The sequence below is a fragment of the Acidithrix sp. C25 genome, assembly GCF_904848545.2.
In genome coordinates, this window is sequence record NZ_CAJHCI020000002.1 from 115,344 (window position 1) to 173,014 (window position 57,671).

Genomic DNA, 57,671 nt, shown 5'->3' on the forward strand with positions numbered 1-57,671 from the left:
ATCAAAGAAACCTCGTACCAGCACTTCGTAAAAAATAGCATTTTTGAACCAATTTGGCTTTAAATTGAATTCCTTCATTAACGTTCCTCCGAATCGATACATTGGGACCATTTGTCTCTTGGTCGCAGTCCCTAAAGCGTTGCCTTGTTAGATAGGTAAAATACCGATCGGGTCTAAAAATATGCTCTCGTTCATCCACGTCTCGGCTCATCCGCCATCGAGTGTCTCAATGGCGGTTCTCCTGTGACCTGATCTTGAGAATCCAACTTTGATCAACAACAAAAATAATCGCTGAAAACCACCTTTAGCCTTGTTCTACAACGCCCGTACTCCTAGATTTGAGCATACGGTCTAAATTCTTGTAGATAACTGAAAATTCGACGGATAATCACCGAATTATAAATTTTTGATCAAAATAATTGGCCTTGACCAAAACCACCTCAGCCCAATTAACCTAGGTCACATCTCGATATCTAAAAGGTGTGCAACGTTGGCCATCGGATCCAATCGAACAAAGGCACGATCTCCACTCCAGGAGTAGGTCTCTCCGCTCAAATGGTCATGTGTGACTATCTCTTTCGATATCCCCAGAAGCTGCCTAATTGGCCAAAGCTCAATCTGTCCTTCGCTCGGGGAGTGTGTATCTAAGTTACAGACGACGATAAATAGATCCTTTAATTCAGCGTCATATCTAAGGAAACTCACTATCGATCCATTGTCACAAGGAAGTTCCCTAAATCCGGCTTGGTTGGAAAGCGCCATAAAGTGACGACGTCGAAAGATATTGAGATTTGTGATGTCAAAGTCCAATACGGCTTCGTGCTGATAGTCGCGCCTTCTGATCTGGTACTTCTCTGAATCTAGATATTCCTCAGACTCAATAGAAAATGGGGTATTTTCGCAAAATTCATACCCACTGTAGATTCCCCAAGACGTTCCCATCATCGCCGCCAAAGTTGCCCGAAGCCTAAAGGCAGCTCGATTCCCAAAGCGAACCACATCACCGAGGATATCAGGGGTATTGGGCCAAAAATTAGATCTCAGCGTCGCCGCGACGTCGCTAGCGGCTAGCTCATTACCATAGGAGATCAGCTCATCCTTGGTAATGCGCCAGGTGAAGTAGGTATAACTTTGAGAGTACCCAATCTCGCCCAATCGATACATCAACTTAGGCATAGTAAAAGCTTCAGCTAGCAAAATTACCTCCGGATGCTCACACATCAAGCGGTCACAGATGTATTCCCAAAACGGCAGGGGCTTGGTATGGGGATTGTCAACTCTAAAGATATGAACACCTTTTGAAATCCAAAACTCAAAGATGGAATAAACCTCGCTCCACAACTCAATTGCGTGGTTCGCATCGAAGCTAAAGAAGTTGATTGGATATATATCTTGATATTTCTTAGGAGGGTTCTCGGCATAGGCGATCTCATTGTTGGAGCGAATGCTAAACCACTCCGGATGCTCTTTGACCCATGGATGATCCGGAGAGGCCTGAAGCGCTATATCTAAAGCGACTTCAATGCCAAGCTCCCTAGCAACTGTGATTAATTTCTCAAAGTCCCCAAAGTCCCCAAGTGAAGGCTCAATAGCGCTATGTCCGCCTTCGTGATAGCCAATAGCCCAAGGAGAGCCGACATCGTCGATCTCAGCCACGAGAGTATTGTTTTTACCCTTGCGATTTGTCACCCCAATGGGATGAATAGGGGGAAGATATAGGGTGTCAAAGCCTAATTTCGCTATTCGTGGTAGGAGATCGACTACACCACTCAAACCGCCCACTGACCTAGGAAAGAGCTCGTACCAATTGCTAAATCCAGCCTTTGGTCTCTCACATCGAAGACTAGGACCCACGTAAAGCGTCGCTAGTTCGATACGGCTTGGCATATGCACATAGGGAGCGATCGCCTCAAAATCGACAAGATCCAGCCGCAGACTGGCGTCAATCTCCAAATTCATAAGATTAGAGATCAGATAGCGACTCTGAAGTGTGCGTTGTTCCACTAAAAACTTAGGGTCTGAATCAATCTGATCTAAACCAGTTGGCCACACCAAAAGTTCTTGGTTGTCGAGTTGGCGATCTAACAGCCAAGCAATGTCTGCCAATTCCAGGTCATAAGAATCGCCGATCGCACGCTTTCTCCTAGCTAGGTCACAGAGTCGATCAACCTCGTCTGTCCAAGCGATGACAACTCCTGATAAAAAGCCGCACTCGCTCGGAGTTGCACAAATGCTATATCTATCATTGCCTAGCTCCTTTAACTTGGTGAACGAGATCTCAGGAGTTGCCCCAATATCAAAAAGAGAGATCGATTCCGCCAAATCCTTTGCCACCAGAGAAAAGAGTGTCCGCCTAGGCAATTTAGGTTCGCCAACTAAGTCAAAGTCAAAATTGACGCCACTTCCCTGGGTGGCTTTTATATATCCACGTCTATTCACAGTGACAGGAGAGATCTGATGTATAAAGATTGGAGCAAGCACAATCGCAAATTTAGTTCGCCGCGATGGTCATTAGGCTCCTAAGTCGCAAAGATATTGAAATCAATGAATCTTACAGGTAGAAGATGGGTGGTTTTCCGGCTCAAGTTAGCCCATAGCCATAAAACCAATCGACAAATAAAAGCCAAGACAACGACAAGAAAAAATCACAATTATTCAGGAGATAAACGAAAATATAAAAGTGACAGAAACTAGGAGCGGATTTCGAGAGCTATAATTAGCCCGAGTAGCAGGTAATTTAAAGCAAAAACGTCTAGAACGTAAAAAAGAAAATTACTCTTTACTTTTTCGCATTATAAACTTACACCTAAAGGAAAAAGAGATAACTTTATAGTTCGATAATATCCAAAACCAAAACCATTCCTTTGGCATACTTGTTATTTATCTGAGATAATCACGGTGAACAAAAGGATCGCGTAACGGTATCTTTCTGGTCGAAAATTATTCATCAAAATAAATTATGAGAATTAAATGAAACTGCATGACATGCATATTTGAGACATGCTTCATCAATTTATCAGAACAGACTCCTCTAGATTTGAAAAGTCAAATGACCATAGAAAGTCCAAGGGCCATCGACCATAATCTAAGCTGTCGATTCCATCCCACATTCATGTTGAAAAACGGGCGTGTCCATTTGCTGAGCATAAGAAGCAGGCCTAGAGCGGCCTTTTTGAAGCTCCCAAAAACCCGCATCGGGATCGTCCTCTCCTAAATTGGGAGACCATTGAGTCTGATGACTACCATCTAACTCTTTACCGCATTCACCACAGATATATGCCACATAGGGCTCACCACCACAGTCCTTGTGAGTGATTAAAAACGGAGTGGGCTCCCCGTTGAAGATCCAATGATCACCCCACTGACGAAGTGCTGCAATTACAAGCCAAAGTTGGCCACCCCGCTCAGTTAGGACGTACTCGAAGCGCTCAGGGCGATCGCTGTATCGTTGCCGTTCCAATATCTCCCGTTCCACCAGGCGCTTTATTCGTGCCGACAGAATATTACGGGCAACGCCCAGATGGCGATGAAAATCGTCAAAACGAGTAACTCCTAGAAAGGCGTCTCTCAATATCAAAAGCGACCACCAGTCGCCCACTATGTCAAGTGTTTGAGCCACCGAAGAGTGCATCTGCTCTAACTCACCCTTACGCACCATTAGAAACCCTTTCACTTGACGAAAATATTTAGATTTACCTAGCGGCAATTATAATAGTAAAATCCAAACCATAAAGATGTAAAATACGACTGGCATGGGTGCCATTCATCAATTCATCCAATGCTAAACCTGCCAGGGTAGAATTTGAAATTTTGACAAATCCACTACTTTATTACGATACATCAAAGCTGTAACAATAAAAAAATCTCGACCAAGCACTAATCGCTTCATCGAGAAGATACTAAAAAACAAAAGACTTCCTGATAAGAGTCTTTCAAGAAAACTCGTTCTTCAATTTTACTTATCGAGAATTATTCAATGAGAATTACCTCAATTTTACTTTCCGAATATTATTTGATGGTTCAAGCACTGGTATGGCCACTCCGAAAATATAACTCGCGTCCGCCTCAAGGTTCTAACCATATACCACTGCAAGTAGCGCTTGCAAGTAAGTATTTGACCAACGGCTCCCAGTGTGGCTAAATACATACGCTCACTATGAAAGTGTCAGGACGCAAAATGGAATATAAATACGGTATTACCACATTGACCGGTCAATCAAGGTTCTACCAATCAAATGAACTAGCGCACGGTACTATCGTTGGCCCATACCAAAGCATCGCCTTCTCATCTTCTTCCATCTAACCTTAGAGAAGCATCGAAGCCTTAGAAATGGTTCCATCAATATGGCAAGAGGCTCTAGCCTTGTTAGATATGGAAAAAGAAACGATCGGCTTTGTTGGGCTCGGGCTAATGGGGAAACCAATGGCTATCAACCTTTTAAAGGCCAACTACGTGGTCATTGCCAACTCACGCTCTATTGCACCAATCGATGAGGTGGTAGCGCTAGGAGCAAAACGCGCCTCAACAAACGATGCACTCGCCACAGAGTCAACGGTTGTAATTACCATGCTGCCAACGCCCGATGTGACTCGAACCGTTGTGCTAGGAGCCGATGGTCTTTTATCAAAGATGACTGCCGGTTCGCTCTTTATCGACATGGGAACAGAGAGCCCATCTCTTGCCCAAGAGATAGCAAAAGCGGCTGGTAAGGTCGGGGTTGAAGCATTGGATGCACCCGTCTCTGGAGGCGACATCGGTGCAATCAATGGCACTCTTTCGATAATGGTTGGAGGCGAGACAAGGGCATTCGAGCGCGCTAAGGAAATATTTAGCGTCCTTGGATCTTCCACTTTGCACCTTGGTGGACCTGGAAGCGGACAGATCGTCAAGGCCTCAAACCAGATAATGGTAGCTGGAATTCTTGCTTCCATATCTGAAGGGCTGGCGCTAATCGAGGGTTGCGGCATCGACATGGACCAAGCCATCAGAGCTCTTTCAGGAGGGCGTGCTGGCTCAGCTCTACTTAGTGCCAAGGCTAATCAGATGCTCGAGCGCTCTTACGCACCTGGATTCAAGGTTGATCTACACCTCAAAGATCTTGGAATTGTGGCAGAATATGCGCGCCAACGCGGTATTGCCATCCCCGTCACATCCCTCGCCACACAGTTGCTTATTGCCGTTGAAGCCTCAGGAGGCGGCGACTTAGATCACAGCGCAATTATCGAAGCAATTAGGGGCCTTGGCCACATCGACTTAGGGGTAAAACCTACAAACTAAGACCGTAATCATCCAGAGCACCCCATAAAAAATCACCAACGTCTCTCCTTGTACCCCAGGGTCACCCATAGGAGGCAGAAGAAGAGACGTTGAACGCCATGACCTAAATGTCATAATTCAAATAGAGGTCTACTAACAAGATGTATGATATCTCCAGCTTCATTCCAAGAGCAACCCTAACAGATCTGGTCCCTAGGTCAACCAAAGGGCAATTCTCCGTTGTTGCCAAAGAAAACAACCAAAGCGAACTACTCATCTTTGATATTGGAGTGTTAAGCCAAGATTACCTTGCATACCCCCTTGACATAGCCAGGCGATACCAAGGTACCATCGGAGGATTTCAATGGTCGCTCAATGGCGACTTTGGACTATACGTCGACACCTCTGGAGATCTAAGGCGATTTGAAGAGGGAAAGGAGCAAGAGATTATCCTTCGCTCCGGGGAGGTAACTTCCATCTCACGTGTAGTAGATTCAAATCAATTCATAGCCACTCTAGATAACCGGCGGTTGGCACTCCTGCACTCCAGCGAACCCGGCCATGGCTATCGGGTCATCTTTGGAGGGGGACGACCCGCAAATCCTGATCACTTCATCGGAGATGAAACCTCTAGTTCCTCTTGGGGAGTCACGGCCTTTAGGCATTGGTACGATACAACCATGCCTTGGTATGAATCAAGAATCATATTCGTGAACGATCAAGGCGAAGTAATAGGTATGCTCGATCGACCAAATACCCTTTACTCACAACCACGATTTTCACCTGATGGGAAAAGACTGGCGTTCATCTCGTCAGCGACTTCCCGCCTAAGTATCTATCTAATGGACAGCCCATCTGCAACACCAAGAAGGATTACATGGTCAGACCATGACTATGGTGACGTTGATCTAGGATTTGGCCAAGCAAGCTTTAGTTGGAGCCAAGACTCTAGGTACATCTACGCTTCGAGGAACGAAAATGGCTTTGCAAGACTCATGGAAATCTCTATCGATGAAGAAAAAGAGCCCCGCGAAATTGCCAAAGGCTTCTTAGATTCGCCAATCCATCTTGAAAATACCTTAATCTCAATTCGCTCAGGAGCCAAGACCCCTACCCAAGTTGTCGCAATCGAGACCACCAAAGGAGCCTCGCCAGATGAACTAAAAAAGATTCCTCTATTTTTTGCTCATTCAAGAGATATCCAAAAGTCAAAGCTAACCGAGCCAGAACTGCACATCTTACAAGTCAAAGAGACAGATCAGCTTGTGATAAATGCAAGAATCACTAGATCTAGCACTGCCAATACAATAGGTACGATCGTTGCTCTTCACGGTGGCCCCATTGGTCAACACCACGTCAGATTCGACTTTCGACACGCCTTTTACAACTCAATCGGCTTTGACGTTGTAACCCTAGACCCCAGAGGAACTTCCGGCTACGGAATCGATTTCATCAAAGCCCTCAATGACGGATTTGGCGACTTCGACGTCGACGATGTCACAATGGGAATTACCAAATTAATTGAAACAAATAAAATCTCACTACCAATCGCACTCATGGGCGGATCAGCAGGAGGGCTAGTCGCACTCAGGGTTGCAACTGTCGCTAACTTACCTATAAAGGGGGTAATCGCCCTCTATCCCGTCGTCGATCTAACAGCACTTTCGAAGACCACCCATCGATTTGAACGCAACTTCCTGAATATCATCGTGGGTGATCCAATCAAAGATAAAGAGATTTACCTCAAACGCTCCCCCATCAACGAAACAAAAGAGCTGAAAGTTCCTGTCTTACTTCTTCAAGGGGATCAAGATTCAGTCGTTGACGCCGACACCACCACTGAATATGCGAAACGCCTTCGGATGCACAACAAAAATACATCGCTCTGCATCTTTGCGGGCGAAGGCCACGGATTCAATCAAGAAACCACTATCAAAAACGAGACGAAAGAGATAGTAAACTTCTTATTTGAACAATGTGGATTTTCAAATCCAATGGACCACGATCTCAATGTTAACTAAATCATTATAAATACAACACCCCGCTATGGGAACTTGACCAACTTATAGCGGGGGTAAATGAAGACAACAAGACTCCTCAATTTACAGTTTCAAAATAATCCATTAGAACAAACTGCCAGAGTACTGTGATTGATAGAATCACCTAAAAGATCAAAATTGATACAATTGTACTTGATAGATCTCTCACTAAAGTGCAAATTAGGAAGCTAACAGGGCAAGAAAACCCTACTTTACACCGGGGTCCATCTTCTAATTTTGACTGGCTACGATGGTAGCCACCCAAGTTGAAGGCTAGTCATTCTGGGTAATTTCGTCCAAGACAAGCCCCTTTGTCTCTGGAAAGAAAAGGAACAGAATTGGCACCAGAAGCACCATACCGAAAAACAAAAGTGCAACCGATGTACCAATTGAGATAGATGTCGCAAAGTAACCAACGAAAGCAATACCAAGCACCGAACCGACCCTTGAAGCTACTGTCACAATACCACCTCCAAGGCTGCGTGAGGCTGGCGAAAAAAGCTCGGTCTGATAGACCCCAAGACTCGGAACCACCGCAGTAACGATAGCAGAACCTAAAATAGTCCAGACCCAAAGTCCGATTCCGCTAGAGACAAAGCCAAGAGCTAATCCTCCACCGCCAATCACTATTGCAGCTGACGCCACTATACGTCGCCCTTTTGTCTCTGCCAACCTCCCGCCTATAGCCAAGCCAATTGAACCGGGGATATTGGTCAGAACCACAAAGAGGCCAATTGCAGAGGCACTAAAGTGGCGCTGAGTTCGAAGGTATTCATTTCTAAATTGTGTGGTAGGGATGAGATAAAAATTGGTCAAAAATGCGGCAACCGAAGCGAGAATCAGCTTAGATCTCGACATCGAGGCTCTTGGGCGGACCACTACTTCGTCACTCGAGCTCGCGACCCTGTTGAAGTACCTATCGGCAATCGAGTATGAGACTGCCACCCCAAAGATGCCAAGCGGCAAGGAGATCAGATAAAGTACTCTCCAGGAATAATTCGAGATGCCCGCTATGGGCAGCAAGAGATCGCAAAGTCCCGCTCCAATTGCCGTGCCAATTATCAGGAGCGCCAACGCCCAGGCACGTTGTCTTTTAGCCACAGCCTCTGACGCTAAGATAGTGATCAACACCGCAATGGCTGCAGTGGTCCCCTTGGCTAGCACCTGAAATACTCCAAGCCACAAAATCGAAGGAGAGAGCGCGCTAGCTACGGTAAATATAGTTCCAAAGACCAACGCAATTCGAATGACACGGATCCTTCCAGCCCTTGGTACAAAAAGGAGAAAGGCAAAGCCAAAGACTATATCAAAGCGCGAAAAGAATAAGATCGATGCCTGAACACGAACCGACGAAGCGAACTCCTTAGCAGAGAAGGTCAATGTTTGTCCAAGCAAAGTTGCAAAATATGCAACAGTAATCGAGATAAAGAGTAGGCGTATCAACCCCTTAGCTACATCTGCATCGATTGGATCTGGAGGTAGCCAAATGGGCATTTTGATATCGGGATTCTTGGACCTTAGAGGTTTACGAATCGAACGAGCAACAAGCGACCCAAAACCCAAGAGAGAGACCCTGTAAGAGACCTTCTGTCGAACTCGATATAGGTCCGAACCAGCCTCAATGGCAACCTCTAGACGACGCTCGTAGTCGATTGCCAAGCCACTATCTCCCACAAAGTAGCCATAACCCTGTTCTAATTCGGCCACCAATCCGCGCCTTGGCGTTAGGATTGCCTCGAATTCTTCCTTCGATAGTTCGAATTCGTCGCTCAAGACAACTTTACGTGACATTTAATTCCCACAAACTGATTTCTCTTAAGGGGCATCTGCTCGATCCGAGACTACAACCTAGACTATCTTTTGACATTTACCTTCCTGGCGCCTTTGGGTACCGGGAAACAATACAATTACTTCTCACAACTGGTTTTGATATCGTGGCAAACGAAAGTTATTTCAGGGTTTTAGGCGGCCAATCACTCTCTGGGGAGTTTTTAGTTCAAGGCGCCAAAAACGCAGTTCTCAAAGAGATGGCTGCAACAATTCTCGCCACAGGCGAACATCACTTCTACAACGTTCCACGCATAGTTGACGTTGAGATCATGGCGGAACTTCTTCTTTCGATGGGAATCAAAAGCGAGTGGGCAAGCATCGATCACCTAGTAATCTCCACGCCTTCCGCCGATGACATTCTTCCATTGGCGGACTATGAATTAGTCGAAAAGATTAGAGCCTCAATAACCGTCCTTGGGCCACTAATTGCACGTCTTGGAAAAGCCAAAATCTCCATGCCTGGAGGAGATGACTTTGGCCATCGTCCCATCGACATGCACTTAGAGGCGCTATCAGAACTCGGTGTAAAGTTCACCAGTTCCCATGGCTATATCGAAGCAGAAGCTCCGAGCCTCTCATCTAACGAGATATCGCTAGAGTTTCCAAGTCATACTGGAACCGATAACGTTCTAATGGCTGCAGTTTTAACGCCAGGACACACCATCATCAACAATGCTGCACGAGAACCCGAAGTAATTGACCTAGGGATGATGCTAAATTCGATGGGGGCACATATCAGCGGCTTGGGAACCTCTACGATAACAGTTGACGGAGTAGAGCAACTTCGTCCTGCAAACCACATAGTTGTACCAGACCGCATAGACGCAGCTACCGCAATTGCGGCTGTAGCTATGAACCGGGGCGAAGTTATGATTCGTCGAGCCCGATTAGCCCACATGGAGATGCTGGTACGCAAGCTCAAAGATACTGGCCTTGATTTTCAGATAGACAATGATGGCTTTGTCGTAAAGGCATCGAGACGACTAAATGCAGTAAACATAGCGACGCTTCCCTACCCTGGCATTGCCACAGACTATCTTCCGCTGCTGGTCTCAATGCTCGCATGTGCCGACGGAGATTCGATAGTTACTGAAAATTTATTTTCGGGACGATTCAAATATGTCGATGAACTTCGTCGCTTGGGGGCTAATATGACCACCTCAGGCCATCACGTGGCAATCCACGGTGTCGCATTCCTATCTGGGGCTCCCGTGAAGGCTACAGACATTAGAGCAGGAGCTGCGCTATTGGTAGCTGCAACCGCTGCCGAAGGTGAAACCAGGGTTATTGGAGCATCTCACATACAACGTGGATATCAGTTTCTAGCTAAACGTCTTTCTGACCTTGGAGCATCGGTCGAACTAGTCGAAGAGAGCAAGTCGGCCTAATCCATCAGCCTAATCAAAGGTTAAAGTCCATTTTACCTCTCAACATTTGGTTGCTGGGCCCAAGCACAGCCGTCTCAGCCCATTGGCATAGATAGATTCCTTGAGGTTTTATAACGCATAGCTCTATTGGCTAAACTATAAAAGGTAACGAGATTGCACTGATTCATAGCAGTTCGACTTCATCTGGCTAAAGATCAATGCAGCCCAAGGGACAAGGTTCGCATGGAAAGATCCAAAGAGCCCCAAAGTTCCATTAATGGTTATGGAGAGTAGCAGAATTTGAGACAAAGAGACCCCAAAGAACTCTTCGACCGTGCCTGTCATGGCGATAGACCCAGTCTCGCGCGTGCGATCTCATATATAGAACGAGGCGAAAAACAAGGCGACGAGATAGCCTCATTCGCCTTTAGGAGTCATAGAAATGCCTATACGGTTGGAATAACAGGTGCGCCGGGCGCCGGAAAATCTACATTAACCTCCTCAATAATTGAAGTAATTAGAGGGCACGGAGAAGAGATCGGTGTAATTGCAATCGACCCATCTTCACCGTTTTCTGGGGGAGCAATTCTGGGGGACCGGGTAAGGATGCAAGAACATGCGCTCGATCCTGGGGTCTACATTCGATCGATGGCGACCAGGGGCCATCTGGGGGGTCTTTCAGTTGCTGTACCAGAAGCCGCCCGTCTCTTGGGTGCAGTTGGCTTTCCAAGCGTAATCATTGAAACCGTTGGGGTAGGTCAAGTCGAAGTTGAAATCGCCCGCGAAGCCGATACCACAGTCGTCGTGGTGAACCCAGGGTGGGGAGATGCGGTTCAGGCAAACAAAGCGGGGTTGATGGAGATAGCCGATGTCTTCATCATCAACAAGGCCGACCGGCCCGGCGTTCGTGAAACTCGCCGTGACCTCGAAGGGATGTTAGATCTATCCAATTTGGGCGACTATCGCCCACCTATAGTCGAAACCGTTGCAGCTGACAAAAAAGGATGCGAAGAGGCGTGGGATGCAATCTGCTCCCATCGAGACTATGCGAAGCGATCGGGCCTCACAGACAAAAGGCGTTCGACTCGAACCAGAAACGAACTATCGAGAATATTAGAGGCAATGATCTCAAACAAGGTCGATCTCCTCCTAAAGAATAAGGGTACCCTTGAAATGTTAGAGTCAATGGATGCCGGAACCATCGATCCTCGCACTCTGGCTAATTTGCTTCTGGCAGCCGTAACCTGAGATGGGATCCTCAAATGATTTATTATTCGACTCCTTTGCGCAAGAGCTTTGGCTATATACTTTGACAATTCACCACGCGCTACCTAGATAAAGTAAGCCCAAGGGTCATTACCCATTGGCACCGAAGATCTCTCTCGAAACTTTGACTTCGATAGACCTACTATAAAAGGATGATCATCAATGAAGAACGAACTGATTAAGTACGAAAGCATCGGCGAGGTTGGCGTCATCAAATTAGATAGGCCAAAGGCAAATGCCATCTCGCCTGAACTGCTAGAAGAACTGCTAGAGGTCGCTCAAGAGTTGCGGGAAAGGCCACCCCGGGCACTTGTTATCTGGGGCGGCGAAAAGATCTTTGCCGCTGGTGCCGATATATCGCGCTTCGGAGGGCCAGTCGAAGCTCTCCATATCGGAGGTCTCTTCCATAAGGCACTAGATGCAATTGTGGCCATTCCCAGACCTACTATTGCCGCAATTAGTGGCTTTGCCCTCGGAGGCGGTTGCGAATTGGCTTTGGCTTGTGACTTTAGAGTGGCTTCACCTGAAGCTAAAATGGGCCAGCCTGAGATCCTCCTTGGAATAATTCCCGGCGGAGGCGGCACACAACGCCTTCCTCGCCTTATCGGTTCCTCCCGGGCAAAGGACCTCATCTTTAGCGGCCGGCAGGTAAATGCCCAAGAAGCTTTGTCGATTGGACTGATCGACAGGATTGCCCCATCGAGAGAAACCCTCCTTGAAACTGCCATGGAGTGGGCGCAATCTTTGGCCCAAGGCGCATCTGCCTCCATTGGTCTGGCAAAACGTGCTATTGACCTTGGCTTATCAGACTCGCTACACCATGGCCTAAGCCTCGAATTGCGACTATTCGCTGAATCCTTTACCACAAAGGATTCAGAAATTGGCGTCTCATCTTTTCTAGAAAACGGTCCAGGTAAGGCCCAATTTACCGGCGAATGATCGATTGAATTCGGCGGGGCTGACCAATGAGACTGCGAAAAGATCGATAGAAGCCCCGCCGCCATATTCTAGCTAGACAATAATTTAGCTACCGGTTACCTAATGATTATCCGCAATCAAAAAGACACCGCCGATTTGGACACCTAAGGGTAAGGATCCATTTGCAGTTCTATCGATATCCCTCTACAGCGCTTACCAAGGAGTTTTGGGACCAGCGCAATCACAAATCGTATCAAAGATTCCCTAGAGGCGCTATCTCTTGATACCTTCAGACAAAGAGGCGCTAGCGATCATGACCGATCGGCTCCTTCGGACTCCCTGGCCCTGTCTTCACCTTTATTTTTACAGAGCCCAACGGGCCAAGCCTCACATCGATGCTCATTAGCGGCTAAATAAAAAACCTGAACCGATCTAGCGATCGCCCCAAGGTGTCATCGAGGCGATAGATCGCTCCTTATTGCAGAGTTAGAAATAAGTCACAAAGAATCCGAGTCAACCTCTATGGCCATCAAGATAGACTTCGCAAGCAATCTTACGGAGCCGTCTTTTGACAATCCGAAGAATCTAACTGTGTATTCTCAGCCCCATCTCAAACTCCTTAGCCAAATTGGGATTCGATGGAAAGACTTGGATTAGATAGCCAAAGGTTCCGCCCCCCTTAGCGTCAAAGGCAGCCCTATATAGATTGACCTCAGTTGGCTGTTCATCTTTTCCATGTGAAAGTTCATGGCTTGTCATATAGGAACCAGTAAAAGTCGCCTCTAAGGTTTCGTAACGAGCAAACTCTGTACTTCCGGGAAGAACCGGACCATAAAGGACTTCGACCCGTAGATCTTGCGCAGCTAGTCCCTCAGCACTAACCTCGATATGTAATTCTCGTAGATCACTCGAGCCACCATCGTCATCATTCGATTCCTCGGCTGGCAAGCCTGGCACCACATCAAATGAGTAAATCCGAACATTCTCAAAAGCCGCTCGAATTTTGGCCTTCCATTGAGTAAGTTCCTTTATTCCAGCAAAATCATCTTCAAACAACCGCTCTGAACGTCGAGCTAGAGGTACATAAAAGTCATCAGTATAATCTTTCACCATACGAGCGCCAGATATATAGGGTACGAGGCTGGCCATCGAGTAGCGAACCATCTCATACCATGCAAGCCGGTCGCCATTTGCATTCTTGTTGAAGTAAAGGGGTATAACCTCTTCTTCAAGGGTCTCAAAGATGCTGGCAGTCTCATATGCATCTATCTCGTTGTTATCAAGGCCATCAGGGGCAGATGTCGGAGCGAAGCCGTTCTTGGCGTCATAGCATTCAGACCACCAACCATCAAGAATTGAACAGTTTAGAGTTCCATTCATAGCCGCCTTCATACCTGAGGTACCTGATGCTTCAAGTGGTCGACGAGGGGTATTGAGCCAGACATCAACGCCTTGATATAGAGATCGAGCGATCGAAATGTCATAATCGGGAACGAATATAAAGCGGTCTGAGACGCCATTATCTCTAGCAAAGCTCAAGATGCTCGCGATCATCTCCTTGCCAGGATCATCAGCGGGATGCGCTTTTCCAGCGAATACAAAGGCAACGGGCCGTTCACTATTTCGAAGCATTGCCAGCAAGCGATCTTTATCCCTCAGCAAGAGGGTTGCTCTTTTGTAGGGGGCAAAACGTCGTGCAAATCCAATGACTAAAGCGTCAGGCGTAATCGAGACGCTGTGAGTGCTTTGACCATCACGCGCAACCTTATAGTCGCTCTTTTTTAGGCGCCGTTCGATCGCATCCACTAAGACCATCTTGGCAGTGCGTTTCGCACTAGCAATTTCTAGAGGATTGACCTCCAGAAATCGATCGTACTCTTTGACGTCAGCCTCGGGCCAGGAGTCCAATAGCGTCTTTGAGAGCAGCTCGTCTATCTTTGCCAGCGTCCAACTTCTAGCATGTACCCCATTGGTCACGTGCTCGATTGGAATTTGGCTCACATCTAGCTGTGGCCAAAGGTCGCTAAACAGCTCTCTCGAGACAAAACCGTGGTCCCTCGAGACCCCATTTGCCCTACCTGATAGGCGCAGCCCCATATGAGCCATATTGAACTCGTCGCTCCCAAAGTCCCTACCCGCCGATCCAAGTGCAAGAAACTCATCGAGGTCAAGGTCCATGCTCTTTAGATACGGCCCCAAGTAGGTCTCGATCAATCCTCTATCGAACCGATCAATACCTGCCGGAACTGGAGTATGAGTGGTGAACATCGTAGTGGCACGAGTGGCCTCGATTGCCTCTTGCATGTTGAGACCGCTGGCTCTAAACTTTCGAATGCGCTCTAGCGTCAAAAAGCCTGCATGGCCCTCATTCATATGAAAGACGTCAGCGCGTACTCCAAGAGCGTCTAGTGCTCGTACTCCACCAATCCCAAGAAGAATCTCCTGAAGTAATCGGTGGGTTCTATCCCCTCCATAAAGTCGATCGCTCACATTGCGCAGAGGCACCTCATTTACCTCGAGATCAGTATCTAAAAGTAAAAGGGTAATACGGCCCACTGTAGCTATCCGGATAGCTACAGTCAGAGAGTCATTGCCTATCGGCAACTCAAATCGATGACTTGGGTCACTCGATACAAGTCGATCGGTGTCAGGATCGTGAGAATAAGTCTCGTGTTGCCAGCCATCTGATCGAAGCGACTGAGAGAAGTAACCATCACGATAATATAGACCAACCCCTACGATTGGGATTCCCAACGAAGATGCTGACTTCAAATGGTCACCCGCTAAGACGCCAAGGCCACCAGAATATTGTGGTAGAGCCTCGGTAATACCAAATTCCGGAGAAAAATAAGCCACCTGAAGATTCTCGTGTGGGTACTTAATTTGAAAATATCCACTTGAACTTCGATGACGCCTCAAATCGGCAGCTATCTTATTCAATTGCTCTACAAATCGAGGGTCTGAAGCCAACTCGGCGATGCGAGCCATTGGCACACGATCCAAGAGCGCCGCAGGATTTCTCTTGGTCGACTCCCAAAGTTCCGGGTCAATCCATCGAAACAACTCCGCCGACGGAACGTGCCACGACCACCTGAGGTTCCCAACAATTTCATTCAGGGGCAATAAAAGCTCGGGCAGTTTCGAGCCAACGTTGAAGACATGAGATGCTTTCATGCCTTACAACATAAGCTGCATAAACCAATTCCAGGTCACTTTAGAGATAGCCATGAAAGCGTTTACATCTCAAGTGCGCACAAGACTAGATTTCAATTAGGTCTCAATGATACTAAAGACCACTGAAAAGGCCCGTTATTCTACAAATCCATTATTGACCATCTCACATTCCTCAAGCGAACCAAAGCTTCCAAATAGCTGGATTCACCCCAAATCGCTTTTCGCCAACAAAACAGAGCCCACCTTACCCCTAAGAACAGCCACTAAAACAAGTACCCGAAATAGACCCTTGGTGTCGCCCATCTCAAAAACAGCCCTTAGTTGGCCTCGGGACTACTCAACACCATGTGACCGAACCACCTAAAACTTAGAAATCCCATTCCAAACATAGCAAGACCAGGTGATAATCGATCTTGACTATGGCCAAGGAGACAATTGAATAAGTGGATTTTTACTCGTTAGGGATTCTAAACTCCGCGTAATGCCAAACAAGGCATAGCAAGCGCAATCCGAGTCAAAAAATACCACACAAAATAACTTAATTTTGCATTGTGCAATTGTCTCCGTGCGACATGAGGGCGCCAAACTTAACGCTTCGAAAAAGAGGAGCTTGTCATTCAGCTGGCAAAGCCCACCGACACATGCCAGAGGAGTAATTCTCTGGTATGGAGCTGTCGGAAAAGTACCCGCGGGGAATCTCATAGGCCAAATCCGTGAGGTGAAGCCGACACTGCCAGCAACAAGGCCCTAAGGGGCCAGACAATAAGGGACCAGGCAATAAGGACCAGGCAGCATGGAGGTAGGCATAGCTGGGTATGAGCAACATATGTGAACTGCTGGTTAAAGATCGTTATTGCAAACAAGCCAAAGTTGCTGATGGGCTTAGACCAAAAGCTATCTGGAACGGTCGAATCATTGTCTTATAGATGCGCGCTGACAACAATTTCCTTCTGTGAAAAGGCAGGCCCTAACCCCAGCGTATGTTATTTCGGTGGAACATTTCTAAGTCGCTATCTCCGCCCAAGCAATTGGGCAAGCCAACTACAAGGAAGGCCGATGGGAATGCGGGCATACGGATTGGTGGAATATTCAATTGGAGGCAAAGCGAAACGCGCTCTTGTAAAGAGACAGATACACCTTGAGACATTACCTGTTGAGACATTACCAGGTGCGAAGCCAAGCAGACTTCTCTGTGGATTCAGGTTAAACCGTTTTAATTTCCTTTACAGTTGGTGCTCAAGAAACAAATACCGACACCGCTTCCGACTCCAGGGCGCCTGACATGGGGGATAAAGTTCAGGAGATGCCAGGTCGATCTTTGACCGAGAATCGCATGACCAAATTGGTCTTCGGATAGCAGGTTTTTGAGGACGTAAGTTGTTCACACAATGAAACAAGTACACTGGTGCGTCGAGGGGCAGATAACGGGTCGATCCGGATCTCAAGTGCTCCATCGACGATTTGGAGATCACCAGCGCAATTGAATGCTTCACGTAGCAATGCCCTCGCCTCGTCCATCGGACAGATGGGTGCGATCATGCGGGCTAAAGCCGACTCCGCTTTGTAGGTAGACATGCGGATTGCGTGAGTCACGAGCTTTCTCTCCTCGTCCATGAGTACCGCCTCTGGGCGAATGCTACTAAGTGGTACTCGGGTGGGGATATCATGGACCTCCTGGCCGAGGCGGTCAACTTCGCTTCGTGCCTTTTCTGTTATTGCTGTGAGTTCTGCATTTTGTGTCTTGAACTTCACCAAAGATGTCCGCTTCGACTCCTCGAGTGCGATACCTATCGCTGCTTCTGCCTGAGATAGGGCGAGACGTGCTTTGCGTAATTCAGCCTGGGCTCTCTTTTTCGCAGGATTTGGGACCATGCGAAAAGGGTCGTCTCCTACAAAACTGTAGGAATCGAGTGCATCGAGTGCGAAGTGTTCTCTTGCATAACGGAAGTAGTTCTCCTGACGCCAGCGGGCAAACATACGATGAGCTATCTCTGACGCACTGGCATCGGTGCGGGAGGTTACTATCTGGGTTTGGCGACCACCTTCCCTACGTCTGGTGATCTGACGACAGCTAAGGGTCTTTTGGCCGTCAACTTCCTTTGTGAGATTCAGACAGATACTCCGATCAGCCAGCTCATAGAGGTATGAAACGCCATCCTCAGAAAAGGACTCTTCGAAAAAGGCATCATCTGGCTCTTTCGTGCGCTTGTTTTTGACGTAGGTGACAAAGTCGATCTTGTTTCGGACCATTTCTGCGAACAGATTTGGTGACCATCCGCCACGGTCGAACACCACGGTCATCGTGTGGCCCTTTGCCAAGGCTTTGAGTGATGGGAGTAGGCGCCTGATCTCCGAGACCAATGAGGCGCTAAGTTCAGAGGTCACGACAAAAACAGGGTCACCCCTCTGATCGGTCGCCCAGGTCTCAACGGTTGCTGGTGCTGCAATCCTGGTTCTGGTCACGTGTGCTTTTTGTAGGTCTCGTTTCCCTGAATAGACTCGGACGTGGCCATCGAGATAGAGGTAACCCATTACGTCGGGATCTTGTTCTGCGTGATACTCACTAAGGGCATTTACGAATTCAGATCCTTTGTTAGGTCCTGCGATCTCGCTCAACTTTCGTCGGATGGTCTTTACCTCATGGGCACGGTCGAGTCCGAGGAGTCGACCGAGGTCTGAGGGTGGGATACGGGTTGCACCTTCTGCGAGTGGCTCTCTAAAGACCGCTAGAAAGACCATGGTGAGAATCGTTGCACTCAGGCTGTAGAAACCGTCAGACAGGCTGTGATAAGTCTTCTTTGCCGAGCTAAAGAGTCCAGTCTGTGCCAATGTCGGAAGGATCAACAGTGATCCCAGCCTCGCTAGTCCAGCACCTTGGGTGAATACAGGCGTTGCACTTTCAAGAAGACCAAAGCGGGCAAGGACTCGTTCTTTGGTGCGTGGTTCAGGCAATGGAACCGGAAGAAGTCCAGTACCAGAAGATAGCTCTGTTTCAGAAGATAGTTCAGTACCAGAAGATAGCTCAGTCTCAGAAGATAGTTCAGTTTCAGAAGATAGCTCGGCTTCTGCAAAAGAGTCATTCTCTATGTCATCTGTCGACGGATGGATTGCACGGGCAAGCTCTATCTCGTCACCTTCGGTGTCTCTTTCATCCAGATCACCTGTATCCGACGGATCGATTACCGCTGATACCTTCGATTTCGGACCAAGGCGGCCAAGTGCTTGGCGGGCCGGACAGGTAGAAATACCGAGCTCATCAGTTATCGACTGAATCGTTCTTCCGTCGAGCCGCAGTTCCTTGATGTAGGAAGAGACTTCTTCGGGTTACTAGGCGCTGTGACTTCGGACCTCTCTTCGCATCGATGAGGCCGGCTAGACCGAATTCTGCGAAGTCTCTGCGCCAACGCCACAAGGCATTGGGTTTGATCTCAAACGCACGAGAAACATCAATCGGTCGTGAAGCGCCAGTTTCTACAAGTTGCACTGCAGCAAGTCGCCGAAGGGGTTCGTCACCCGGTCCCTAGGTGTAGACGACATTGCCCCAGATAAAGACCGCACCTCCACGCTCGTCTTCGTAGATGCCAGCAGAATCACCGATTGGGAGGGTTTCTTTGGGAACCAGTGGCAATGGTGGCTGACCGATCATCAGCCCGGAATTCTGGTTGCCTGAGGTGGTTTCCATCTCATCAATTATATCATATTCAAGCTCCGAAACAGGTCACCTGCAGAATTATTTATCCAGCTCAGAGGCTAATTTACAGAAACTTGCTGGGTACCATGTCAGGAGGCCTGAATTCATAGAACCTCATAGACTAGGAAGGCAAATGAACATGGCTAACGCCACGTGTGGCCCTACTGACGAAACGGATTGGGATAAGATCGATTGGTCGAAGTGAGGTTACCCAGATTTAGTGGACACCTGTTAAGCCAACATAGATTGTTGGTAGAAAGGATGTCATCATGGGAGCAACAAGGCGTAAATTCACCCTTGAGTTCAAGATACGAAGCTCACTCATCGAGTTATAGATTCCGCCACGTTCATTCCAGAAGTTGCGAGTGAGCTATCTATTTTTCAAGAAGCACTGTATCGATGGGTAAAAGATGAACGAATACGTCTAGAGGCAGCATCTAGTGTCAGTGAAGGACCACTAAGTACTGATGAAAGAAGAGAACTCATAAAGCTTCGTCGTGAGATGGCAGAGCTCAAAAAAGATAATGAGTTCTGAGGGAAAGCCAATCGCGTACTTCGCAGCCAAGCAAGCAAACGAGGGCGATTTGCCTTGATGGAAGCGGAGTGCGCCAACTTTGAAATATCACGGATGGCGCGACTACTTGAAGTGTCTCGATCTGGCTACTATGCCTGGCTACATCGGTTAGAGAACCCAGCCGATGCCAAGGTAGCCAGAGATGACCTTGAGGTGAAGATTATCTCCATTCACAGGGAATCTAATGGAACTTATGGTTCCCCAAGAATCACCGCCGAGCTACACGACCGGGGGGAGGTAATAAGCAAAAATAGTGTTGCAACTCGGATGAGAAATCTTGGCATAGAGGGTATCTCCCCGAGGTCATTCAAGGTCAAGACCACTACCGCTGACCCTAAGGCTTGTTATCCCAGCGACCTCGTCGAACGTGACTTCGACAAGGGATATCTAAATACCGTTCTTACCTCAGATATCACTTACTTGCGAGTTGGAGAGGGCTTTGCCTACCTTTGTGCCATTCGTGATGAGCACTCCGGCAGGGTGCTTGGATATTCTGTCGATCGCCACATGAGGACAAGCCTTGTCATTGAAGCGCTCCAGCAGTCAATATCCCTCAGGGGAGACGATATCCAAGGCGCAATTTTTCATACCGATTAAGCCGAGGTTTTCATTAAGCCGAGAAATTATAGTTATACCAGCGTAGTCATGGCTTACTGAACAATTTCTCGGCTTAATGTTTCGGTTGATTATCGTTATTATCAGTCGTATCTATATGTCTTTAGAAAGGAGACGGTTATGGATACGACGGTCACAAAGATTGGCGCAGTGGTGGTTGCAGAGCTGCGCTCGGCCGGTTACATGAATTCGACGATTGGTAACTACCAAAAGACAATCAAGCGTCTGGCTGACTTCGTCGAGGAACGAGGCGGTTTCTACACCCTCTCATTAGGGGCCGAGTTTGCTTCGATGACAACTAGTCCGCGCACTGGCCACTTTAGTGCTCAACGCCGGTTCGACTTCGGTCGGATCGTAGGCGTATTTGACTCGTATGTACAGAGTGGGCATGTAGACGTATCAATGCGTACACGTGGCGGTGGTGGGCGCCAACCGGCAACTAGCGAGTTCTCTAGGCTGATCGCAGCGTGGGATGCAGATATGGCAGATCGCGCTCTGGCATTGGCGACGCGCTCTGCCTATGGTCGGATATCTCGCAGCTTTCTCGTATTCCTAGAAGACCGTGGAGTGGTCAGTCTCGAGCGAGCTGATGCCGCTAGTATTCTTGAATTCCTCGAATCTTTGCTAGATAGATGGGCGAAGTCCTCTCTGTTCTGGGTTGTATCGAACTTCCGTCCATTTTTGACTTTCATAAACCGCGGCGACTTAATCGACGCGGTGAATCTAACCGGAGTTAAGCGTTCTCATAGGATCCTTCCCGTTCTCAGCGACCACGACCAAGAACTTCTCGTGCAGGCATGCATGTCGAAGATAGTGAGTGCACGCGATAGCGCCATCACGCTACTTGCACTTACGACGGGACTAAGAGCATGTGACATCGTGGCTCTGCGACTGATAGATATCAATTGGCGGGAACGGACCATCGGCATTATTCAACAAAAGACGCATAACCCTCTGACGCTGCCGTTGACAGTAATGGTGACCTCCAAACTCGGTGCTTACATCCTTGATGAAAGGCCCGACTCAAACGATGATCACGTATTCTTGCGCTGTGTGGCGCCGCACACCAAACTGTCCGATCATTCCTCGATCTACCGTGTGACGAAGGAAACGTTTCGCAAGGCCGGAGTCACCGACATAAAGGCCGGGACCAGCTTTCTGCGCCATAACGCCGCTTCCAGGCTACTGCGCGCTTATGTCCCTCTCGCCACGATATCGGCCGTACTCGGCCATGCGAACCCGGAGTCGACCAACCTCTATATGAGTGTCGATGATGACCATCTCAGAGAGTGCGTACTTCCAGTTCCGACAGGTGCGCGATCATGACCGGGCACGGTTTCACTAGTGCGTTCGCTACAGAACTGGAGGAGTACCTTGTATTCAAGGAAAATATGGGCTGCTATGGGAACTCTCGGATATTTTACCTAAAGAAGTTTGATGCTTATTGTGTTGAACATGATTTGAGGGTCTTCGAGCGTGCCACTGTCGAAGGGTGGGTGACCGCCCAACTGGAACGATCGAGCTGTTATCGATCATGGATGTCCTACATCAGGGACTTTAGCCGATGGCTGGTGGCGCATGGAAACAAAGATGCCTACGTGCTCTCTGATAAATGGAAAGCCTCGTTCATTCCAACTCACCCCTATCTGATGGCCAGCCACGAGATCGAAGGTTTCTTCAGCTCTGCGGCTCAGCTTGAGGTGCAGTCCCCATGGCGATGGCAAGCGGTTGCGTTCTTCGCGCTTATGCACTCGTGTGGAATCAGAACCGGTGAAGCCCGCGCTCTTCTGAGTGAGCATGTCAACCTCCATGACGGCCACATCGACATCTTGTGGTCTGAGGGCAACCGCAGTCGGAGGCTCCCCTTGACCGGCGAAGTCATTGAGATTCTCGCCGCGTGCGAAGGGATATCGAAACAACACTTTGGCCCGTCCCGCCAGACATTCTTTGTCTCTAGTAATGGCATCAAGGTGACAGCTGCAACGGTCGGAACAATATTCAACCGCATCTGGGATCAGGCCGCACTGAAGAGACCGACATGTGGCCAGCAGCCTCGACCATATGACTTCCGGCATCATTTCGCCTACGCCAACATCGAAAAATGGATGGCTCAAGGAAAGGACGTCACCGCTATGTTGCCATATCTGTCGCGCTATATGGGGCATGCGACTTTCGATAGCACCTACTACTACATTCACACTTCTCCTGACTTCATGGGATCATACGCCCAGATCACTCAGAAGAGCCGGTCGCTACTGCCGGAGGTGGGATTCGAATGAAACGCTATCCAAACACCGACGCCCCGAACTTCTGGAGCTTTGCTAGGGATTACCTCCATATCTACATGTCCACGGTGAGAAAGTGCTCGCCAAAGACGATTGAAGCCTACCGGATCAGCCTGGAATGTTTTCTGAGCTATTTAGCAACCAATGAACATGTCGAACGTGAAGTGGTCAGCTTCGACCATTTCGATCGAGCTCACCTTAAAGCGTGGCTGGCCTGGATGGCGAAAGACAAAAACTACGCATCCAATACCATTGCACTGAGGCTCAGCGCGGTCAAAGCATTCCTGGCCTACTCATCCCAAGAAGAACTGACCCTCGTAGCGCTTAGCCAGGCAGCCAAGACACTTCGAACACCTGCCAGCCCCAAAAAACCAATCGAGTATCTAACCGAACCTGAGACACGGGCGATACTTTGTGCCTTCACTGGCAAGACCGCGAAAGCACGTAGAAACCGGATGCTCCTTATCCTTCTCTACGATACCGCAGCTCGTGTGAGTGAGATCACGGCCCTGACACTAGGAAACCTGTCTCTTGGGCCGCCTGGGCATGTTACTCTTACCGGAAAGGGGAACAAAACCCGAATCGTACCGCTAACAGAAAAGACAATCGATCATTTGGGGGTCTATCTCGCAGAGTTCCACACGAACTCGGCTCGACAACCTACGACACGACCGCTGTTTTATAGCCTCCACCAGGGGCTATCGATGGGGCTATCGGTCGACACCGCCGCGGCAATTTTGAAAGAATCCGCCCGAAGTGGCCGCTTGAACTGTCCCAGCATCCCCAAAACGATACATTGCCACATGCTGCGCAAGACCAAAGCTATGGACCTCTACCGCCAAGGTGTTCCGCTGCCAATTATCATGCGTCTGCTCGGTCACGAGAATACCTCCACCACCGCAGCGTTCTACGCTTTTGCAACTATGGATATGATGCGACAAGCCGTCGACGCTGCCACCCCTGTATTCGACGTTGTCGACGAGAACGTCCTCACTGAAGAAAGGCTTCAGGTCTTATATAGCCTGCGATAGCACCGAAACATTAAGCCGAGAAATTGTTCAGTAAGCCACGACTACGCTGGTATAACTATAATTTCTCGGCTAAATGAAAACCTCGGCATAATCGCTATTAAGCCGAATTCGGCATAATACCGATCGCGGGAGCCAATTCACCGATCGTCGCGTCGTGGAACTCTGTGAACAGAATGGCATTATCCGGTCAATGGATAAAACTGGATCTTGCTACGACCATGCAACCGCTGAATCGTTCTGGTCGATCTTCAAACACGAGTACTTCTACCGCCATGTATTTGAAAATATGTCCGAGTTGAAGGCTGGGATTAGGGGTTACATGGACTTTTATAACCATAAAAGGCGCTATTCGAAGATCGGTAACGTCTCACCGGTTGGTTATGAACTAACGTTATTGGAGTCCGCCAAGGCGGCCTAGTCAATGTGTCCATTATTTATGGGTAACCTCAAAGCTCAACAGTAACGTCAAGAGGCTGCAAGCCCGCATCGTAAAGGCTAGACATCCAAGGCAAATAGAACAAGGCGAGAGCCCTTCAACATCTGCTTACTCACTCATTTAGCGGCAAGGCACTTGCCATAAAGAGGGTGACAACCAATAAAGGCAATAAAACCCCGGGTGTAGACAAGATAATCTGGTCAACACCCAAATCAAAGACAGATGCCATAACACAGGTGACGCAGCGGGGCTATCAGCCTTTGGCCCTTCGACGCATCTACATAGCCAAGAAAAACCCCAAAGAAGAGTCCCTTGGGAATTCCCCTAATGGGTGATCGAGCATTCCAAGCTTTATATAAGCTGGCACTCGATCCCATCGCAGAGACATTGGAGGATCCGAACTGCTGCGGATTTCGTACCGCCCGCTCAAGGCAAGATGCGGCCGGACAGTGCTTTATCGTGCTGGCGAACTGCAACCGGGCACAGTGGATACTTGAGGGCGACATCAAAGGCTTCTTTGACAATATCAGCCACGACTGGATAATCGTCAATATCCCTATCCCATCTTTCCGAAAATCAACCTATTCTCCCAGCTAGTTGAGTATGTGGTCTTACGTTGGGACACTACAAATGCGTCGCAATGGTCTTTATCCGTTTAAGGGGATCACTAACTCCTAAGAGACGGTAGATCTCTTTGTGAACCGGCTCAGAAACACCACTAGTGCGGATGTGATAGACGACGCCTTTATCTGATGTAAGAACTATGGTGGCTCGGCGGTGACTGTTGAGTTGCTCTTTGATGGTTGACCATCTTCTCTTATCGTTATTTTGCCTCAAGGTCAGCTCAATAGCACTAAGGAGGTGATAGGCAAGTACTGAGATGAAGAGGTGAGCAGCAGTTCGGCTAGCTAGTTGATGATAGACCGGTCGAAGTCCAAGATCACTCTTGAGGGATCTAAAGGCATCTTCTACTTTAGTGAGAGTCGTATAGATATTCCAGATCTCACCTGCATCTAGCTCGCTATGGCTGGTATCTATAACGTAGGCTCCTTGGAGATTATCATCTTTGGCTTTAGTGGGTTTTTCTGTAATAGTGAGATTGATTACTTTGTCAAAGCGTCTCTTTTTGATGATCTTGCCATGGTCTTGATGATATTCAAGGGATATCTCGTATTTGGAAGCAATACTTGGGTACTTGGCCTTGATGCGTCCGATACGCTCTGAGACAACTGTGGTCTTAGATATAGAACCCTTTGTGATTGAGGTACTCAACGAAGTGATATCTACTAAGAATCTCTCATTAGCTTGACTAGAGATCGCTGATTCCTTCTTGGATCTCCCCAAAGAACGACACAACACCACGGTTGTGGTGTTGTTGTTGGTGGAAGAGGAGGAGATGGAGATGGAGGAGGAGATGGAGGAGGAGATGGAGGAGGAGATGGAGGAGGAGATGGAGGAGGAGATGGAGGAGGAGGAGATGGAGGTGGCGTTAGTATCAGTGTCGGTGCTGTCGCTGATATTGTTGCCGGTGGCACCATTACGGATATAGTCGTCAGTGTCGGTGCTGCTGTCGCTCTTGATGATACTGTTGCTAGTGTTGCCGGAGGTGGTGTAACTGTTATTGTCGTCAGTGCCGGTGTCTTCTTCTAGCGTTTGCACTTGTCCTTGTACTTGTGTTTTCACTTGTCCTTGTGGCTTTTGTGGTTCCACTTGGAGCTTTTTCACCAGTACTGGGGATCCTTGGGCATCGTAGATCTCGGTGAAGCCTTCCATCTCCATGAAATGGCTTCGATAGAGGCTCTTTTTGTTAGCTCTCTCAATTACTACGTAGTTGAGATTGCGCTTAATGAGAAGTTCTAGGTTTGCCTTGGTAGCAATTCCCCTATCCATCACAATGGTAGGAACAACATCCCCAAAGAGAGATCCATCCGATAGAGACTCCAAGGCATCAAGTACGCTAATGAGAGTTCTAGGCTCAGAGGTATTGCCCTCATGTATCTCTGAGTAGATGGGTAGTCCCCTGTGATCAACAAGTAGTGCCAGAGAAACTAATGTGCAATCAAAACGCTTCTCTTTGGAATGTCCATGTTTAGCTAGGGAGTTCCCCTTAGTAGAACCTTCGAAGTAGGTGTTAGTTAGATCAAAGAGAAAGAGCCTGGTATTCGTCCTAAAGAGATCAGAGCTAGCTCTATAGAGTGCTGGCTCTATGACGCCTTTAGCGTCATAGAGCTTATCTGCAATTGCATAGACCTTATCCTTGTGAAACTTAGAGAGATCGATACCACATATCTCAGGTAATGAAGAGTTGGAGTTGATATACGAATACGTCTTTCGATCAGATCCAGGATGAATAAGACGAGCTATTATCGTTGCCTTGGCAATGCCAAGAGATTCACCCGATAGACCTGCACTCTCTAGGATCTTATCGAAGCTAAGAGCTTCATAGAACGAGTTTCCTATGAGTTCTGGACCGATACTTCTACTATTGATAGTCTTAGCACTAGAGAGATCCACCATCTCAAGGTCAGCCTCAGTAGTTCTTGTTTCTTTAGCGGCTGCAACTTCGGAACGAATTGCATACTTAGTGATTGCTAGATCGACGTATCTGGCAATAATAGGATCTGATTCAAAGAGTGAGGTTACTCCAGAGAGTCTCTGGGCAATTGCATTGGCCAGAGCTGGCCACAATGACTTATCCAGGTCCAGTTCGGTCAAGGTCATTACTATACGTTGACGGGGACCTTTTTCACAGCGGTAGGACTCAACGAGTTGGTACTTACTGTAGCTAACGCCGGTCTTTTTATTAACTGTTGGAGTTTCACGGATAAACACAACAAGACAATAGCACCATGTCAGAGCTAATGCAAGTCATAATCAACACTACTCAAAAATTAGGACACTACATTCGCGACCCAAAAAGACCTAATACCCATCTACCAGGGAATCTATAAATCGCCCAAGTCGAAAATCGCCCAAAATCCCCTCAAAAGGGACCAATTAGGGCGATTTTTCGGGAAATCTGCGAAAGATGGGCTATGGACAAAGCGATTCTGATTGAGTGGCCAAAGGTTGGATACTCAAGAAAGAGGAAGGCTCTTTCTGAGTGACCTCGGGACACCGAAAGAGAGCCCAGTTTCAGCAGTATTGGCAAATTTGACACTAGATGGTCTTAAAACACTGCTCAAGCAGCAATTTCGAGGTCGCAAGGTCAACATGGTAAGATTCGCGGATGATTTTATCGTCACCGGCATCTCTAAAGAGCTGTTGGAATACCAGGTGAAACCTGTGATAGAAGCTTTTATGGCGGAGCGTGGTCTCATGGCCTCACCGGAAAAGACCAATATCACCAATATTGCTGATGGCTTTGACTTCCTGGGTTGGAACTTCCGAAAGTACAAGGGAAAGCTTCTGCAAAGGCCCTCTAAGGACAACATGGCTGCGGTTAAATCTAAAATATGCCAGATCATCTCCTCTAACAAGACGGCTAAGCAGGAAAGTCTCATACGGCAACTGAACCCGGTGATCTAGGGCTGGGCGAACTATCATCGCCATGCCCTTGCCAAGGAAGCCTTTTCCTCTCTAGATCACGAGATATGGATAATGCTATGGCAATGGGCAAAAAGACGCCACCCCAACAAGGGAACCAAATGGACCAGAAGAAGTACTTCATGACCATCGGCAACCGGAATTGGGTATTTAGCGTAAAGGACAAAGACGACAAGGTAATAACACTGGTAAAAGCCAGCGATAGGGCTATTGTTCGACACGTCAAGATCAAAGGCGACGCCAATCCCTTCGATCCCCAGTGGGATGCATACTTTGAGGACCGCATCGGTCGTCAAATGACCACAAACCCTGCGGAGAAAAAGAAGCTAGCCCGCCATTGGCGTGAACGAGATGGAAACTGTCAAAACAACAACGAAGCGATCACATCTCAAACGAGATGGACGCTTCGATACATAGTTCCCCGTTCACTCGGGGGACCTGACACGTTTTCTAACCGGGTCCTAGTCCACCAAAGCTGTCACGGGTATATTAACGCCAAAGAATTGGTAGCTATATGACCGGGTTCCAAAAGGGCCTTCATAAGGCTTGAGCCTAGTGCGATGAAAGTTGCCCGCTAGGTTCTTAGTAGGCACGGCTCAGCAATGAGTCGTGCCTATCCGACTAGGCTTCAACCCCCAAATAGACAATTTGGAGCACCCGAAGGGAACGTGAAGCCTTGGCAATTGCATTATGCAATTGTCTCCTAGAACGTAGCCAAACTTTCCAAAATTCAACCCATTCTCCCAGCTAGTAGCCTTAAAGGTCTAATGTTGGGACACTACTAATGCGTCGCAATCGTCTTGATTGGATAATACTCTTTGGTTAATGCCCCATGCCACAATCGCTATAGCCCTCATGGATCTCCTCTAAAAAGGAGATCCTTGAGGGCTAAGTTCCGCTATTTATCTTTAGCAGTGCAGCGAGATTGTCATCTCCTTGTAGCAGGTATACGACCTCTTTGATTTATATCACACGACGAAGTAAGGTCTGGATTCAACAAACCAAATTAGCTTTCTTGCTCAGCCAACGGTAATTGCATCTATTTGCTCATTTAACTTCTTAGGTGGCAATGAGCCATAGAATGCAGCATCACCGAAGGAGAAGACCCCTCCATCACTAGCTACCAACCAGTAGCCCTTGCCATCTGGGGTTGAAGCAATTCCTACTATTGGCTTGTTGAGTGTCTTAGGTGGCAATGAGCCATAGAAGACAGCATCACCAAAGCTAAAGACCCCTCCATCACTAGCTACCAACCAGTAGCCTTTGCCATCTGGGGTTGAAGCAATTCCTACTATTGGCTTGTTGAGTGTCTTAGGTGGCAATGAGCCATAGAAGACAGCATCACCAAAGCTAAAGACCCCTCCATCACTAGCTACCAACCAGTAGCCTTTGCCATCTGGGGTTGAAGCAATTCCTACTATTGGCTTGTTGAGTGTCTTAGGTGGCAATGAGCCATAGAAGACAGCATCACCAAAGCTAAAGACCCCTCCATCACTAGCTACCAACCAGTAGCCTTTGCCATCTGGGGTTGAAGCAATTCCTACTATTGGCTTGTTGAGTGTCTTAGGTGGCAATGAGCCATAGAAGGCGGCATCACCAAAGCTAAAGACTCCGCCATCTGCTGCAACCAACCAGTAGCCTTTGCCATCTAGGGTTGAAGCAATTCCTACTATTGGTTGATTTAGGTTTTTATTGGCTAGAGAGCCATAGAAGGTTGCACTTCCATAGCTAAATACTCCACCGTCTTTTGCAACTACGTAATATCCAGGCTTTGTGGTGGTAGATGGATTTTGAGTTGATGGACTTTGATTAGTTGTAAGTGTTGTTATAGATACCTCGTTAGAAGGTAACGAACTACCTGAGGTGTTAGTTGCTTCTATATAGAAGTAATAGGTAGTAGATGGATTGAGGTTTGTAACTGTACAGCTTGTTGAACTAGCAGTTAAAGGTGTTGTACAGCTAATAGGTGTAGTTGATTCTTTTCCACTTGTTGTTCCTTCAAAGATGTTGTAGCCAGTAGCTGGTAGATAGCTTTGGTTAGTAGATTGGCTCCAGCTAAGTGTTATAGATGTTGGTGAAATAGGTGTTGGATTGTTTAGTTGCGGGGGTGCTGGGTATGGAAAAGTAGTGGTGATTACTTGAGGAGTTTGTTGGACAGAGCCAGCATTGCAATATGGACCACTAGCACTTATACCTCTTTGGTCTGTTGTTGGACACAGGGTGATGCTAGGTCCACTAGTACCAATAGTTACAACTGTTTTAATAGGTATCAGCCCTATTGCTGGGTTGCCTGGCAAGGGCAAGATTGTTTGTGTTGGACCACCGTTGTTTTGGAGAGGACCGAGATTTTCAGACGCGATCGAAACAATACTTGTAGATTTATTAGCAGTAGGTGAGCTTGGAAAACCACAGGTGTTATCGTCTGCGACATTGTAACCGAGGTCAGTAATTTTGGTAACGTACCCGCCACACTCACCGCCAGATGGGGCACCACTGGTATTTGCTATTAGATCGGCGGCGAGGGTGAGGGTCCCGGAGTTGTAGATGCCACCGCCGCTGTTGTTGGCCCTGTTGTTTGAGATGGTGTCGTTGGTGGCGGTAAGGGTACCGGAGTTGGAGTTGTAGATGCCACCGCCGTTGTTGGCCCTGTTGTTTGAGATGGTGTCGTTGGTGGCGGTAAGGGTACCGAAGTTGTCGTTGTAGATGCCACCGCCGCCGCTGTTGGCCCTGTTGTTTGAGATGGTGTCGTTGGTGGCGGTAAGGGTACCGGAGTTGGCGTTGTAGATGCCACCGCCGTCGCTGTTGGCCCTGTTGTTTGAGATGGTGTCGTTGGTGGCGGTAAGGGTACCCTTGTTGGCGATGCCGCCGCCGCTACCTTGGGAGGATCTGTTGTTTGATATGGTGTCGTTGGTGGCGGTGAGGGTACCCTTGTTGAAGATGCCGCCGCCATAGCCGTTGCTCCCATCGCCATATTGAACAGTCATTGCAGTTATCGTGGCTGTTATGCCGGAGTCCACTGTAAAGACTGAGCCAGAGACCATGTTGTTTGTTGATGAAGTTCCACCTACGAAAGTCGATGTTGCACCTTGGCCAGTAATCGTGAGGTCTTTGCTGACAGTCACTGCCTCCCGGAAGGGACTAGTTGCAGATGATGAACCTACATTGATGGTGTCACCGTTATTTGCATTAGTAATTGCATTTGCAATTGTTAGACACGGCGTAACTTGAATACATGTGGTGTTATTTTTATCGCTACCTTTCTGTGAAACATAAAGGGTTGACGGACTCGCAACTGTTGAGATGCTGTAGGCAAGTGATGGTCCATCGCTATTGGATATCACAAGTGGAGAGTCGGTAGAAGTTATAATTCCACTTGGAACTGTCAGTGTTATAGAGGTATTTGAGTTGACGCTGTAGGTAACTACAGCTACGTTATCGATGGTGATGCCAGTTATATCTGATAAGTTCTTTGTATTGAAGAAGTTACTTCCTGTAACTGTTACAACTGATCCAGGGGCATATGTACCACTTGGACTAATCGACGTGATTATTGGTGCGTAGGTGTATTGATATGAACCTATTGAGCAAAAATTAGGGTTGCTTGATTCTGGTCTTTGGTATCCCCTTTGATCTGTTGATGGGACAGTTATACCATTTGGAACCAAGCTTTTTCCAACAGTAGCCGTAGGACCACAGAGGCCAGTATCAACTGGGATCGCGTTGTAGGCGGGCGAGTTTTGATCGATTGCAATTGTTTGAGTTGGACCACCGTTAGGTGCAAGTGGCTGAAGGGTCAAGGTTGAAGATTTGATGATTGAGCCGTTAGCTGACAATAGCTGACATGAAGAACCGTCTGTCAAGTTGTAGCCAGCGTCGGTGATGTGCGGCGAAGAGCCAGCGCAATCGGGGCCGGAAACCTGATCGGCGACTATTGAGGCGGCGAGAGTGAAGGTGGAGCCACCGTTTTCGATCGCGCCGCCGAGACCATCACTGTTATGGGAGATGGTGTCATTAGTGGCGGTTAGGCTACCGAAGTTCATGATGCCACCGCCATAGTCGGCCGAATTATTTGAGATGGTGTCGTTGGTGGCGGTAAGGGTACCGGAGTTGGAGTTGTAGATGCCACCGCCGGAACCGCCGCCAAGGGCACTGTTTTTGCTGATGGTGGAGTTGGTGGCGGTGAGGGTACCGGAGTTGTAGATGCCACCGCCTTGGCCGCCATAAGCTTTGTTATTTGAGATGGTGTCGTTGGTGGCGGTGAGAGTGCCGGAGTTGTTGATGCCGCCCCCTGCTGCTTTTCCACCCGTAATCGTTACTCCAATCAAGTTGACGTATACGTTGGTGTTGATTGTTAGGACCGTACCGCTGTTATTTCCATCAAGAGTTGGGTTTGTTACCCCAGGAGCAGGTTGTATCGTGATTGGTGCGGTCAGTGAGGTACCGTTTGTATTGAGGGTGAAGTTGCCTTCATAGGAGTTGGTGCTCCCTGGCGTTACGAGGTCGATTGTTTCACCTGCGGTTACCTTGGTTAGTGCAGTTGCAAGGTCACATGCATCGTTTGCGTCAGCACAGTTGCCTATACCAGTTGAGCTTGCCGCTGCATAAAGGATTGTATTTGAGGAAGTGGTACCAGTAGAGGCACCACTTGGTGATATCGTTGAAAATCCAATAGCACCTACTAGACAGATAAGAGATAGGGCAATTCTCTTAAATGATCTACTTACGAATGAGATGACACCGAAAGTAGATCTTGCAAAAGATACCTTCTTTGAATTTGAATAACCGCTAAATGGCTTTCTGTGCGATTTAGGAAGTTTTGACATAAAAGTTGTGACCCATCTCATTATCCTTGCGTTTACCTGTGCTTACTTGTTTGATTCAATTATGCAACATTTAAACTAACATTCTATGTGTAACTATACCGCATAATCAAACACAAAGAGTGACTTTAAAGCAGGCAATCTCAATCAACTGGGAAATTAGTTAGCAAGAAGAGATAAATAGTACCTTTGGTGACGGTAAGCGTGAGAATGGCTAAATCGTTGCTCTGTTCTTCCATTGGTGGTTTCTAGCACCAGTGTCGGCTGAATTCCCCCCCCAAGAGCCCTTTTAAGCCCCCTTTTAGCCCCTATTTGGGGGTAACCCTTATTTGGAGATGCTGGTAGATGAAGTTCGGTTTTCTCAAGTGGCCGATGTAGTGCCCTAAGTTGAGAATTAGCTGGGAATATTGATCTACAGGTAATTCATCTGGTATACTTGTTATATGTTCATTCGCGCCCTAGGTGTCAAGGGAGTTGGCATCTATTCGAATAGAATACCAACCATGCAGGGCGAGAACTTTGATCGAACACGATGAAGCCTTATCCCAAGGATCAAAATGATACGCCCCGGAAATCTTGGAGACTCCTAGTCTTTCAGTTAAGGAGTCATCATTATGGCAAGAGTAAAGAAGTATTCACCCGAAGTTCGTGATCGAGCAATACGAATGGTCACGGACCATCGAGGTGAGTATCCCCCACAGTGGGCAGCTATTCAATCTGTTGCTCAGAAGCTGTAAATGACGCCCGAGACGCTACGTACTTGGGTACGTCAGGCTTCGATAGATGTCGGTGAGACTAAAGGAACAACTACTCAATGAGAGAGAGCGCACCCGTCAACTAGAGCGAGAAGTCGTAGAGCTTCGTAGAGCTAATGAGATTTTACGTGCGGCCTCGATTTTCTTTGCGACCGAGTTGGACGGTCAAAGCGCGAAGCGAAGCAAGTAATTGCTTTTATAGATTGCAATAAGCAAAAGTGGGGAGTCCAGCCGATCTGTAGGGTCTTACAGTTCGCTTCCTCGACTTATTACTCTAATAAATCACGAGTTGCCTCAGTGAGATCTATTCGTGATAAATCTCTCAAGACGAAGATAAGTAAAATTCACAAGGACAACTACTTTCGTATATGGGCTTAGGAAGCTCTGGTGTGCGCTTAAGCGCGAAGGTATCGACATCGCGCGCTGCACAACAGAGCGTTTGATGGCTGAGCTCGGTATTTCTGGGGTGAGACGTGGTAAGACTTACGTCGTAACCACCGTCGCGAATGAGCTCGTAGAACGCCCGAAAGACCTGGCAAACAGGAACTTTACGTCTAATGAGCCAAACAACTTGTGGGTGGCGGATATCACTTACGTCAAGACAAAGATTGGCTGGGCCTACGTTGCCTTCGTTACAGACGTATTTTCAAGGACGATCCTAGGATGGAAGGTATCGCCATCGCTTAAGGCAAACTTGGCAACCGATGCCCTTGAGATGGCTATTCACCAAAGAGCGGTGTCGCCAGGCCTTGTACACCATAGCGATCGCGGAGTACAGTACCTATCTGTTAGATATTCCCAACGCCTAATTGATGTCGGCATTACCGCCTCAGTGGGTTCCAAAGGCGATTCTTATGACAATGCCCTGGCTGAGACGACAAATGGCATCTATAAGGCAGAGTTGGTGAATCCTCATGGGCCCTTCTTTGACGTCGATGAACTTGAGTGGGCGACACTTGGCTATATCGACTGGTTCAATAATCGAAGGCTCCATGGCTCAATTGGAATGATTCCACCAGTTGAGTTTGAAGATAACCACCATAGTTCCTCTTGTGATAACAAAGTGGCATAGCCAAGCTAGCTTTTTCTGCTTTTTATAACCATCAGGTCGACTCATCGAATCAATTGTTAGGCTTTGCCATGAATAACCATGACAAGGCTAACAATTGCAACCGGTTATCGACACCTGAATCCCACACCTACTAGTGGGCTGCAAGTTGCAGCCCACTAGTAGGTGTACTTCGCGTTGTCATAAAAGACCCAAGTTCTCTCTCACATCTTTTCTGCCCAATCCCAGTGGAGTCAATATGACCGAGGTTGATAACCACGGCGCTTGAAGCCTAGGAGCGTGAGTCCGAATTAGTTTCGGGTTTCGGTCTGTTTTCCTGTCTCACCCATTTATTGGCTATAGCGACGACAAACAAACCCCTAAGAACGTCTGAATGGCTCCTAGAACAGACTCATTGGGTCAGCTATGGGATTATTTCCTCTTTATGCCAGCGCTATCACTCCGTTTTGACGTGAATTAGCCAGTTTTCTCAAGTTGTGACAAATTGCATGTAGTGTCCACTCACCGGTGGCTCCAGCAACTCCGCGTAAGCGAAGATGCCCGGCTTGCTGTCTTAGTTTCATCTGGCCAAAAACTGGCTCGACTATCGCTTTTCTTCTGGCGTAATCTTTACGTCCGGACTGGGTTCGAAGACGTCTCGCCATGCGCTCTTTGTCGGTTGCGTTCTTGGGAATCCGTCCTCTTGGGGCATCGGGTACACGTTCGTTGTGTTTGAGCCTTCCGGTTGCAATAAGTGCGTTTATCCCTGCTTTGGCGATCTCTTCTAAGTTTTCTTTGGAGCAGTAGTCGGCATCTACAAGAAGAACTCTTGCTGTGTCATCGATTCCGATTGATTTGAGGTTCTCCTTGGTGGAGGCGATCATAGGAATGAGCTGGTTTACGGCGCTAGCTGCCTGGGTTATCTCTGCTGCGATGATCACCTGGGACTTTTCATCCACTACAGCCTTGCCGTTATAGGCGTAGTGGTATCCATCGTTAGTCTTCATCATTCTTGACTCTGGATCGGTGAAGTTTCGCTGGGCCTTGGGATCAGCTACTGCTGTCTCTTTGGCTTCTATGGCTGCTTCTTCGATCTCGGAGGTGTCTTTACCCTTTTTTGTAGAGTTCTTTTTTGCTTGCTCTTTAGCCTTTTGCTTTGCATCTGCTTCGATGGCCTCTTTTGCTGCACGCAGCTTGGAAAGTCTGCTTTGCCTACGTGCGAGCTCAGCTGGAACCTCGTCTCCGCGGTTATTGACTCCGAAGGTCTTATCTTCGGCTTCATCGATAGCTTCTGCTTCTCTAAGGATTTCAGCCACCTCTTTTTCTAGCTGTTCTATGCGTGGTGTTATATGGTCGTAGCTCATTGCTTTTCTCCGGGATGCGTTTGCTCTTGGTTTGGTGCCATCTAGAGCTATCCGTCCGAGCTTTATAAGACCTGCCTGACCACAGAGCCTAAGTGTACCTGCAGAAACAGATCTTTGAGAACGTCCAAGTGGCGGATGCAAGTCGTCTATGAGTGTCCCCGCTGCGAGAGTCGCTACCTCGGTATTTTAAAGATACCCAGAATGAAACCTTTTGCGTACCCGTATTGGAACGGGTGGTCCTTGTCCTCATTGTGACGAACCAGTTGCCCACGTCGATCTCGATAACTAACCTTCCATAGTTAAATCCAGAGCTCCATCAAAGTTCCCGTAGGTATTTTGATGTACCCAGCATTTCAAGTCAACTATCACCACAAATGCTTCTGTTGTGATTGTGGATTTGTTTGTTACAAAGTTGGTGGTAGTGAGAGATGTCCTAAATAGTAAAGAACCAGCCATATTTTAAAGATTTAATCTAAACAACCAGTTCGCCAGACAGCTCAAATTCCATCAAATATCGTGCTTTTAGGGGTATTGACATCCGTCTCTGCTACGCTAATGCGTACCCAAGAGAACCGATTGGTTCTGCGATAATGGAGTCTCCATTAAACCCGGGGCGTATCAAAAAATAAAGAATCTTTTGTTTAATTGGTAGTAGTGACGGGCTGTGGATCCTGTTGACCAAGAGTAACTAATGATAAATCGATGGGTGAAAGCCATAGCTTTGGGTTAGCCCGCATTCTTGGTCCACAAATCCATAGCCCCTTTGCAGCCTTTAGGCTTTGGCGATCTCAAAGTGTCATCGCTTTAGCCAAAGGCCATGCCTAGGCCATAACAATGTGGATGTGAATCGTTATGGCCAAAGCAGCCAAAGCAGCCAAAGCAGCCGGAGAGAATATCTTACTTTTGTCTCTGAGTCACCTCTAGATTATCAACTAGTGGTCCATGACCTCTAAAGATTGAGGAATACCGATCCACAACCATATTCGCCACTACCATATTCGCCACAGCGACCCTCACCTTTGAGGCTTTGGGCCAAGAGCTTCACGTAGATATCTGAGGATCTCACAATTGCGCTGGTGTCGGTCGATTCCTGAGGAATCCAAAGCTATAGGGCTAGCTATAGCACTACCGCCAGATTCCCATCGATTCTAAGGCCCATTAATGAATCAGGATTATCTCCACAAGGACTCAACTCTCAGTAGGCCCCGTAGCCCAGTCATTATCGATTATCAAGACAATGTCGACAAGTTCAGCTTTATGGAGTAGTTCAATTTCGCTTAGATGGATTGAAACTATCCAATTGGCAAGCTCAAAAGGAGCGCCAAACAACTGAATCTAACCGAAATTTAGAGATCCCAAAGGGATCTCTAAATAACCACCAAATCTCTCATGGCGCATCGTTATAATCGAAGTTGAGTGGGGTCACTAACTCAAACGTGCTGGGGCCATTGTGGTCGAGCGTTTCCATGCCCTTCAGCATTTGATGACTCCTCCGTGGTTTTGAATGTTCCACAGACCAGTCTTACTGGAGCGTGGGTCAATTTAATGTTGCTGATCCTGGGTCAATTTAATTCCTCTGTTTACAAAGACCGCATCGGGCGCCAAATGACCACAAACCCTGCGGAGAAAAAGAAGCCAGCCCGCCATTGGCGTGAACGAGATGAAAACTGTCCAAACAACAACGAAGCGATCACATCTCAAAGAAGATGGACGCTTCGATACATAACTCCCCGTTCGCTCGGGAGACCTGACACGTTTTCTAACCGGTTCTAACCGAGTCCTAGTCCACCAAAGCTATCACGGGTATATTAACTCCAAAGAATTGGTAGCTATATGATCGGGTTCCGAAAGGGGCCTTCATAAGGCTTGAGCCTAGTGCGATGAAAGTTGCCCGCTGGGTTCTTAGTAGGCACGGCTCAGCAATGAGTCGTGCCTACCGGACTCGGTGGCGTCATACCCATCCCGTTCTTGAGCCGGCCCCAAAAGCACTGCGATGAAGTGCCAAGGAGTCAGGGGCAAGTAATTGCAAAAGCTAAATAAGTAGCAGAAAGCTACTGGCAAAACTCTCGGTCAATGCGATTAACGTACTAAGCCAAGGGCGATGACTAGTCATTAAATACATAGTCAGCCCAAATTTGGTGTATCTTTTTGACATGGAAATCCAAGTTCAGTCCCTAGATAGAAACCTCGCCCTTGAATTAGTCCGAGTTACAGAATCCGCCGCAATTGCCGCCTCAAGATGGATGGGTCGCGGCGACAAAAACGGAGCCGACGGAGCAGCCGTAGAGGCTATGAGAGCGGCGCTTCGCACAATTGCCATGGATGGCGTGGTAATCATTGGTGAAGGAGAAAAAGACGAAGCTCCGATGCTTTTCAATGGCGAACACATCGGCGACGGAAGTGCTCCCAGGGTAGACATTGCAGTAGATCCAATAGAAGGCACCACACCAACCTCTTTGGGGCGAGAAAATGCACTAAGTGTAATTGCCCTCTCCGAGGAGGGGACAATGTTCGATCCAGGACCCTGCGTCTATATGGAAAAGATAGCAGTGGGGCCTGAGGCCAAAGGACGCATCAGCTTAGATCTCACAGCGACCGAAAACATTCGCGAAGTAGCTAAAGCGAAAGGGATTCCAATACGTGAAGTAACGGTGCTGATATTAGATCGACCCCGCCATCAAAACCTCATTGAAGAGATCCGAATCGCGGGCGCCAGAATTCACCTAATAAGCGACGGAGACGTCGCCGCTTCAATCTCTGCAGCCTGGGAGAACTCAGGAGCCGACATTCTAATAGGAATAGGTGGAACCCCTGAAGGAGTAGTTTCTGCGGCAGCGCTAAAGAGCATGGGCGGAGAGATCCAGGGGCGACTATGGCCACGCAATGAATTTGAAAAACAACAAGCGATAGATGCAGGTTACGTCATAAACAAGATACTGACCACAGATGACCTTGTCAGAAGTGAAAACTGCTTCTTCGCGGCCACTGGAATCACAAATGGCGAGTTGCTAAGAGGTGTTCGATTCACACCAGGTGGAGCAATCACACAATCGATAGTAATGCGCTCTAAGTCCGGTACTGTAAGACAGATTGAGAGCCATCATAAATTAGCCAAATTGAGAGAGTATGCAGCTATCCCTGACCTGTAACTTCCTAGTAAAGCTGGGTCACACTCCACACCACCGCGACCTCGAAAGATGCTAGCAACTACCTCAGCTTCGTAGTACTTACAATCAAAAAACCCCACTAGAGCTCGAGCGCCTGATTGACGACTAAATAGGATCAGTTGATCGAACAGTCCGGCGCTCAAGCCAAAACCGCGCTCGTTTTCCACCACATAGATCCCATCGACCACCATTAGCGCCCCGCTCGAATACCCAGTGATAAACCCCACCGGTCGCTCTCGACTAAAGGCCACCAGGCTATGGCCACGACCTCTATGTAGGCCACTTACAAGTAAGTCAAAGCCGTAACTTGAAAAGGTCATACCAAAGCGCCCTCCATCAAAGAGATCATCCAACCACGCCCCGCTCGAACCAAGGCGCAAGTAGGTAAGCGGTTGGCCACCTTGTGACCCTCTAGTCACACCACCAAAAGAGATGTCACAATAGCTACTCCAGGAACCCTTGGAATTTTGGACGAACAATGAGAGCATCTCAGCCATAAATAGCGACCGATATCCGCTTAGGTGAACCTTGGCAAGTTCGATCAACTCCAAAGAACAAAAGTCGTAGAGAGTTACGTGTGGGACATAGTCAAAGGATCGTGGTGACGAATCGAATCCGCTATGGACCACTTCCGCAAAGTCAAACAGAATTGGATCGGGATCGACTTCCAAGAAGAGAACATTCTTCTCGCCACGAAAACAACCACTCCCACCAATGCGAATAGCAAACGGTTCGTAATCGGAAAGCATTCGCCCCAGATCGATCAAAAGAGCCGAGATCTCGCTCTTAGAAAAAGAAGAGGGAGAGGCAATAGTGATATGGGGCTCCATGACCCCAGCTCCAGGATTACCCAATGCCCTTGAGATTCCCAAGATCTGTTCCCTTTGACTCTCTGGAATTCTAAAGACTAAGCCAATTCGCCTCCTTGCCACAACTTGCCTCCTTAAAAAAGAAAAGTGTGTGACTTGTCTTGCGATCAAATCGCAAGACAAGTCACACACATGAAACTATAATCGACCAACAAGCTAGTGCAAAAGAGCCGCCTTCGAAAAGCTAAGCGACGTAAGTGGAGTGAGCCAGCGTCGAAGAGACGGAGATCCTCACATGAGCCCGACGTAGCGAAGCCTCCAACACAGAGTCATTTGTATGACTCCCTGCCGCCTCGGCCTTCGCCAATGCCGCCTTGGCACGCTCTAAATCAATCTCGTTAGCGAGTTCCGCTACGTCGGCCAAGACACGCACCTCGTTACGAGCTACACTAACAAAGCCACCGTGAACCGCGGCATAAAGTGTAGGCTCGCCATCGCGTTCGATCTTGACAACACAGATATCTACAGTACCAATGAAAGGCGCATGATTAGCCAAAAAGGCTATATCTCCCTCGCCTGACCGCAAGGAGACCGAAGTTCCTTGCCCCTCGTAAAGGGGACGCTCAGGAGTGAGCAGATGTACCTGAAACGACGGTGCCATAATTAATTCCCTTGAAGCGTCTTGGCTTTAGCAAGGACACCTTCGACATCACCGACGTTGAGAAATGCTTGCTCTGGAATATCATCTAGCTCGCCACTGACAAGGGCCTCAAACGACTCAATCGTATCTTTAATCGGCACATATATCCCCTTGAGACCGGTGAAGACCTCACCAACAAAGAATGGCTGAGACAAAAAGCGCTGGATCTTCCTAGCTCGAGTAACTGTTATACGATCGTCTTCGGACAACTCATCCATTCCCAAAATGGCAATGATATCTTGAAGCTCCTTAGAACGTTGAAGAACCTCTTGAACTCGAGTGGCGATCTTGTAGTGACGATCCCCCACGATATGTGGCGCAAGAATGTTCGAAGTAGAAGCCAGGGGATCTACAGCTGGGTAGATACCCATCGACGCAATGCTTCGAGAAAGCTCTGTAGTGGCATCAAGGTGAGTAAATGTTGTAAACGGCGCTGGGTCGGTATAGTCGTCCGCGGGGACATAGACTGCCTGCAACGAGGTGATCGAACGACCTTTGGTCGAAGTGATCCGCTCTTGCAATTCACCCATCTCATCTGCCAAGGTTGGCTGATAACCTACCGCTGATGGCATGCGTCCCAATAGAGTCGAGACCTCGGAACCAGCTTGGACAAACCGAAAGATGTTGTCGATAAACAAAAGAACGTCCTGGTTCTTTACATCACGGAAGTATTCCGCCATCGTAAGCGCCGACAGGGCAACGCGCAGACGTACGCCCGGAGGCTCGTCCATCTGTCCATAGACAAGCGCTGCCTTTTCAATAACTCCAGATTCCTGCATCTCGATCCAAAGATCGGTGCCCTCGCGAGTTCTCTCACCGACACCAGCAAAGACCGAAACACCGCCGTGTTGTTGAGCAACTCGATTGATCATCTCCATAATCAAAACAGTCTTACCGACACCGGCTCCTCCGAAGAGGCCAATCTTACCACCCTCAACGTATGGCTCCAGAAGGTCAATGACCTTAATTCCGGTCTCAAACATCTTGGCCCTTGGCTCTAACTGATCAAAGTCAGGAGCCGAGCGGTGGATCTCCCAGCGATCCTCAATATTCTCGACATCAGCTGCATCTAAGACATCACCAATCACGTTGAAAACGTGACCCAATACACCGTCGCCAACAGGCACCGAGATACCTCGACCAGTATTTCGAACTATAGCTCCACGCTTTAGTCCATCTGTCTGCTTTAAACAGACACAACGAACTCGACCATCTCCGATCTGCTGGGCCACCTCCCCTGTAACAGTTACGGTTACGCCATCCAACACGAGGTCTACCTCGACAGCCGTATTGATCTCCGGAATTGAATCCGGTGGAAACTCAACGTCAATAACGGGACCTACAATAGCGACAACACGGCCATCTTCTAAATTTCTATGACCAGTACCGTCGTGTTCATCTTGAGCAACAATTGTCACTACATTCTCCTAAAAACCATGCCCACCGATGAGCGCCAAAATTGGAAATCCTCTAAAAAACAAATGCGATGACTCTAAGCCGCCACCGTAGAAGGGCTAATCGACATCTAAGGCTTCGCTATCAGATGACCTAAGTGCCTCGGCGCCACCGACTATCTCCATTATCTCAGTTGTGATCGCGTCCTGGCGAGCCCGGTTCATAATACGAGTGTACTTTTTAACCAGCTCCTCGGCGTTCTCTGTAGCAGACTTCATAGCTCGCTGCTTATACGCATACTCCGAAGCCGAGGCCTCTAAAAGATAAGCGAAGATCTTCTCTTCTATAAACAGCGCCATAAGGGGATCGATAATCTCCTCTGGAGCTGGTTCGACCTCAAAGGATAGAGAAGAATCCCCTCCACCTGATGCTACAAGTGTGGCTGGATCGATAGGCAGAAGCGGAATTACCTCCATCTTCTGCGATCCAGCCGAATAAAAGCGAGTAGTGACGATATCCACGCTCGTTACAGCACCAGAATCGAACAAGTCAAGAACCGCCTTTGCAACCGTACGAGCATGCTCGTAAGTTGGGCGCTCAGAGACTCCAAGCAAAGCAAGATCCAAATCGATATTGCGGTAGCCAAAGAAGTTGATTCCCTTTTTACCTACGCAAAGGATACGATATTGCTCCCCTATCCCCTTGGCGCTAAGGAGCTTTCGCTCTACAAAACGCAACGGGGCAGAGTTAAAAGAACCACAAAGTCCACGGTCAGAGGTAACAACCAAAAGACCACGGGCACCAACCTTGGGATCACCTAGGTACTTACTCTTTGGAAGACCAGCAGATGAAGCGAATTGCTCTATGACGCTACTCATTGAGACAAAATAAGGTCGCGCATCATTGATACGACCCATCGCCTTCACGATTCGCGAAGCAGCAATAAGTTCCATGGCTTTTGTAATCTTTTTAGTTGCTTGAACGCTCTTTATACGCCTGCGTAATATCCGTTCTTGTCCGCCGGCCACTGTTAAGCCTCCCCGCCTGCCATCGCGTTGGTAGCATCAAAGCCAGCCTTGAATCGATCGATCAATTCACCCATGGCTTTGGTGTCTGGAAGCGAACCCTTAGTTCGAATCTCTTCCATAAAGGCAGCACCATTGGCGTTGAAGAATTCAACCAACTCCTCGATGAACTTCGAAACCGCTTCAACAGGAACGTCATCAACCCTTCCAGAAGTACCAGCAAAGATAGCTAAGACTTGCTCTTCTACCGAAACAGGTGCATTCTGAGGTTGCTTGAGGATCTGAGTAAGACGATAACCTCGATCGAGCTGAGCTTGGGAGACCTTATCTAGTTCAGAACCAAATGCGGCAAAAGCCTCCAATTCGCGAAATTGAGCGAGATCCAACTTTAGCGTTCCCGAGACAGAGCGCATAGCTTTGATTTGAGCTGCTCCACCAACACGTGAGACCGAAATACCTACGTTGATAGCTGGACGCACGCCAGAATAAAAGAGATCGCTATCTAGATAGACCTGACCATCGGTGATGGAGATCACGTTGGTTGGAATATAGGCCGAGACGTCTCCAGCCTTGGTCTCAATGATTGGCAGCGCGGTCAAAGACCCACCTCCACGAGCATCGGAAAGCTTTGCAGCTCTCTCTAGCAATCTAGAGTGAAGATAAAAGACGTCTCCAGGATAGGCCTCACGACCTGGTGGACGACGCAGCAGAAGTGAAAGCTGACGATATGCCTCAGCTTGCTTTGAAAGATCATCATAGACAATGAGCGAATGCTCGCCATTTTCCATCCAGTGCTGGCCCATTGCGCAACCTGCATAAGGAGCCAAAAACTTATATGGAGCCCCATCAGAGGCAGAAGCGTTTACAACCACCGTGTAATCCATCGCTCCATGCTCTTCGAGGGTTGCGACTGCAGATGCTACAGTTGAATTCTTCTGGCCCACGGCGACATAAATGCACTTTACGCCTTGGCCCTTTTGGTTGATAATCGTGTCAAGCGCAACTGATGTCTTACCAGTCTTGCGGTCCCCAATAATAAGTTCTCTCTGGCCTCGCCCGATAGGCGTCATCGCGTCGATAGCCTTAATACCAGTTTGCAGAGGTTCCGTAACCGGCTGACGATCTACTATACCGGGAGCTTGGACCTCAAGACGCCTCGATGTATCACTCTCGATCTGGCCCTTACCATCAATTGGAACACCAAGTGCATTCACGACTCGACCCAGCAAACCATCGCCAACTGGGACTGAAAGAATACGTCCAGTGGCGCGTACGATCTGGCCCTCGTCGATACCTTCGCCAGTTCCTAAGATAACTGCGCCAATGGTATCTTCGTCCAAGTTAAGTGCTAAGCCCAGTGTCTGGTTCTCAAACTCCAAAAGTTCGTTAACGCCGACCTGTGGCAGCCCTGAAATTCGAGCAATACCATCAAAAATCTCAAGTATACGGCCGACCATCTCGCCGGTAGCATTGGGAGCATACCCTTGGAGACGCGCCCGCAATACCTCAGCAATCTGGTCTGCACTAATTGACAACTCCGTCATTGGTTGCCTTCCGATCCTATCTAGTGGCAGTCGCCATTTGCATGCGACCCTTAAGTTGTTCTAACCTGTGGCGAATACTTCCGTCGTAAATGGTGTCGCCAACGACAGCCACTACTCCGCCTACGACACTTTCGTCGACGACCTCGCGTACCTCAATAGCCGCGCCACTGAGTCTCGAGAGGGCCGATGTCACGAGCGAAAGCTGCTGATCATCTAGAGCTTTAGCGACTCTCACATGCGCAATCTTTGTATTTCGAAGATGCGCCGCAATCGTAATGATCTTATCCAAAACGTCCACGATATCCCGAATACGCCCTGCGGACGCACAGAATCTCATTATCTCTATGAACTTCTGTGACGTGTCATCGCTTCCATGTCCAAGTAGATCATCAACAATTCCTACCCGCTGGGACGCGTTTGTTCCAATCCCAGAGAGAGCTCGACGCAACTTCGGATTTGCTTCTACTAAATTTCTAAAGTCGAAGATCATCTCTTCGGCTGCGCCAATCGCACCTGGCCCATCCATGGACTCCAAAAGGGCCCTTCCATAAGCCCTAACCCGGCTCGTAGTAGTAAGGGCCCCAGTTGCAGCTTCTAGGGGCTCACCTAAAACTTGACCTAACATAATGAGAGCTTCGACGACCTTACCTGGCTCCTCTATTTCAAAGGAAGCCCTGGCAACCGCTATGGCGAATTCTGACAAACTATCTGAAAAGAGGTCGGCAATAATTTCGCCCCGAACTTCACTTGTGATAGATGGGTCAGAGACAATCTCTCGAAGCTCGGCATTTTCATGAACGAAGTCAGCCAGAACCACGACCTGGTGGTCGAGGTTGCTAACTCCGCCTCGCTGCGCCAGGTACTTTACGCCCTGGGCATATCCTCGAAGCTGTTCTCTCAAGACTGTGTCGCCTCAATCTCACTCAAAAACTGATCGATCAACGCACTAGCGGCGCCGCGATCGAGTTCTACTTGGATAACCTTCTCGGCGATATCAAAGGCTAAAGTTGCCATTTCAGCGCGAATTTCGCCTACGACTCGATCCCTTTCGATTCGAAGAGCCTCGTCATTTCGAAGCCGAAGCTCACGAGCCTCATCTTCGGCACGAGCCAGAAGGTCGCGACGCAAAACTTCTGCGGTCTTTCGAGCCTCCTCAATTATGCGCGTCGCCTCTTTCTTGGACTCATTCAGCTGCTCTTTGTACTCCATCAGGAGACGTTCCGCCTCGGTGCGAGTAGCAGTAGCACTGTCTAGGTCCCCTTGAATCTTGGCAGTGCGATTAGCCATCATCGCCTTTACCGGAGGATACGCGTACTTAGCCAGCAATACAAAAAGTAAGCCGAAAGAAAGTACTGAATATATGATCTCGTTTGTTGCCGGCAAAATTGGGTTGAAAGATTGCGTGGCTGCAAAGATTGTGGGGGTCATTTAGCCGGTGTACTTCAAAAGAATAAAGACAACGAAACCGATGAGGGCGAGCGCCTCTGTAAGTGCGAAACCAACGAATGCAAGGCTACGTACTGGGCCTGCGGTCTCAGGTTGACGAGAGATCGCAGAGACAGCTTGACCGAAGATCAAACCAATACCAATACCAGGTCCTAGCGCTGCAAGACCATAGGCTAAACCTGATCCGAGCTCAGCCAGACCTTTACGCAGATTTACATTCTGCGTGATGGCGGCGTTTATCGCCAAAACCATGTGAAACAACCGAATACCTCCTAAACGGGAACTTCCCGTAAATTTACGAACGAGTGTAAAGAATAGAATCTTTTAACACTATTTCCTACGTTTGACCATAGGACAACTTAGATTTTCAATAGGCAACCTATAGATATAGCATTTCCCATTGAATCTCAACACTTTGAAAAGCGACTTCATCGCTAATGTCACATTTTCTGATTCAAAGTAGAATCAAAGTTCACCTTTGGTGGATCAAATGTGTCTTGGACCCAGCCACCTCCTTACAATTTAAATTTAATTGAGCTCTCAATTTATTTCCATACACTTTCGAGCTCAACTGCGAAACAACTTCTTCCTTTTGCCTAGTGCGAACCTGCTAAAGAGTCACCAATGTAAACAGCAGTCAGGGTTGTAAAGATAAAAGCCTGTAGCAAAGCTACAAAGATCTCATAACCGGTAAGCGCAGTCAACATGGCAAATGGAAGAGGCAGAAGTATAAGGCCGATACCTTTAACAAAAAGAGCTTCTGAGAGCACTGTAAAGGTGATCAGCAAGAGGTGGCCAGCCAACATATTACCGAACAAACGAATTGCCAGAGCAAATGGTCGAACGATAAAAGTTGAAAGAATTTCAATCGGAACCAAAATTATCAAAACGCCTGCAGGAACGCCGGGAGGGACGATAGCGTCCTTGAAGTATTTTAAACCCCGCTTTTTAACTCCGACGACGATAAAGGTCGCATAGACCGCCAATGCCAGCGGTGCCGGAACTGCCATTCGTGCAGTCGCAGGCATTTGAAAAAATGGAATCACTTCAAAGACATTGCATAAAAAGATGAAGAAAAAGAGAGCAGTCAAAAAAGGAGACCAATTGAGTCCTTCTGGACCCATCGCATCTAGCGCAATCGACTTATCTATAAAGTCGACAGAGGCTTCAATTAGATTTTGGACGCCAGTTGGCACCATCTTTTTTTGGCGGCCAGCGATCCAAAAGAGCGATAGCGTAATTAGCGCCGCCAAAACCGTAATCAACCCGACCTTGTTGAATGCGAACGAGCTGCCCCCAAAGAAAAGAGGCTTCCAGTTCAACACCTCCCCAATCGGTGGGAAATTTATCGCGGAATATTGCAAGCTATTTCGTCTCCTTCTTGGATGGGAAGATTCCTGAATAGGCCATTCGACCCGAGACCCTTCGAGCCTCCAAGCCTGAAACAACCAGGTGTAGCGCAATCATGCTAATGCCAAAGATCCTAAGATTCAACCATTTTGCGTTATGCGCTAAAACAACAAACAAAGTTAGGGCTAACAAAATCACAAAGAAGCTGCCCAAAGCAACTACCATGGCGGCAATCGGTGAATTCTCAGAGGCACGACCTATAAATAGACCGGTCAGGGCAAAGTTCAATGTAACGACCCCAACGCCAATCAATGCTGAGACAAAACCGTCAAAACCACCGATCAAGGTGCCGATCACAATGACCAATACCCCAAGCGGAATCGCAATCCTAACCATGTGGCGGCTCATCATCGCCTCTATTGCATTGCTGCGCTGCCTGTTAGCCAATCTAACTTTCCGTCCTTAGATCCGTAGAGATCCCCTTTGGAACCTCTTATTTTTGATCAACGTTATTTAGGTCGCGCAAAGCTTGCCGATACCTAAAAGATAAGAAGTTGACCTAAATCACTTGCTCGTACCGTCAGAATTTGTCTTACTCAAATCAACTCCACCGTCGAGCACCTTTGCTGCGTCAAGGACATCGTCAGAGAGCGTCAAATCTGCACTCAAAAGTGATCTCCGGCTCAAATCCAACGTTGAAGAGTCGGAATCGAACCGAGAGACAATGCTAGCCGACGATGGTCGCTTTAGTCCAATTTGATTCGGAGTGATTCCTGTAAGACCGTAATAGATGCGCAAAATAACGCCGATGGACCCAAAAAGAAGGCCAAAGATAGAAAAAATTGGAAGGGTATGGAGTTCGTGATCAACAAAAAACCCTATGCCAAAGAGGATTATGGGGATAAAGGTGATCTCTATCGCCGAGGTAAAGATATCCCCCCGTTCACTTGAAGGGGCCTGCGAGATAGGCGAGTTAGACGAAGGAGTCGCTGGGTTCTTTTTTTTACCTATCAACATCTTCGCAAATCGCGATGGCAAAGGAGCCTTTTGGTCAGACACTCTATCCTATCCGTTCTAGACAAACGACCATAAAGTCTAACCGCAACAGCCGCTTTGGTAATCATTTAGTTACCTGTTTGTTTCATGAAAATCAATGCAAGGCACCTTTTAACCTCAAGAAAACGCTGAATCATTTATCGCCGAAAATGATTACCTCTAACTCGCCCCTGATTTAACCTCGAGAATCGAGATAGAAATAACTTCACACGGGGGAACGGTTTCGCCAGCGTTCGCGATCTTATAGCTGGCTGAAAGAGTGTATACAACATGATACCCAATGCAGCTAGAAGTACAGGAATGAGCGCATTACCTCTATTGGTAAAGAGCGGGATAAGGACCATTCCAGAGAGAACGACCGTCCATGCCCACAGAATCAAAACACTCCTACGATGACCATGGCCCATCTGTAAAAGGCGATGATGAAGGTGTGCCTTATCTGGAGTGGAGACGCTCATACGTTTGGCGGTTCTACGTATAATCGCAAATACCATATCCGTCATTGGAACACCAAGGATTACAAATGGTATAAATAACGGAGCGAAGAAGAAGAAGGTCTCTCCCGAGACGTCGCTGGTACGACCTCCTACGACTGAGGTTGATGCCGCCATCAACAGTCCTAAAAAAAGCGCTCCAGTGTCGCCCATAAAGATCTTGGCCGGATGAAAGTTATGAGGTAAAAAGCCGACGCACACGGCGGCAACTATAACCGCGATCAATGGTCCTATCGAATTAGATGAGAGAGATCCGAGTTGCACCAATTTATAGGCGTAGATAAAAAAGGAGAACGAGGCTATCCCCACGATACCAGAGGCCAAGCCATCGAGGCCGTCGATAAGATTGACTGCATTAGCCATAGCAACGACCCAAAGAGCTGTAAGAAGCGGGACAAACGATGGAGCTAAAACTACCACTCCAGCAAAAGGCACCCGAAAGTAAAACATCGTTGCCCCAAAGAAGGTCAACAGACTCGCGGACAGGACTTGACCTGCAACTTTAGCCGGAGCAGAGACATCCTTTAGATCGTCAATCAGCCCTACGCCAGCCATAACTAACGCCGCCAAGACTACACCCAAAGCCTCACTAGAGCCGTGAAATATTAGCGAAAATCCACCCATGAAATAGGCGACTGCCATGGCAACTATAAATCCGCCAACCATGGCCAAACCACCCACTGTGGCAGTGGGATGCTCATGGACCATTCGTGCGTCCGGAAGGACTACCGCTCCAATTCGATTTGCATAGCGCCTAACCACAAAGGTTAACAAATAAGTAGTAACCGCTGCGACCAAAAATACCACAACGTAATTACTCATCCCAAGAACGCATCAATTCTTCGATGGAGGCGCCGCACCTTCGCCACATAAGATCAGCGTCCTCTTGCACAAATCCTACCCTTTTTAAAAACCCAAATTCCTCAAGCAAAAGGAGGGGGTGGAAATTTGGAACAAAGAATTCCGACCTCTTCACGGATCGACTGTAGGTACTTCTCGTCATCGCGATGGCGTAGACTTCGTCCAATTAGAGTTGCCACCAACTTCATCTCGTCGGCTCCCATACCAGTCGTCGTCATGGCAGGAGTTCCAAATCGCAAACCACTGGTAATAAATGGCGAACGTGTATCATATGGAATCTGATTTCGATTACAGGTAATTCCCGCTAGATCCAGCGCTTCTTGTGCTTCTTTGCCGGATAGATTTGGGTCGAACCGGGTCAAGTCAACCAAGATCAAATGGGTATCAGTACCACCAGATACAATGCGAAATCCCTCTTGCTCTAAGGCACTAGCCAATACTTTCGCATTTAGCACGACATTCTGCTGATAGGTTTGGAACTGCGGGAGGGAAGCCTCCTGGAATGCCACCGCCTTAGCGGCAATCGCGTGCTCAAGTGGTCCACCTTGAAGGCCCGGGAAGACGGCCTTATCGATCGCTTGGGCAAACTGAGAGGTACAAACAATCGCACCGCCACGTGGACCCCGCAAGGTCTTATGGGTCGTGAAGGTCATCACATCAGCGCCCTTGTTCGCACCACCTTCGGAAGATCCAAGTGGATTAGGATAGACACCTCCAGCTATCAGACCTGCTACGTGGGCTGCATCAAAGAGTACTGTCGCCCCAATCGAATCGGCTATAGCTCGCACAGGTTCGACATCAATAATCCTGGGATAGGCGGTAGCCCCAACGACTATCAAACTCGGACGATGAGTTCTAGCGGCCTCTTCCATCTGTTCTAGGTCAATTCGCTCACCGCTATCACCGTCAGCCGCGCTGACCCCATAAGAGACAAATCTGTAATACTGACCAGAGAAGTTCACTGGAGAACCATGAGTCAGGTGTCCGCCTTGGTCAAGCCTCATGGCTAACACTGTGGCTCCTGGCTTTAGAAGAGCCAGATATGCTGCCGCATTAGCGTTGGCCCCGGCATGTGGTTGTACATTCGCGTGCTCGGCGCCAAAAAGCGCCTTGAGCCTATTTCGAGCTAGGTCTTCCACGCGATCGATATAGATATTGCCGCCGTAGTATCGCTTCGAAGGATATCCCTCGGCATACTTATTTGTCAGAATTGAACCGGTCGCCTCTAAGACCGCCTTCGAAGTGAAGTTCTCAGAAGCAATTAGCTGAAGCGTACCCGATTGTCGCTGCATTTCGAGGCCAAGAATTTCAGATAATTCGGGATCAGAGTCCGTGATCGTTGGGTATAGATCTTCAACACCTAAATTCATAACTCAACCGCCGATCTTAAATAGTTATAGCTCTACTCTACCCGAACCAATTGAGGTTTTAACTTCTCTAGAGGCCAAACTAAAAGTGTCAAAAGTTCAAATCAACCAAAGTCGACGTCTCAAATCCGCCTATAGAGTCGAAATAATCTCATCAAATTCTATAGAGCCCTTTCGCAATATCGCCAGCTCACCATCGATTAAAGAGACTACAGTTGAGGATATTCCACTCGATAGGCCGTCACAAACTACGATGGCATCGATGCTATTTTTTAAAGGTAAATTATCAGCGGCGAAAATCTCTTTTGACCTCACAATCGAAGGCATCCCATGCAAATTGGCAGAGGTTGCAAAGATCGGCCCCACAGCACAGGTAACTTGTCTTACTATATCATCGTCTGGCACCCTGACCCCAATAGTGCGATCATACAAATCTCCGCCTCTAAAGATAAGTTCTCTATCTCTGGGGGCAACTATCGTAAGGGACCCTGGCCAAAAGCGCTGAGCTAAAAGCTCAACTTTGCGACGAATCACCTCATCGCTCAAGTCAAAGAGGTCAATGGCTTGTTCAATGCTTCCAACTACAACCGGAAGGGCCATACTTCGCGGTCTGCATTTAATCTCATAGATCCTATCGGCGCCATCAGTATCGATTCGAGAGGTAAGACCATATACTGTATCGGTTGGCAACATAACCACTGCGCCACCCTCATAGAGGTCAAAAAGAGATTCCTTGGTCCACTGCGGGATGGCGCTCGAGAGAAATTCGCTTACGACCCCAAAATCTCCAGTGCCAACTGGCCTGATCAATAATTTAGCTGTTGAACCCTTCATCTCTTAAAATGCTAAATGCTATTGTTGACTTAGGTGGCTAAATTAAAAAGCAAACTCTTTCGAAATTTCAAATTGCTCTAAGTAGCCAAGCTCTCAGGAATCACCAGCAATTCGAGCCAATCGAGTATCTTGGCCGAGTCAATCGAGAACTAATACGCCAAAGTCCACCCTCCAGATCAGAAAAATTGCGCCCAGAGTAGTCGATAGGATAAGGGCAAAGATTCAAATTAGACTTCGAACAAATTTACTTGAAATAGACCCACCAAGCCACAACAACCCAACTGTCGCATTTCACGAAACGAGGACACTGTCATCATTTACATTAACCTCATAGAAAAGAAGATGCAAAAATCCAATGGTCAATAAAAAGAAGTAGAAAAAAGGTTAGAACAAATTGATAAGTACAACAACGCTAAAGCTACTAGATCGCGATTTTAGAGTGGTCTTTGAAGAAGGTGGAATAATATCCAGCGACTTTGTCTCTCCTAATTCCGCTTCAATCCCGGGCGGTCTAGATTTTGTATCGCCACAAGACGCTCAGAAGAGTACAGAGCTGCATGCTCTTCAAGAAAGGATACAAGAGGCGATAAATGCCTACAACAAAGGCAGTTTCTTGGAGATTGGACTGATTCCACGCTCTTTAGGGTCATCGACAACCGCCAACTTTATCGCTATAGCTCAAAATGCTATCGATTCGATCCCTCCAGGAACTGTCATATCCTATGGAAAATTGGCCGATCGATCTGGTAACCCTAAGGCTCACAGGGCTGCAGCCAGGGCATGTTCCACAAACCCCATTCCCATCTTTCGGCCATGCCACCGAGTGATCCGCTCTGACGGATCCCTCGGTGGCTATGCCTTTGGTCTAGAAATAAAGAGAGATCTCTTGGCTCACGAGAACTACTTTAGGAGTAATTAGATGCCAACAATTGCCCTAAGGCGTCTGGTGCCAACGACTAGCATCGCCAATCGATCGCTACCGGCATCTTTGTCGAATGAAGAACCAGGCTCGTCTATATAGATTGATCTCGCAAGTTCAGAGGCTCCCCGCTCTTGGTAGGCTGCCAACTTTGCCCGCCGATCGCTGGCTTTGTCAAGATTAACTATCGCCCTAAATGCCCCAATATGCACCGAATCTATCTCATCACGAATCGCAATTCGCACCTGTCGCTCCCAACTTGTGCGACGCGGAAGTGCCATTGCCGCATCAAGCAACTCTGGCACCGCAAGGGTCTCTCCAACTTCAAAAAACATGCCAGCTAAATCTGAAATTGAGTTAGTTGGGTACATGCCACAAAGATGGGTGATCTCCATAATGGAAGTGGCAAAGCTCGATAGCTGCCAAAGTCGAAATGCACCAGCACTCCCTGGAGCATATTTAAATTGAGCTGAAGTTGGGAAACGCTTTCGATACCTCTCCGTAAGCAACTCCTCAAAATTGTCGATCAGAAAAGATGAAGTAGACCTAAATCGATCAAGATCGGCTATCCGAGACTCTCCGATATCACGCAAGAGCCACCTTGTCGCCCTCTCCTGAAATCTAACCGCTCCGGTAAATCCAACTAGAGCGCTATCAAATCGAAGTTGAGTATCGCCCATCAACCTCCAAAGTTTATTAGAGGTATCAAAGATCGAATCGACCTCTAAGAATCGCGCCACAACCTCAACGACGTCCCGGCGAGACTCTTCCACTGTTCGAGTTAGATAGCTAACCCCAGCAATATTGACAACTAAATTCGCGACTTGGTTGGCAACCAACTCGGGCCAAAGGGGGTGGTCTTCGATGTCATGAGAGACCGCATCACGAATAGAATCAGGAAAATATTGCAACCCTCGCTTGGAAAATATGTCCAGCGCTTCCACGTGGGCCTGCCCTAAAAGGGACTTTATCTTCAATTTCTCGTAGGCGAGTAGCACCGACAGTTCTGGTCGAGTCAGAGAGTATCGGCTACCCAACTGCTCATTGTCGGGAATGAACTCAACTCTTCGATCCAAACCACCATCACGCTCTAACGCATCCACCGCTTCTATATAGGCGCCTCGCATCTGATCGAACTCTGAACTTGCCAGTGATAGCGCCCAGTTCTGCCAGATGTTGTCAGATAAAACTAGATCCTCAATGGCTCCTGTAAGACCAGAGAGCAAAGTATCTCGCTCATTGCCCTTCAAGCCAGAGGTGTGTTGATACAAAATCTTTAGATTTACCTCATGATCAGATGTATCCACGCCAGCAGAGTTATCGATGGCATCTGTGTTGATCAGAATCCCCTTTTGAGCCATCTCAATCCTTGCCAATTGAGACAACCCAAGATTTCCACCCTCACCTATGACCTTGGCGCAGACATTGGCTGCGCTAATTCGCACCGAATCGTTAGTCTTATCGCCGATATCACTATCTGATTCACCTGATGAACGGAAATAAGTTCCGATTCCTCCGTTCCAAAGCAGGTCCACAGGAGATGAAAGAATGACTTTGATCAGGTCGTTTGGGGCATATTTCCCGCCGACCGTTCCCAATGAGCGAGCTGCCTCCTCTGAGAGGGTAATTGACTTGAGGCTTCGAGAGAAAACGCCTCCTCCAGCGGAGATAACCGATTGATCGTACTCCTTCCATGAGGAACGGGGGACTCCAAAGAGCCGCTCTCGCTCATCAAAACTCGCTTCAGGGTTGGGATTTGGATCAAGAAATATATCTCTGTGGTCAAAAGCCGCCACTAGTCGTATGGAGCGCGATCGAAGCATGCCATTTCCAAAGACGTCGCCACTCATATCGCCGATACCAACTACAGTTATCGGGTCACGCTCTGGGTCAATCCCAATATGAGCAAAATGATGGCGGACTGACACCCATGCTCCCTTTGCGGTAATTCCCATATCCTTGTGGTCATATCCAGCCGAACCACCAGAAGCAAAGGCATCGCCTAACCAAAATTGGTTTTGCATCGCGATTTTATTTGCCCGATCCGAAAATGTTGCGGTACCCTTATCGGCTGCAACCACCAAATACGGGTCATCGCCATCGTATATCTTGCCAATTCTAGGGTGTAACACTTTCGTATCTACAATGTTGTCAGTAATTGAAAGCAACCCTGATATGAATGAGTCATAGGCCGAAGTGACAGAGTGCTCATCGCGTTTTGAACCTCGGAGGACAAATCCACCCTTGGCGCCATGGGGAACGATGACAGCATTTTTCACCGCTTGAGCCTTCATCAACCCCAAAATCTCAGTTCGGTAGTCATCTAAGCGATCCGAGTATCGAATTCCACCACGGGCCACCAAAGAAGATCGCAGATGGATCCCTTCCACCGTCGGAGAAAATACATAGCTCTCGATCATTGGAACCGGCTCAATCAAGCCAGGCACCCGCTTGGAATCAAACTTTATAACGCCAGCATCGCCTGGGTGCTCTCGAACGTGCAGATTTGTACGCAATGTCGCATCACAGATAGCCACAAGGAGCCTAAAGAAGACGTCGTGTTCGAGAATCTCAATCTGATCAATCTCAGAAAGAGCAGTCGCCCTTTTGGCTAGAGATTCATCATCGTTAGTGAAGTCCCAGAATCGACTTGCAAAGTAGTTGGCTAACCCTCGAGCAACGCCTGGATAGGAGGCAACGATAGTGACCGCATGGTCGATAGATAATCCATTCGTCGTAAAGCGTTGATAGTAAACCAAAGTCCTCAACAAGACAACTGCTGTGGCATCTAGGCCAGAACGAAGCACGAGAGAGTTCAATCGATCTGAATCAAGTCCAAAGAGAAAGACATCACCAAAGACGCGCGCAAAGAGAACTAGCCGTTCATGCACTATAGTAGAGTCATCCCCAGCTAGCTGGACCCCCAGATCATAAAGCCAAATTGGCGCGCCATTGGAAGGTGAGACCATCTGATATGGAACTTCATCCACTACCGACAAACCAAAAGTCTCTACTAAAGGAAGCAGATTCGACAGGTGTCGCCTCTCGCCAAGATGAATTATTCTAAGACGAATATCAATATTAGATCGAAGTTCTATCAAAGGATGACGATCGACCTCCGAGGTAAATCCAACCCAAATACCGTCGGTCTCAAGTGCCGACTCAATTCGATCTACATCATCAGCTCCGATGCGGGCACTATAGTCATTCCTATAAGCTCCGTCAAAGACGTTTCCGTAGCGATGTGCCAAAGTGGTTCCAAGCCGGTCACCATGACGATTGAATAACTCTTCCTCAAGCTTGTCATACCAACTTCTTGAGACACTAATGCCAACCGATTGAATTAAGTTTGAGTACTCCAAAAGGTTCGCTATTAGGTCTGTGTCGTCGAGGGCAACTACGTCGATATCCACTCGGGCCATCCGAGCATCAATTCTCGCCTCAACGCAGTGAAATTCGACGTTCTCATTATTCAAAGCATTAAGTTGAGCTGCGATTGTGGCATCCATACCGGTCTTGTATCTAATGGTAGGGACGTAAAGGTAAATCCGTAACGCTTCATCACAGCACAGACACGAAATAAAGGTTGCAATTTGATTAGTCTCACGGGCAATCAAAAGAGATGAAATTATATCTTGAAGTTGCGACTGGTCTATCAGCGCAAGTTCGATGCGCGCAATCATTGCGACAAGTTCATTTAGTTCACGATAGGAGTAGCTCTCAACTGGAATATTGAGAAGTTCGCCTAGCTTAGTTAGGCGATTTCAAGGTCCATCCCGCTAGCGAGCATAGCTTTGGAGCCAAGTCCAACGATGTAACCTGATTCGTTACCTTGACCATCATGAGCAGGACCAACTATCAATGCCTCGGTAGCCATTACGGGTGAAATCACATTGACCAGGTGTGGCCTCTTGGAGTCCTTGGAAAATGACCTTTGAATTCTAGAAGCTTCATCTGGTCCCAAACGCTCTAAAATTCCGCTATTTGAAGGCCCTATTCTTGCTCCCAATGGAACAAATCCTTCGTCATCTCCAAAAAATGCACCTTGCGTCCAAGTCTTATAAGACTGGTCCCTATAAAAGTCTGCGTTAGAAGAATTGATCAGATTCAAAAATGAAAAAGGTCCTCAAAAGCACTATTTAGCGCCTCGAGTTCCAGCTCTGTTGGGTTAGCTTTTACATCAAAGTGGATATAAGACTCAACTCGACCAGAAGCTTCTTTGGTTCCGGTTCGATATGCATCTACAATATTTAATTCGCTATCGCGCTCTAGCGTTAAAAGCGGATGTAGTGTTACTTCGGGAAAATAGCCGAACCTCCCGAGTATTGCTACGAATGAGTCGACTAGATGCGCCTGATCGATCGAGGCTACATCGATGGTCAAGAGATGCTCACCATGGTCGCTAGCCGAGGTTTGCCCCTCATCTCCCAACAAAAAAGCGTACTCATCTTGTCCTAGCCGAATCGCTAATTCCAAAGATGTTTCAAGGTAAGGAACGATGCGACCCTCACCAAACAACCTCTCGAAGCTGGCGTCAAACGAAGCGGCAAGTACATCGACAAAGCGCTCCTGTCCCTTCGTCAGCTCAACTCCTACTTGAGCAAGCCTCTTGGACCAACTCCCGTTACTATCAGTTCCGTCCCCTGAAAAGCTAACCATTCCCACCCCTTTGTGATCTATCAGTCAAC

General features: G+C 48.0%; 41 protein-coding genes and 5 pseudogenes (1 of these 46 only partly in view). 18 read left to right on the forward strand and 28 right to left on the reverse strand.

What is annotated here, in order from left to right:
- The 3 genes from treS to ACIDITHRIX25_RS93800 form a co-directional block, all read right to left on the reverse strand.
- Positions 1-78, reverse strand: the start of a protein-coding gene (gene treS / locus ACIDITHRIX25_RS93790) for a maltose alpha-D-glucosyltransferase (protein WP_249685722.1). The gene continues 1,644 nt to the left of window position 1, outside the view; 78 of the gene's 1,722 nt are visible here — the first part of the coding sequence; the start codon lies at positions 76-78; its stop codon lies beyond the left edge, outside the window.
- Between the two features lie 381 nt (positions 79-459).
- Complete coding sequence (locus tag ACIDITHRIX25_RS93795; RefSeq protein ID WP_201733017.1) at positions 460-2,481, reverse strand: alpha-amylase family glycosyl hydrolase; 2,022 nt, start codon at positions 2,479-2,481, stop codon at positions 460-462.
- Positions 2,482-3,085: 604 nt separating this feature from the next.
- Positions 3,086-3,658: a winged helix-turn-helix transcriptional regulator gene (locus tag ACIDITHRIX25_RS93800; RefSeq protein WP_200891198.1), complete on the reverse strand. Its 573-nt coding sequence runs from the start codon at positions 3,656-3,658 to the stop codon at positions 3,086-3,088.
- A gap of 672 nt (positions 3,659-4,330) precedes the next feature.
- Here ACIDITHRIX25_RS93800 and ACIDITHRIX25_RS93805 point away from each other — a divergent pair.
- Together ACIDITHRIX25_RS93805 and ACIDITHRIX25_RS93810 are read left to right on the forward strand one after the other, a co-directional pair.
- Positions 4,331-5,278 carry an NAD(P)-dependent oxidoreductase gene (locus ACIDITHRIX25_RS93805; RefSeq protein ID WP_201733018.1) on the forward strand — a complete coding sequence of 316 codons (948 nt, stop codon included), beginning with the start codon at positions 4,331-4,333 and terminating at the stop codon, positions 5,276-5,278.
- A gap of 140 nt (positions 5,279-5,418) precedes the next feature.
- Entirely contained in the window at positions 5,419-7,278 is a 1,860-nt protein-coding gene (locus tag ACIDITHRIX25_RS93810) for a S9 family peptidase (protein WP_201733019.1), read from the forward strand.
- A gap of 291 nt (positions 7,279-7,569) precedes the next feature.
- Here ACIDITHRIX25_RS93810 and ACIDITHRIX25_RS93815 read toward each other — a convergent pair whose 3' ends face one another.
- On the reverse strand, positions 7,570-9,087 hold the full coding sequence (locus ACIDITHRIX25_RS93815; RefSeq protein ID WP_201733020.1) for an MFS transporter: 1,518 nt from the start codon (positions 9,085-9,087) through the stop codon (positions 7,570-7,572).
- A 143-nt stretch (positions 9,088-9,230) separates the two neighbouring features.
- On the opposite strand from ACIDITHRIX25_RS93815, the gene murA reads away from it, so the two are divergent.
- The 3 genes from murA to ACIDITHRIX25_RS93830 all read left to right on the forward strand — a co-directional run bounded on the left by murA (position 9,231) and on the right by ACIDITHRIX25_RS93830 (position 12,698).
- Positions 9,231-10,514: a UDP-N-acetylglucosamine 1-carboxyvinyltransferase gene (murA, locus tag ACIDITHRIX25_RS93820; protein ID WP_052605022.1), complete on the forward strand. Its 1,284-nt coding sequence runs from the start codon at positions 9,231-9,233 to the stop codon at positions 10,512-10,514.
- A gap of 279 nt (positions 10,515-10,793) precedes the next feature.
- Positions 10,794-11,741, forward strand: a complete 948-nt coding sequence (gene meaB / locus ACIDITHRIX25_RS93825; protein ID WP_201733021.1) for a methylmalonyl Co-A mutase-associated GTPase MeaB — start codon at positions 10,794-10,796, stop codon at positions 11,739-11,741.
- 180 nt (positions 11,742-11,921) lie between these two features.
- A complete protein-coding gene (locus ACIDITHRIX25_RS93830; RefSeq protein ID WP_052605017.1) occupies positions 11,922-12,698 on the forward strand; it encodes an enoyl-CoA hydratase/isomerase family protein in 777 nt (258 codons plus the stop codon).
- Between the two features lie 564 nt (positions 12,699-13,262).
- Here ACIDITHRIX25_RS93830 and glgP read toward each other — a convergent pair.
- Complete coding sequence (gene glgP, locus ACIDITHRIX25_RS93835) at positions 13,263-15,851, reverse strand: alpha-glucan family phosphorylase (protein ID WP_201733022.1); 2,589 nt, start codon at positions 15,849-15,851, stop codon at positions 13,263-13,265.
- Between the two features lie 1,296 nt (positions 15,852-17,147).
- Positions 17,148-18,803 carry a putative transposase gene (locus ACIDITHRIX25_RS93840; protein ID WP_201733023.1) on the reverse strand — a complete coding sequence of 552 codons (1,656 nt, stop codon included), beginning with the start codon at positions 18,801-18,803 and terminating at the stop codon, positions 17,148-17,150.
- Between ACIDITHRIX25_RS93840 and ACIDITHRIX25_RS93845 the strand changes: the two genes are divergently transcribed.
- Positions 18,787-19,122, forward strand: coding sequence for a hypothetical protein (locus ACIDITHRIX25_RS93845; protein ID WP_201732758.1), 336 nt, complete (start codon positions 18,787-18,789; stop codon positions 19,120-19,122). The two genes, ACIDITHRIX25_RS93840 and ACIDITHRIX25_RS93845, sit on opposite strands and share 17 nt — an antisense overlap.
- On the opposite strand, the pseudogene ACIDITHRIX25_RS93850 reads toward ACIDITHRIX25_RS93845, so the two are convergent.
- Positions 19,108-19,341 (reverse strand): annotated as a pseudogene (locus tag ACIDITHRIX25_RS93850) (helix-turn-helix domain-containing protein); the annotation flags it as partial. The gene ACIDITHRIX25_RS93845 and the pseudogene ACIDITHRIX25_RS93850 overlap by 15 nt on opposite strands.
- Before the next feature lie 30 nt (positions 19,342-19,371).
- Positions 19,372-19,533 (reverse strand): hypothetical protein, encoded by a 162-nt coding sequence (locus ACIDITHRIX25_RS93855; protein ID WP_160291920.1) that lies wholly within the window; start codon positions 19,531-19,533, stop codon positions 19,372-19,374.
- A 559-nt stretch (positions 19,534-20,092) separates the two neighbouring features.
- Here ACIDITHRIX25_RS93855 and ACIDITHRIX25_RS93860 point away from each other — a divergent pair.
- The 6 genes and pseudogenes from ACIDITHRIX25_RS93860 to ACIDITHRIX25_RS93885 form a co-directional block, all read left to right on the forward strand.
- Positions 20,093-20,713, forward strand: a pseudogene (locus ACIDITHRIX25_RS93860) (IS3 family transposase); the annotation flags it as partial.
- Positions 20,714-20,851: 138 nt separating this feature from the next.
- Positions 20,852-22,057: a tyrosine-type recombinase/integrase gene (locus tag ACIDITHRIX25_RS93865; protein ID WP_201733024.1), complete on the forward strand. Its 1,206-nt coding sequence runs from the start codon at positions 20,852-20,854 to the stop codon at positions 22,055-22,057.
- A gap of 419 nt (positions 22,058-22,476) precedes the next feature.
- Positions 22,477-23,010, forward strand: a complete 534-nt coding sequence (locus tag ACIDITHRIX25_RS93870) for a tyrosine-type recombinase/integrase (protein ID WP_349632169.1) — start codon at positions 22,477-22,479, stop codon at positions 23,008-23,010.
- Complete coding sequence (locus ACIDITHRIX25_RS93875) at positions 23,007-24,047, forward strand: tyrosine-type recombinase/integrase (protein WP_201733026.1); 1,041 nt, start codon at positions 23,007-23,009, stop codon at positions 24,045-24,047. Before ACIDITHRIX25_RS93870 ends, ACIDITHRIX25_RS93875 begins: the two co-directional genes overlap by 4 nt.
- A gap of 154 nt (positions 24,048-24,201) precedes the next feature.
- Positions 24,202-24,465, forward strand: a complete 264-nt coding sequence (locus tag ACIDITHRIX25_RS93880) for an integrase core domain-containing protein (RefSeq protein WP_268749167.1) — start codon at positions 24,202-24,204, stop codon at positions 24,463-24,465.
- A 46-nt stretch (positions 24,466-24,511) separates the two neighbouring features.
- Positions 24,512-25,044 (forward strand): annotated as a pseudogene (locus ACIDITHRIX25_RS93885) (reverse transcriptase N-terminal domain-containing protein); the annotation flags it as partial.
- A 63-nt stretch (positions 25,045-25,107) separates the two neighbouring features.
- On the opposite strand, the gene ACIDITHRIX25_RS93890 reads toward ACIDITHRIX25_RS93885, so the two are convergent.
- A complete protein-coding gene (locus ACIDITHRIX25_RS93890) occupies positions 25,108-27,315 on the reverse strand; it encodes an IS1634 family transposase (protein ID WP_201733027.1) in 2,208 nt (735 codons plus the stop codon).
- 237 nt (positions 27,316-27,552) lie between these two features.
- On the opposite strand from ACIDITHRIX25_RS93890, the gene ACIDITHRIX25_RS93895 reads away from it, so the two are divergent.
- The 3 genes and pseudogenes from ACIDITHRIX25_RS93895 (at position 27,553) to ACIDITHRIX25_RS93905 (ending at position 28,547) form a co-directional block, all read left to right on the forward strand.
- On the forward strand, positions 27,553-28,011 hold the full coding sequence (locus ACIDITHRIX25_RS93895) for a reverse transcriptase domain-containing protein (RefSeq protein WP_201733028.1): 459 nt from the start codon (positions 27,553-27,555) through the stop codon (positions 28,009-28,011).
- 60 nt (positions 28,012-28,071) lie between these two features.
- A pseudogene (locus tag ACIDITHRIX25_RS93900) lies at positions 28,072-28,155 on the forward strand (hypothetical protein); the annotation flags it as partial.
- Entirely contained in the window at positions 28,131-28,547 is a 417-nt protein-coding gene (locus ACIDITHRIX25_RS93905; protein WP_201733029.1) for an HNH endonuclease signature motif containing protein, read from the forward strand. The pseudogene ACIDITHRIX25_RS93900 and the gene ACIDITHRIX25_RS93905, both read left to right, overlap by 25 nt.
- 501 nt (positions 28,548-29,048) lie before the next feature.
- Here ACIDITHRIX25_RS93905 and ACIDITHRIX25_RS93910 read toward each other — a convergent pair.
- Complete coding sequence (locus ACIDITHRIX25_RS93910) at positions 29,049-32,852, reverse strand: beta strand repeat-containing protein (RefSeq protein WP_201733030.1); 3,804 nt, start codon at positions 32,850-32,852, stop codon at positions 29,049-29,051.
- A gap of 611 nt (positions 32,853-33,463) precedes the next feature.
- Between ACIDITHRIX25_RS93910 and ACIDITHRIX25_RS93915 the strand changes: the two are divergent.
- A pseudogene (locus ACIDITHRIX25_RS93915) lies at positions 33,464-34,676 on the forward strand (IS3 family transposase).
- A 419-nt stretch (positions 34,677-35,095) separates the two neighbouring features.
- On the opposite strand, the gene ACIDITHRIX25_RS93920 reads toward ACIDITHRIX25_RS93915, so the two are convergent.
- On the reverse strand, positions 35,096-36,157 hold the full coding sequence (locus ACIDITHRIX25_RS93920; RefSeq protein WP_201733031.1) for a transposase: 1,062 nt from the start codon (positions 36,155-36,157) through the stop codon (positions 35,096-35,098).
- Positions 36,158-38,169: 2,012 nt separating this feature from the next.
- Here ACIDITHRIX25_RS93920 and glpX point away from each other — a divergent pair.
- Positions 38,170-39,165 (forward strand): class II fructose-bisphosphatase, encoded by a 996-nt coding sequence (gene glpX / locus ACIDITHRIX25_RS93925; RefSeq protein ID WP_052605538.1) that lies wholly within the window; start codon positions 38,170-38,172, stop codon positions 39,163-39,165.
- On the opposite strand, the gene ACIDITHRIX25_RS93930 is transcribed toward glpX, so the two are convergent.
- The 14 genes from ACIDITHRIX25_RS93930 to ACIDITHRIX25_RS93995 form a co-directional block, all read right to left on the reverse strand.
- On the reverse strand, positions 39,117-40,115 hold the full coding sequence (locus tag ACIDITHRIX25_RS93930; protein ID WP_201733032.1) for a 2'-5' RNA ligase family protein: 999 nt from the start codon (positions 40,113-40,115) through the stop codon (positions 39,117-39,119). The genes glpX and ACIDITHRIX25_RS93930 overlap by 49 nt on opposite strands.
- A 121-nt stretch (positions 40,116-40,236) precedes the next feature.
- The gene (atpC, locus tag ACIDITHRIX25_RS93935) at positions 40,237-40,653 is read right to left on the reverse strand and encodes an ATP synthase F1 subunit epsilon (protein ID WP_052605540.1); all 417 of its coding nucleotides are present in this window, start codon (positions 40,651-40,653) and stop codon (positions 40,237-40,239) included.
- Between the two features lie 2 nt (positions 40,654-40,655).
- The gene (gene atpD, locus ACIDITHRIX25_RS93940; protein ID WP_213333437.1) at positions 40,656-42,110 is read right to left on the reverse strand and encodes a F0F1 ATP synthase subunit beta; all 1,455 of its coding nucleotides are present in this window, start codon (positions 42,108-42,110) and stop codon (positions 40,656-40,658) included.
- A 96-nt stretch (positions 42,111-42,206) separates the two neighbouring features.
- Positions 42,207-43,115, reverse strand: coding sequence for an ATP synthase F1 subunit gamma (gene atpG, locus ACIDITHRIX25_RS93945; RefSeq protein ID WP_201733033.1), 909 nt, complete (start codon positions 43,113-43,115; stop codon positions 42,207-42,209).
- Between the two features lie 2 nt (positions 43,116-43,117).
- Positions 43,118-44,656: a F0F1 ATP synthase subunit alpha gene (atpA, locus tag ACIDITHRIX25_RS93950; protein ID WP_052605542.1), complete on the reverse strand. Its 1,539-nt coding sequence runs from the start codon at positions 44,654-44,656 to the stop codon at positions 43,118-43,120.
- Positions 44,657-44,672: 16 nt separating this feature from the next.
- Positions 44,673-45,557: an ATP synthase F1 subunit delta gene (gene atpH, locus ACIDITHRIX25_RS93955; RefSeq protein ID WP_201733034.1), complete on the reverse strand. Its 885-nt coding sequence runs from the start codon at positions 45,555-45,557 to the stop codon at positions 44,673-44,675.
- On the reverse strand, positions 45,554-46,084 hold the full coding sequence (gene atpF, locus ACIDITHRIX25_RS93960; RefSeq protein ID WP_052605544.1) for a F0F1 ATP synthase subunit B: 531 nt from the start codon (positions 46,082-46,084) through the stop codon (positions 45,554-45,556). Before atpF ends, atpH begins: the two co-directional genes overlap by 4 nt.
- Entirely contained in the window at positions 46,085-46,354 is a 270-nt protein-coding gene (atpE, locus tag ACIDITHRIX25_RS93965; RefSeq protein ID WP_082058616.1) for an ATP synthase F0 subunit C, read from the reverse strand. It lies immediately after the preceding gene.
- A gap of 344 nt (positions 46,355-46,698) precedes the next feature.
- Positions 46,699-47,466, reverse strand: coding sequence for a F0F1 ATP synthase subunit A (gene atpB / locus ACIDITHRIX25_RS93970; RefSeq protein WP_052605545.1), 768 nt, complete (start codon positions 47,464-47,466; stop codon positions 46,699-46,701).
- A 1-nt stretch (position 47,467) separates the two neighbouring features.
- On the reverse strand, positions 47,468-47,899 hold the full coding sequence (locus ACIDITHRIX25_RS93975; protein ID WP_082058617.1) for a Cg1360 family ATP-synthase-associated protein: 432 nt from the start codon (positions 47,897-47,899) through the stop codon (positions 47,468-47,470).
- 117 nt (positions 47,900-48,016) lie between these two features.
- Entirely contained in the window at positions 48,017-48,511 is a 495-nt protein-coding gene (locus ACIDITHRIX25_RS93980; RefSeq protein WP_052605547.1) for an AtpZ/AtpI family protein, read from the reverse strand.
- Between the two features lie 134 nt (positions 48,512-48,645).
- Positions 48,646-49,824 carry a glycosyltransferase family 4 protein gene (locus tag ACIDITHRIX25_RS93985; RefSeq protein ID WP_052605548.1) on the reverse strand — a complete coding sequence of 393 codons (1,179 nt, stop codon included), beginning with the start codon at positions 49,822-49,824 and terminating at the stop codon, positions 48,646-48,648.
- Between the two features lie 101 nt (positions 49,825-49,925).
- Positions 49,926-51,233 (reverse strand): serine hydroxymethyltransferase, encoded by a 1,308-nt coding sequence (glyA, locus tag ACIDITHRIX25_RS93990; protein WP_052605549.1) that lies wholly within the window; start codon positions 51,231-51,233, stop codon positions 49,926-49,928.
- A 129-nt stretch (positions 51,234-51,362) separates the two neighbouring features.
- Positions 51,363-52,064 carry an L-threonylcarbamoyladenylate synthase gene (locus tag ACIDITHRIX25_RS93995; protein WP_201733035.1) on the reverse strand — a complete coding sequence of 234 codons (702 nt, stop codon included), beginning with the start codon at positions 52,062-52,064 and terminating at the stop codon, positions 51,363-51,365.
- Positions 52,065-52,458: 394 nt separating this feature from the next.
- On the opposite strand from ACIDITHRIX25_RS93995, the gene ACIDITHRIX25_RS94000 reads away from it, so the two are divergent.
- Complete coding sequence (locus ACIDITHRIX25_RS94000; protein WP_052605551.1) at positions 52,459-52,983, forward strand: methylated-DNA--[protein]-cysteine S-methyltransferase; 525 nt, start codon at positions 52,459-52,461, stop codon at positions 52,981-52,983.
- On the opposite strand, the gene ACIDITHRIX25_RS94005 is transcribed toward ACIDITHRIX25_RS94000, so the two are convergent.
- The 3 genes from ACIDITHRIX25_RS94005 to ACIDITHRIX25_RS94015 form a co-directional block, all read right to left on the reverse strand.
- Positions 52,980-56,666 (reverse strand): NAD-glutamate dehydrogenase domain-containing protein, encoded by a 3,687-nt coding sequence (locus ACIDITHRIX25_RS94005; RefSeq protein WP_249685726.1) that lies wholly within the window; start codon positions 56,664-56,666, stop codon positions 52,980-52,982. The genes ACIDITHRIX25_RS94000 and ACIDITHRIX25_RS94005 overlap by 4 nt on opposite strands.
- Positions 56,667-56,737: 71 nt before the next feature.
- Entirely contained in the window at positions 56,738-57,094 is a 357-nt protein-coding gene (locus ACIDITHRIX25_RS94010) for a hypothetical protein (protein ID WP_201733036.1), read from the reverse strand.
- Positions 57,091-57,642: an NAD-glutamate dehydrogenase domain-containing protein gene (locus ACIDITHRIX25_RS94015; protein ID WP_201733037.1), complete on the reverse strand. Its 552-nt coding sequence runs from the start codon at positions 57,640-57,642 to the stop codon at positions 57,091-57,093. The genes ACIDITHRIX25_RS94010 and ACIDITHRIX25_RS94015 overlap by 4 nt, the downstream gene beginning before the upstream one ends.
- Positions 57,643-57,671 lie beyond the last annotated feature (29 nt).

What these genes read in the sequence shown, in the direction of transcription:
- ACIDITHRIX25_RS93800 (WP_200891198.1), bottom strand. Translation starts at nt 3,658, where the DNA reads ATGGTGCGTAAGGGTGAGTTAGAGCAGATGCACTCTTCGGTGGCTCAA.
- ACIDITHRIX25_RS93805 (WP_201733018.1), top strand. Translation starts at nt 4,331, where the DNA reads ATGGTTCCATCAATATGGCAAGAGGCTCTAGCCTTGTTAGATATGGAA.
- ACIDITHRIX25_RS93810 (WP_201733019.1), top strand. Translation starts at nt 5,419, where the DNA reads ATGTATGATATCTCCAGCTTCATTCCAAGAGCAACCCTAACAGATCTG.
- ACIDITHRIX25_RS93815 (WP_201733020.1), bottom strand. Translation starts at nt 9,087, where the DNA reads ATGTCACGTAAAGTTGTCTTGAGCGACGAATTCGAACTATCGAAGGAA.
- ACIDITHRIX25_RS93830 (WP_052605017.1), top strand. Translation starts at nt 11,922, where the DNA reads ATGAAGAACGAACTGATTAAGTACGAAAGCATCGGCGAGGTTGGCGTC.
- glgP (WP_201733022.1), bottom strand. Translation starts at nt 15,851, where the DNA reads ATGAAAGCATCTCATGTCTTCAACGTTGGCTCGAAACTGCCCGAGCTT.
- ACIDITHRIX25_RS93855 (WP_160291920.1), bottom strand. Translation starts at nt 19,533, where the DNA reads ATGGAAACCACCTCAGGCAACCAGAATTCCGGGCTGATGATCGGTCAG.
- ACIDITHRIX25_RS93865 (WP_201733024.1), top strand. Translation starts at nt 20,852, where the DNA reads ATGGATACGACGGTCACAAAGATTGGCGCAGTGGTGGTTGCAGAGCTG.
- ACIDITHRIX25_RS93870 (WP_349632169.1), top strand. Translation starts at nt 22,477, where the DNA reads ATGCACTCGTGTGGAATCAGAACCGGTGAAGCCCGCGCTCTTCTGAGT.
- ACIDITHRIX25_RS93875 (WP_201733026.1), top strand. Translation starts at nt 23,007, where the DNA reads ATGAAACGCTATCCAAACACCGACGCCCCGAACTTCTGGAGCTTTGCT.
- ACIDITHRIX25_RS93905 (WP_201733029.1), top strand. Translation starts at nt 28,131, where the DNA reads ATGGACCAGAAGAAGTACTTCATGACCATCGGCAACCGGAATTGGGTA.
- ACIDITHRIX25_RS93910 (WP_201733030.1), bottom strand. Translation starts at nt 32,852, where the DNA reads ATGTCAAAACTTCCTAAATCGCACAGAAAGCCATTTAGCGGTTATTCA.
- glpX (WP_052605538.1), top strand. Translation starts at nt 38,170, where the DNA reads ATGGAAATCCAAGTTCAGTCCCTAGATAGAAACCTCGCCCTTGAATTA.
- atpC (WP_052605540.1), bottom strand. Translation starts at nt 40,653, where the DNA reads ATGGCACCGTCGTTTCAGGTACATCTGCTCACTCCTGAGCGTCCCCTT.
- atpA (WP_052605542.1), bottom strand. Translation starts at nt 44,656, where the DNA reads ATGACGGAGTTGTCAATTAGTGCAGACCAGATTGCTGAGGTATTGCGG.
- atpF (WP_052605544.1), bottom strand. Translation starts at nt 46,084, where the DNA reads ATGACCCCCACAATCTTTGCAGCCACGCAATCTTTCAACCCAATTTTG.
- atpE (WP_082058616.1), bottom strand. Translation starts at nt 46,354, where the DNA reads ATGGTTTTGGCGATAAACGCCGCCATCACGCAGAATGTAAATCTGCGT.
- ACIDITHRIX25_RS93985 (WP_052605548.1), bottom strand. Translation starts at nt 49,824, where the DNA reads ATGAGTAATTACGTTGTGGTATTTTTGGTCGCAGCGGTTACTACTTAT.
- glyA (WP_052605549.1), bottom strand. Translation starts at nt 51,233, where the DNA reads ATGAATTTAGGTGTTGAAGATCTATACCCAACGATCACGGACTCTGAT.
- ACIDITHRIX25_RS93995 (WP_201733035.1), bottom strand. Translation starts at nt 52,064, where the DNA reads ATGAAGGGTTCAACAGCTAAATTATTGATCAGGCCAGTTGGCACTGGA.
- ACIDITHRIX25_RS94005 (WP_249685726.1), bottom strand. Translation starts at nt 56,666, where the DNA reads ATGATTGCGCGCATCGAACTTGCGCTGATAGACCAGTCGCAACTTCAA.
- ACIDITHRIX25_RS94015 (WP_201733037.1), bottom strand. Translation starts at nt 57,642, where the DNA reads ATGGTTAGCTTTTCAGGGGACGGAACTGATAGTAACGGGAGTTGGTCC.